Raw genomic sequence first — 54,514 nt, 5'->3', positions numbered from 1 at the left:
CGATATCGACAAGTAGTGGACGGCGCGCTGGTCAGAGTCTGCGGTGCCGCAACGCGTGTCACATGCGACCCAGGAGACTTCATGCGCCACGCGGGTTGCGTTCCCCACGCTCAGAATTGCCCGGGCGAACGGCTCGATTCCTGCACACGACAAATGCGCCCGGGGCGCATTCCGCCAAGGGAATGCGCCCCGGGCGCACAATGTCGCCCACGCGGGTGCGCGGGAAGAGTTCTCCGGCTCAGCCGGCGAGTGGCTCCTGCGACTGCAGGCTGGTGACGGCCTTGAGGTCGCGCAGGATGCCGGCGAGCTCCTCCGCCGTCCACGCCTCGCAGCAGCCGCAGTCCTCGTCGAAGGTGACCAGCCCGAGGCGGCCACCGGCCTGGTCCTCGGCGATCGCGAGGTGCCCGGACGAGGGGTGACGGTGGCAGGCACAGCCGGCGGCGCAGAGTCCGAGACCCCAGCCGGAGATGACGACGGTACGACCGTCATCGCGGACCTTGCCCACCTGGAAGACGGACGGCTTACGACTCCGGCTCATGGAGTCCTCCCCTCGACAGCCCGTCCGGAGTGGAGACCCCGGATCGGGTTGAGAAAAGCTGTACTGACAGAGGTATCGGCAGGAATTGGGCGGTTCTACATCCCCTGGACGTAAATTTCCGCGCCGCTCCCGTGTGGCCGCATCGCCTCACTGGTACTGAGCGTAATCACCCGCGCACAAGTCGTCGCCGTCATTACTTCCCAGGCTCGCCGACGGGCGTTGGCGGAACTACACGGGCGTGATTCTCACCCGTCACAGGAGTCTCAGCTGGCTGGGCTGACGCTGCTCATGTTGAAGTCGGGCACCCGGAGCGTCGGCATCGCCGTCCGCGTGAACCAGTCGTTCCACTCGCGCGGGAGCGTCCGCTCGGTCGTGCCGGCCTGGACCGCCCGGCCCAGCAGGTCGACCGGGGACTCGTTGAACCGGAAGTTGTTCACCGCGCCGGTCACCTCGCCGCCCTCCACCAGGAAGACGCCGTCGCGGGTGAGCCCGGTGAGCAGCAGCGTCTGCGGATCCACCTCGCGGATGTACCAGAGGGTCGTGAGCAGCAGGCCGCGCTCGGTCGAGGCGAGCATCTCCTCCTGGGTCGCGGTCGCCGTCGGGTCCTCGAGGATCAGGTTGTCGACGGCGGCCGTCGCGGGGGCCGTCGTCTTCAGCGCCCAGGCGCGCGGCCGGATCAGGTTGGTCAGCGTGCCTCCGGAGATCCACTCCACCGCCGGCGTGGCCATGCCGTTGTCGAACACCGAGGCAGTGCCCGACGAGGCGCCCACCACCTGGAAGGGCGCCGCCTCCAGCCCCGGCGCCGCAGGGTCGCTGCGCAGGGTCAGCGGCAGGTGCGCCAGCCGCTCCCCCACCCGGTTGCCGCCGCCGGGCTTCGCGAACACGTTGCGGCCCTCGTCGGCGTCCCGGGCCTCCATCGTCCAGTACAGATAGATCATCAGGTCGCTGACCGCGGACGGCGGCAGCAGCGTCTCGTACCGCCCGGCCGGCAGCTCGATCCGGCGCTGCGACCAGGCCATCTTGCGGGCGACGTCGGCGGCGAGGTCGGGTACGGACACGTCGCGGAAGTCGCGGGTGCCGGTGCCGGCCCACACCGAACGCGAGAAATCCGGGCTCTTGCCGTTGAGCTCCACCCGGCCGGTGGGCTGGTCGTGCCGCAGCCGCAGCCCGGTGGAGCTGCCCAGGTAGGTGGTCTCCATCGAGTGCTCGGCGAAGCCGAACAACAGCTCACCGCGGTCCCGCGCCTCGCCGAAGGCCTGCCCCAGCGCGGGGGCGAAGTCGGCGAACACCTCGATGGACGTCGACGCCGGGTCGGCGTCCCAGTCGCCGGCGCCCGGGGGCTTCTCGCTCACCAGCGGGACGGCGTCCTCGGCCGGTCCGGCGTCGCGGGCGGCCTGCTCGCTCGCGGCGACGAGGGCACCGATGTCCGGCGTCCCGGTGCGGCTGACCGTGCCGGCCGCCATGCCCTTCCCGCCGTCCACGAACGAGATGACGACGACGGAGCGGGAGCGCATGGCGCCGTTGGTGGTCAGGCTGTTCCCCGCCCAGCGCAGGTTGGCCTCCGAGCTCTCGACCACGAAGGTGATCTGGTCGTCGGCGGTGGATGCCGCCAGCGCCCGCTCGACGATCTCCTGAGCCCTGTACTGCGTCATCGCTCCGCTCCTGGGGCCGTGCGTCGTGCCGGTCGCCGGGCGCCGGTCACCGGCCGGCCTCGTGGACCGTGTTGAGGATGTTCACGTTCTCGAACAGCGCCGTCGGGCAGCCGTGGCTCACCGGCGCGGTCTGCCCCGGCTGCGCCTTGCCGCAGTTGAAGGCGCCGCCGAGCACGTAGGTCGACGGTCCCCCGACCACCGACATCGCGCCCCAGAAGTCCGTCGTCGTCGCCTGGTAGGCCACGTCGCGCAGCTGCCCGGCCAGCCGTCCGCCCTCGATCTTGTAGAACCGCTGGCCGGTGAACTGGAAGTTGTAGCGCTGCATGTCGATCGACCAGCTCTTGTCGCCGACGACGTAGACGCCGCGCTGGACCCCGCCGATGAGCTCCTCGGTCGTCGGCCCGTCGGGGGCCGGCTGCAGCGAGACGTTGGCCATCCGCTGCACCGGCACGTGCCGGCTGGAGTCGGCGAACGCGCAGCCGTTGGAGCGGGGCAGCCCGCGCAGGCGGGCCATGTTCCGGTCCACCTGGTACCCGGCCAGGACGCCGTCCTTGACGATGTCCCACTGCTGGCCCGCGACGCCCTCGTCGTCCCACCCGACCGTGGACAGCCCGTGGACGGCGGTGCGGTCACCGGTGACGTTCATCAGCGGCGAGCCGTACTGCAGGGTGCCGAGCTTGTCGACGGTGGCGAACGACGTCCCGGCGTAGGCGGCCTCGTAGCCCAGGGCACGATCGAGCTCGGTGGCGTGCCCGATGGACTCGTGGATCGTGAGCCAGAGGTTGGACGGGTCGACGACGAGGTCGTAGCGGCCGGCCTCGACCGACGGCGCCTTCGTCTTCTCGCGCAGCAGCTCGGGGATCTCGGCGAGCTCCGTGCGCCAGTCGTAGGAGTCGCCGGTCAGGTACTCCCAGCCGCGGCCGGCCGGCGGGGCGAGCGTGCGCATGCTCTCGAACGAGCCGGTGGCCCGGTCGACGGTGAGCGCGGTGAAGTCGGGGTGCAGGCGCACCCGCTGCTGCCGCGTGCGGGTGCCCGCGGTGTCGGCGTAGTACTTCTGTTCCTTCACCAGCATGCAGCTGGTCTGCACGTGCTCGACGCCGTCGGCGGCCATCAGCTGCTCGGAGAACTCGGTGAGCAGCCCGGACTTCTCGGCGTCCGGCACCGTGAAGGGGTCGATCTCGTAGTCGGAGACCCAGGTGGCGTCGGGGTACACGGGCTCGGGCGCGAGCTCGACCCGGTCGCTGTTGATCGCGGCCGAGACCGTCGCGACGGCGACGGCCTGCTCGGCCAGCCGGACGGCCTCGGCTGCGGTGAGGACGACGCCGGCCGCGAAGCCCCAGGTGCCGTCGAGCACCACGCGGACGGCGAGGCCGAGGTCCTCCCCGTCGAGGAACGCCTCGGGGCGCGCGTCGCGCAGCCGGATCGTCTGGGTCCGGATCCGCTCCACCCGGAGGTCGGCGTGCTCGCAGCCGAGGTCCCGCGCCCGGGTGAGGGCGGCGTCGGTCAGCGCGGACAGCGGCAGGGCGAGGAACGACTCGTCGACGGTGCGCGGCACGGGCCTCTGTCTACCAGCAGGCTCCCGCCCCCCGGGTGTCGGAAGACCGAGGTGCGGGGTACGGCGGCAGCCATGGCCGGATCCGGGGACGACGTCACGCTGACCTTCGGCGGGAACGCCACGATGCTGCTGCGCGTCGGCCCCTTCACGGTGCTGACCGACCCGAACTTCCTGCGCCGCGGCCAGCGTGCCTACCTGGGTCACGGGCTGCGGGCCAGGCGGCTGACCGACCCGGCGCTGCAGCCCACCCAGCTGCCGGCCCTCGACGGGATCCTGCTGTCGCACATGCACGGCGACCACTGGGACCGCATCGCCACGAAGTCGCTGCCCAAGGCCACGCCCGTGGTCACCACACCGGAGGCCGCGAAGTGCCTGGCCCAGCGCGGCTTCACCGGGACCGCCGACCTCCAGCCCTGGCAGACGCACGAGTTCACGCGTGGCACCGACACCCTGCGGATCACCTCCGTGCCCGGCGTCCACGGGCCCGGACCGCTGGCGCGGGTGCTGCCCCAGGTCATGGGCAGCGTCGTCGAGCTGGTCCGGGGCGGGGTGGCGGGTGGGCGGGACTCGGACGACACAGTGGCGTGGCGGGGCTACATCTCCGGCGACACCCTCTACCGGCCGTTCCTGGCCGAGGTGCTGGAGCGGACCGGCCCGCTCGACGTCCTCATCCCGCACCTCGGCGGCACGAGGGCGCTGGGCCTCACCGTCACCATGGACGCCCGTCAGGGCGCCGACCTGGTCGAGCTGCTGGAGCCGCCGGTCACCGTGCCGATCCACTTCGACGACTACGACCGGTTCAGATCACCGCTGGGGGACTTCCTGGCCGAGGTCGGCCGCCGCGAGCTGCCCGGTGAGCTGCGCACCGTTGCACGCGGCGACACGATCTCGCTGCGGCCCTAGCGGATCAGAAGGCGTCGCCAGTGCGCCACGGCATCAGCTGCAGGGTCAGGGAATTGCCGTCCGGGTCCTCGAAGCCTGCGTAGGTGACCCCGCCTCCGACGTCCTGGATCTCGCCGACGTCGACCCCGCGGCCGATCAGCTCGGCGCGCGCCGCCTCGATGTCGGTGACGACCAGGTGCAGGCCCCGCACCGATCCGGGCGTGCCCTCGTAGGCAGGGACGCCCGTCCCGATGCCGATGGAGCAGGCCGACCCCGGCGGCGTCAGCTGGACGACCCGCACCCCGTCGGCCGGGCGCACGTCGACGTCGACGTGGAAACCGAGCTGGTCGGCGTAGAACGCCTTGGCCCGGTCGACGTCGGTGACCGGGATCGGTACCAGTTCGAGCTTCATCTCCACGAGGTGCTCCTCTTCAGTGGGACGTCGTGTCTTCAGTGGGACGTCGTGTCTTCAGTGGGACGTCGTGTCTTCAGTGGGACGTCGTGTCTTCAGTGGGACGTCGTGTCTTCAGTGGGACGAGGTGCCCCACGTTCCCGCGGGAACATGGGGCCCGATGGTTCAGCTGCGAGCGAGGAGCTCGTCCAGCTTGGCGTAGCCCTCGTTCACGCCGACATCCATGCCGCTGGCGAGGAAGCCGTCGCGGCCCTCGAAGGAGTCGACCAGGGACGTCGCGGTCAGCCGGGTGCGGCCGTTGCCGAGGTCCTCGAGCACCAGCTTCTCCAGCGCGACGCCGTCGGGGAAGCCCTCGAAGGTGAAAGTCTGGACGATGAGCTCGTTCGGCCGGACCTCGTGGAAGCTGCCGTAGAAGCGGTACTCCTCGTCCCCCTGGATCGCCACGTAGCGCCAGGAGCCGCCGGTGCGGCAGTCCCACTCGTCGATCCGGGTCTGCGTGCTGTTCGGCCCCATCCACTGGGCGACCAGCTCGGGGTCGACGTGCGCGCGGTAGACCTTCTCCGGCGGGGCGTCGAACTCGCGGATGATCCGCACGATCGGGACGTCGGGGTCGGCGACGATCTGGGTCTCGTGGTGCGTGGTGCTGGTCATGACGGAGTTCCTTCCTGTTTCGGTGGGGTGGTGTCAACGGCATCGGGCATGGAGCGCAGGACGTCGTCCAGACGGCGGTAGCGCTCCTCGGCCTGCCGCCGGTAGCGCTCGATCCACTTGGTCATCAGGTCGAACACATTCGCCTCGAGGTGCACCGGGCGGCGCTGCGCCTCCCGGCTCCGGCTCACCAGGCCGGCGTCCTCCAGCACCCGGAGGTGTTTGGAGACGGCCTGGACGGTCACGTCGTACGGCGCGGCGAGTTCGTTGACAGTGGCGTCGCCGATCGCGAGCCGCGCCACGATGTCTCTCCGGGTGGGGTCGGCCAGCGCCGAGAACACCCGGGAGAGCGGATCTGCCGCCACGTCGTCCTCCTCTTATTCAACCTTGCGGTTGAGTAAGAGACTGAACCCTTCGGTGTTCGTTGTCAACCATTTGGTTGAGAAAGATCCAGCGAGTCCGGAGCGGGCTCCGGACCGGGGACGCTCGACCACCCGGCGCGCGGCCGGGCGCGCTCAGCCCGTTGCCAGCCGGGCGGCCCGCCGGGCGACGTCGACCCGCAGCTCCTCGGTGTCCACGGTGGTCGACGTGCCGTCCCGCACGACCCGGCGGCCGCCCACCCACACGTCACGGACGTGCCGCCCGGCACCGGACCAGACCAGGTGCGCGAGCAGGTCCCCCGGGTCCCCGACGGGTTCGAACACGAGGTCGCGGGTGTCCACGTGCACGATGTCGGCCCGCCGGCCCACCTCGAGCTGTCCGAGGTCCGGCCGGTCGATGGCGTCGGCGGCGGCGCCGGTGGCCAGCCACAACGCCTCGGCCGCGGTCAGCGCCTCGGCCGAGCGGCCCGCCAGGCGGGCGAGCTGCGCGGCCAGCCGGAGGTCGGCGAAGAGGTCCAGACCGTCGTTGGACGCCGGGCCGTCGGTGCCCATGCCCACCCGGATGCCCCGGTCGAGCATGGCCCGCAGGGGCGCGATGCCGCTGGCCAGCTTCGCGTTGCTGGCCGGGCAGTGGGCGACGGCGACGTCGTGCTCCCGCCACAGCGACAGGTCGGCCTCGTCCAGGTGGACGCAGTGGGCCGCCAGCACCCGCCCGCCGAGGACGTCGTTCGCCGCGAGCAGCGCGGGCACCGAGAGCCCGTGCTCGGCGAGCAGCCCGGCGTCCTCCGCCACGGTCTCCGCCACGTGCAGGTGCAGCAGCAGGCCGTGCTGCCGTGCCGCGCGGGCGGCGTCCCGGAGCACCGGGAGCGGCACGGTGTACGCGGAATGGGGCCCGATCCCGTACTCGACGCTGCCGTCCGACGGGGCACCCGCGGCCAGGTCGACGGCCGCCTGCAGCTGCTCCTCGAGCGGGCCCATCCCGGGCAGCGGCACCAGCGGCGCGGGGATGACCGCCCGCGCCCCCGTCGCCCCCACCGCTGCGGCGATCCGCTCGGCGTGGAAGTACATCTCGACGCTGGTCGTGATCCCGTTGCGCAGCATCTCCGCCGACGCGGCGGTCATCGCGACCTCGACGTCGTCGGCGGTGAGCCGCGCCTCCCGCGGCCACATCACCTCGCGGAGCCATCGGTCGAGCGGCAGCCCCTCGCCCTGGCCCCGGAACAGCACCATCGGCGCGTGCGAGTGCAGATTGACCAGGCCGGGGACCAGGATCCCCGGCAGCGCGGTGACCTCGGCGTTCCCGGCCGGAGGCGCGTCCCCGGCCGGGCCCACCCACGTGATCCGCCCGTCGTCGACGTCCAGCACCGCATCGGGGACGACGGTTCCGGACCGGTCCCCCACGACGACTGCCCGGGCCGTGATCCGAAGCCGCATGGGACCCGAACCTAGCGGCGGATCCGGCTCGGGTCGCGGCGCCCGCCCGGACCCGCCGATACCGTGGACCCCATGTCGCTCCTCGCCGCCGCCGCATCCGACGAGGGCGGCATCACCGGCTTCCTGCTCGACCTGGTCCAGGGCCTGGGGCCCATCGGCGTGGGCCTGGCCATCCTGGCCGAGACCGTCATCCCCCCGATCCCCAGCGAGGCGGTGCTCGGACTCGCCGGGGTCCTGATCCGCAGCGGCGACATGAACGTCGTCCCGGTGGTCCTCTTCGCCACCCTGGGCTCGGTGCTCGGCGCGATCTTCTTCTACTGGATCGGCAAGGCGCTGGGCCCGCGCCGCTCGCACGCCTTCCTCGACCGGCTGCCACTGGTGGAGACCGAGGACGTGGACAAGACCTTCGACTGGTTCGCGCGGCACGGTCGCTCGGCGGTCTTCTTCGGCCGCATGGTGCCGATCGTGCGCAGCTTCATCTCGGTGCCGGCGGGCGTCGTGCGGATGCCGTTCGGCCAGTTCCTGCTCTTCACGACCGCTGGCAGCCTGATCTGGAACAGCGTGCTCATCGGCCTCGGTGTGGCCGCCGGGGACTTCGTGCGGAACAACCTCAAGTACCTCGACTACGCCGTGGTCGCGGCCGTCGTCCTGGCCGTCGGCTGGATGGTCTACCGGCGGATCACCCAGGTCTACCGCGGTCGCGCGGGCCGGTACGGGCCGGACGGGGACCAGACGCTCAGCGCGGACCCCGACGCCGACCGCCCGACCGCATGACCCGCACCCGCCCCGAGGTCGTCGCGTTCGACGTCAACGAGACCCTGCTGGACCTGGCTCCCGTCCGTGCGGCACTGGTCGAGGCCGGCCGGCCGGAGTCGCTGCTGGCGACCGTCTTCGCGCGGACCCTGCTGACGGGCATCGCCGCGTCCTCCACCGGTTCGTGGTGCCGGTTCCGCGACGCCTTCGACGCGGCCCTGGCCCAGGAGAGCGACCTCGATGCCGCCACCCGCAGGCAGGTCGCCGAGGCATTCGGTGAGCTCGCTCCGCATCCCGACGTGGAGCCGGCCCTGCGCCGGCTGGTCGCGGCCGGCATCCGCGTGGTCACGCTGACCCACGGGTCCCCCGGGGTCGCCGAGGCTGGCCTGGAACGGGGCGGGGTGACGGCGCTGGTCGAGCGCTCGCTGTCCAGCGAGGTGATCCGGGCATGGAAGCCCGCCCGCGAGGTCTACCTCTGGGCGGCCGGCGTCTGCGACGTCGCCCCGGCGCGCATGGCCCTGGTCGCGGCCCACGGCTGGGACGTGCTGGGCGCCCAGCGCGCGGGGCTGACCGGCGCCTGGTTCCCGCGCAGCGAGCGGGTCTACCCGGCCGTCTACGAGCCGCCGCACGCGAGCGCTCCGAACCTGGCGGGTGCCGTCGAGGCGCTGCTGGCGCTCCCCGAGGCATGACCCCCGTCGAGATCGCCACCTCCCTCGGCCCGGCGCGGACGCACACCACCGAGGCGGATGGGGCCGTGCGGGGCACGCTGGTGCTGGGCCACGGGGCAGGTGGCGGCGTGGAGTCGGTGGACCTGCTCGCGGTGGCGGTGGGCGCGGCCGCCGCGGGCTGGCGCGTGATCCGGGTCGAGCAGCCGTGGCGGGTGGCGCGCCAGCGGGTCGCCCCGGCCCCGCCGAGGCTCGACGAGGCCTGGCGGACGGTCCTGGACCAGTTGGATGCCGACGGCCGGATCACCGGGCCGCTCGTGCTCGGCGGCCGGAGCGCCGGGGCTCGGGTCGCCTGCCGGACGGCGGCCGAGCGCGGCGCGGCCGGTGTGCTGGCCCTCGCCTTCCCGCTCTACCCGCCCGGCCGGCCCGAGAAGAGCCGCGCCGCCGAGCTGACCGCCGTGGCGGTGCCCTTGGTGGTCGTGCAGGGCGAGACGGATGCCATGGGCCGGCCGGCGGAGGTGGCTGCCGCATTGTCCGGCCGGGCGCGCGCGTCGGTCTACGCCGTCCCGGGCGACCACTCCCTGAAGCGCAACGTCGACGTCGTCGCGGCGGCGGCCCTGTCCTGGCTGAGCGAACTCACCTCCGGCTGAGTACGGGACACGCTGGTGTCGTGGGATCAGTAAGGCGTTCCGGAACCGTCGCCCAGAAGGCGGCCTAGGGGACAGTCGTCGCCTTGCCTGAGCGCGAACGTCGGTGCAAGCCGGGCTCGACCTGTCGGAGCGACCCGTGATTCCGCGCGAGGCTCAGGCCTCCTCGGCGCCCCAGCGTCCGAGCGCGACGATCGCCTCGCGCAAGGCAAGGCCGCGATCGGTCAGCGCGTAGGCCCGGGTGTTGTGCCGGAGCGGCAGACGGGTCAGTACGCCGGCCGCTTCGAGCTCGCGCAGGCGGGTCGCGAGCATGTTCGTCGGCACTCCGAGGTCGCGCTGCAGATCGCCGTAGCGCTGCGGCCCGTCGAGCAGCCGCTCCACGACGAGCAGGGCCCACCGTGCTCCGACGATGTCGAGGGCCGCGGCAAGGTCGCTCATGCGGTCGGATCGGCGGCCGGCTTCATCCAGAACGGCGAGTAGTGATAGCCGTCGGGGTCGTCGAACTGGCGCTGGTACATGAAGGGGTAGTCGTCGGTCTCACCGATTCGCCCGCCGGCGGCGCCGGCGCGCTCGGCGAGCTCGTCGACCGCCTCGCGGCTGCCGAGGTCGAACGAGACCGTGACTTTCGAGGGCGTGTGGGGTCCACCGACCACCTCCTCGACGCCGCCGACGCTCGCGTACATCTCGCGGCTGCCGAGCATGACGTACTGCTCGGGCGCGATCGCGAAGCACGACACGTTGTGATCGGACATCTCGGCGTTGAGGGTCCAGCCGAGGGCTGTGTAGAAGGCGGTCGCGCGCTCGACGCTCTCGACGGGGCAGGTGATGAAGAGGCTCATGCGGCCAACACTTGCAAAATGCAAGTGCGACGTCAAGGCCCGAGCCCGCATCGCCCGCCGCCTCGACGCGCTGCGGTTCGACCGTGTCCTGACTTCCACCGGGCCAAGAGGTGTCCCTAGGTGGGCCGCTCTGGGACAGGCAGGGTGCCTATGGGTCACCTCGTCGCGGTTCGCCGGCAAATGCGAGCCTTGGCGAGACGGCGCGGCGGTGCGTTCCGGCGTCTGCATCGGCTCGAGACGACGGCTGGTGGTCACGGCGGTCGAACCAGCGTCCCGATGAGCTGGCGAAGCTCCCTCGCTGATAGGGCCGTCGCCCCCTACGACCAGCGCACCGGCTCCAACTCATCGGCCGGCTGTCTGGGCGATCCCCCTCGGCCTCGCGCCGCCGGGCACCGACCGCCCACGTGGCTCGGTCGTTCGAACGCCTCGGTCAGAAGGGCGGTGTGTCATCGTCGAACGGGTGCGTCCCCGGTGGTCCGGCCGATACGTGCACCCCTGGCGGTCGGGTGGTGCGGGTGACGCCGCTGGGTGTGGTCACCGCCAGCACGCGGTCGGCAGTCATGACGAATCGCCAGCCGGCCGCGTGGGTCTTCAGCCGGTGATGACTGCGGCAGAGGCAGCAGAGGTTCTCACAGGCGGTGTTGCCGCCCAGGGAGTGCGGGACGACGTGGTCGAGGTCGGCCCACGCGGCACCGTTGCGGCAACCCGGATGACGGCAGGTGCGATCCCGGGTCGTGACGAAGCGGCGCTGAGCCGGAGTGGGGACGTACCGATCCACCGGAGGCGGCCCGTCCACCACCGGGCACCGACATGGCCCCCCAGGATGCTCGGGACAGCCGCGTCGGACGAGGCGTTCGAGTTCAGAGCGGGTGACGATGGCCCGAAGTGCGCCGGTGCCGGGATCGACCAGGGCGATGTTCAGCGAACCCCCGGCCGGAGCCTGCAGCCCGCCAGGGCAGAACGCGTCCAGCTGCTCGAGCAGATCCCGCAATTGCGCGACGGTGATCGGCTGGCCGTCGACCGCCGCTGCCTCATGTTCCTGGCAGCCGGTGGGCGATGTGTGGGCCGAGCCCGCGGCGTGCGCGGGGAAGTGCGCGACGGCGCAGGCGTCGTGACCACTCGCGCCCGACGCCAGGGCTCCCAGCGGTGCGAGCACGGCGAGGTGCGCGGTGACCGGTGGCCGGGTGTCGTCCCACGGGCGAAGGACGAGGTCGCCGAGGACGCCCGCCCGCAGCTGACCGATCGGGCGGGGATCGCCGTCGCGCTTGGCCATCCCCGCGTAGGGGTCGACGGTCTCCCGGATCGCAGCGGCCAACGGCGCCGGAAGGAAGACAGACAGCTCGGCCATCCCGTCGCGGGCGGGGCGCACCACGACGTCGGCGGCCCGTTCGGCCTGCCGGCGGCGCCGGTCGGCCGCTGCCGCGTCGTGGCGCAGCAGCTCGCTGCGCACCGCAGCCTGGAGCCGGGTGATGGAGAGGGCCCTCGCCCGGGGAAGTACGGCCGCCTCGACCTGGGCGATCACGTCAGGCTCCAGGTCGCGGGCCGGCTCGAGCAGTTCGGCGGCCAGCGCCCGGGCCCGTGGCCAGTCCAGCAGACCGTCGGCGAGCGCGGCCCACGTCTCCGGTAGCCGCTCGGTCAGCATCGCGGCGCCGTCGGCGAGCTTCGTCGCGGCCGTCCGGGAGCAGTTCAGCACGAGCGCCAGCTCGTCGGCGAAGAACTCACTCACCCCGGGCGCCGCCTCGCGGCCGGGGCCCGGAGCCCAGTCCGGCGACGCCGCCCCCGGCTCCCCGATCTGCCGGTCACCGCTGTCCGGACGACGAGACGCCAGCTCGGCGATCAGCTCGGCCGTGTAGGCAGCGAGCCGTGCCTCCATCTGCTGGATCCGCTGCAGCTCGACGGCGATCTCGGCATCTGTGCGCGCGTCGGCCGGCATCATCTCGCCCAGCCGCGTCGGGCGGTCGGTGACGCCAGGGGGCAGCAGTTCCACCGGCCACGGCTCGACATGGAGCTCGGTGACGGTCACCCCGACCCCGAAACCGCCGCCTTCGAACACATGAGCGAATCTACGGGAGGGGTCCGACAATTCTGGGCGGTCCGGTCCCTGTCCCGGTGCACGACGGGGAGGCGCCCGGCCCCGCCGGGAGAAGCGGCCGAGGCCGCGCTCAGCCGCGGCGACGGCGGCGCACGACCAGCAGGACGAGAACCACCACCGCAGCGATACCGGCGGCAGGTGCCGCGTACCGGGCCATCGCGGCGCCGCCGGCGACCTCGAGCAGGTCGATCGGCTCCGGCTCCACGACCGGGCGCGGCCGCGACGCGGCGGGAGTGGTCGACGGCACGCTGCGCACCGGGCCGCCCGACGCTGGCTTGCTCGGCGGAGCGGTGGTTCCCTTCGGCGGCCCGCTCGGGGCCTTCGCCGTCGCGGGCGCCTTGTCCTTGGCCGCCGGGGCGCCGGCCTTCGCCGCCGACGTGGTGTCCGCGGTGGCGGGCACTGTCTCGGCCAGCGGCGGCACGGCCTTCACCGGCGCCTTCTTGTCGGCAGCGGCCGGCGCATCGATGGCAACGGTGTCCGTCGTGCCGGTCGCCTTGTCCGTGGCGGCAGCAGCGGTCTTCTTGGTCGCCGCCGCTCCCTTCTTCACGGCCTGGCCGGCGGGACCGTCCCCGGCGGCCTGCTCGGCGGAGGCCGCGATCTCCTCGACGGCCCCGGACGCGGTGGCGGCCACCTTCGCGGCGGCGCTCTCCGCACGCTCGGCGTCGCCCTGTGCGTCACCCTCCCCGAGCTGGGCGGCGAGCTTGTCGGCGAACTGGCCCAGGAGCTTGTTGCCGACGTCGGTCATGACGCCGCGCCCGAACTGGGCCGGCCGGCCGGTGATGTTGAGGTCGGTCAGCACGTCGACGCGGGTGATCGACCCCTCGGCCTTCAGCTTCGCGGTGACGACGGCGGCCGCGGTGCCGTTGCCCCGCTGGTCCTTGCCGCGGGCGTCGATGACCGCCTTGTGCGCGGCCTCGTCCTTCTCGATGAAGGACGCCTTGCCCTGATAGGTCAGGTTGATCGGGCCCAGCTTGACCTTGACCCGACCCGTGAAGTCGTCACCGTCGACCGAGTCGAGCGCCGCACCCGGCATGCAGGGCGCGATCCGCTCGATGTCGAGGAGCACCCGCCAGGCCTCGTCGATGGGCACGGGCACGGTGAACGAGTTCTCCAGCTGCACGGCGAACCTCCTCAGATGTTGCGGCTCGGTCGGTCCCCCGCTGCGGAGGAACCGACCGAGACGGACGAGTACGGACCGGCAGACCGACGCTACAGCCCGGCGGCCGCAGTCACCGCACGGCGCGTGAGCACCGTGACGAGGTGTTGCCGATAGTCCGCCTGCGCGTTCAGGTCGCTGCTGGGACTGGTGCCCTCGGCCGCCCGGTCCGCTGCCGCGGCGATCGCCTCGGCCGTCGCCTCGGCCCCGGCCAGGGCCGCTTCCACGCCGCTCGCCCGCAACGGGACCGGGCCCATGTTGGTCAGCCCGATCCGGGCCTCCGCGATGACGCCCCCCTCGCGCCGGACGGCCGCCGCCACCGCGACGATCGACCACGCCTGCGCGACGCGGTTGAACTTCTCGTAGTGCATGCCCCACGTGCCCTGCAGCTTGGGCACCCGGATCTCGACGAGCAGCTCCCCCTCCTCCAACGCGGTGGTGAGGTAGTCGACGAAGAACTCGGCGGCACCGACGGTGCGCCGGCCGTTCAGGCCGGCGATGACGAACTCGGCGTCGAGCGCCAGCGCCACGGCGGGCAGGTCACCGGCCGGGTCGGCGTGTGCGAGAGCACCGCCGAAGGTGCCGCGGTGCCGCACCTGCCGGTCGGCCACCGTCTCCGTCGCGTCGGCGATCAGCGGGGCCCACTGGGCGATCAACGGGTCGGAGAGGACGTCGGAGTGCGTCGTCATCGCGCCGATGACGATCGCGTCGCCCTCCTCCCGGACCCCGCGCATCTCGGCCACCCGGGTCAGGTCGACGACCGTCTCCGGCGCGGCCAGCCGCAGCCGCATGACGGGGATCAGCGACTGCCCCCCGGCCATGATCTTGACGTCCTCCCCGCCGTCGGCGACGGCCTGCAGCGCCTCGTCGATCGTGGTGGGACGGGCGTAGGCGAACGCTGCGGGAATCATCGGTCCCCTCCCAGGGAGGAAGCGTCGGTGGACACGCCGGTGGTGGTCTCGGTCGAGGCGCCACCCCAGGCGATCGTCCCGGCGGTGGCGCGCTCCCCGCCGTCCCCGCCCTGATGGATGGCCCGCCAGACCCGTTCCGGCGTCAGCGGCATCTGGATGTCCGTGACGCCCAGGTGCCGGACGGCGTCCAGCGCGGCGTTGACCACCGCCGGGGTGCTGGCGATGCAGCCGGCCTCGCCCACGCCCTTGGCGCCGATCGGGTTCCCCGGCGCCTCGTGCACCGTGTTGCCGGTGTCGAAGTGCGGCAGGTCGGAGGCCGCCGGGACCAGGTAGTCGACGAAGGTGCCGGTGGTGAGGTTGCCGTCGTCGTCGTAGACGGCCTCCTCGTACAGCGCCTGCGCGATGCCCTGGGCCAGCCCACCGTGGATCTGCCCCTCCACGATGAGCGGGTTGACGATCTTCCCGATGTCGTCGACGGACGCGTACTTGCGGATCTTCACCATGCCCGTCTCGGTGTCGACCTCCATGGCGCAGATGTGCGTGCCGTGGGGGAAGGAGAAGTTGACCGGGTCGAACGTCGCGTCGGCGTCGATCGAGGGCTCGATCCCCTCGGGGTAGTTGTGGGCGGCGAAGATCGCCAGCGCGATCTCCTGGATGCCGAGACCGGTGCCCGGCGTCCCACGGACGGAGAACTTGCCGCCGGTGAACTCGAGGTCGTCCTCGCTGGCCTCCAGCAGGTGCGCCGCGATCTTCCGGGCCTTGGCCACGACCTTCTCGGCGGCCTTGACCACGGCGGTGCCGCCCACCACGAGCGAGCGGGAGCCGTAGGTGTCCAGGCCGCGGGAGGAGATGGAGGTGTCGCCGTGCAGCACCTCGACGTCCTCGAACGGCACGCCGAGCTCATCGGCGACGAGCTGGCTCCAGGCCGTCTCGTGCCCCTGGCCGTGCGGCGTCGAGCCGGTGACGACCTCGACCTTGCCGGTGGGCAGCATCCGGATCGAGGCGTGCTCCCAGCCGCCGGCGCCGAAGGCGAGCGAGCCGAGCACCCGGGAGGGGGCCAGGCCGCACATCTCCGTGAAGGTGGAGAACCCGATGCCGAGCTGGACCGGGTCGCCGGACTCGCGCCGCTGCCGCTGCTCGGCGCGCAGCTCGTCGTAGCCGATGAGCTGGAGCGCCTGCTGCGTCGCCTGCTCGTAGTCGCCGCTGTCGTACTCGAGGCCGGCGATCGTGGTGAAGGGGAACTCCTGCGCCTGGATCCAGTTCTTGCGGCGCAGCTCGAGCGGGTCCATGCCCAGCTCGACGGCGAGCTCGTCCATGATCCGCTCGACGGCGAAGGTCGCCTCGGGCCGCCCGGCGCCGCGGTAGGCGTCGGTGGGCACCTTGTTGGTGAAGACGCCGTCGCACTCGAAGTGGTAGGCCGGGAACTTGTAGATGGCCGGGAACATGAACGCACCGAGAGCCGGGACACCGGGGGTGATCAGCCGCAGGTAGGCGCCCATGTCGGCGAGCAGCCGGACCTTCAGGCCCTTGACGTTGCCCTCACGGTCGGCGGCGATGTCGATGAACTGGATCTGGTCGCGGCCGTGGTGCGCCGTCATCAGCGACTCGCTGCGGGTCTCGGTCCACTTGACCGGCTTGCCCAGCCGGCGGGCGACGAGGAGCGCCAGCACCTCCTCGGGGTTGACCTGCAGCTTGCCGCCGAAGCCGCCGCCGACGTCTGGCGCGATGATCCGCAGCTTGTGCTCGGGTACACCGGTCACCATCGCCAGCATCACCCGCAGGATGTGCGGGATCTGAGTGGACGACCACATCGTGTAGTTGTCGCCCTGCGGTGAGACGACGCACGACCGGGGCTCCATGAACGCCGGGATGAGCCGCTGGTTGACGAACCGGCGGCTGACGACGACCTCGGCGTCGGCGAACGCCTGGTCGGTGTTCCCCCCGAGGCCGGCGTCCCCGGCGTCGAAGACGAAGTGGTAGCTGGTGTTCGAGGAGAGCTCGTCGTGGACGAGGTCGGCGCCGTCCTTGACCGCCTCCTCCATGCGCAGGACCGGCGGGAGGACGTCGTAGTCGATGTCGACGAGCTCGACGGCGTCCTGCGCGGCGACCTTGCTGCGCGCGACGATCAGGGCGACGGCCTCGCCGACGTGGTTGACCGAGTCGACGGCGATCGAGGGGTGCCCCGGGTTGACCATGTCGGGGGTGACCGGCCAGGCGCACGGGAGCGAGCCCTGCTCCTCGGCGAAGTCGCGACCGGTGTAGACCTCGATGACGCCGGGCGCCGCCTTGGCCGCGCTGACGTCGACGTTGGAGATCCGCGCGTGCGCGACGGGGCTGCGGACGACGGCGATGTGCAGCATCCCCGGCAGCGACATGTTGTCGGTCCAGGTCGTCTTCCCGGTGATCAGCCGGGCGTCCTCCTTGCGGCGGCGCGCCTTGCCGACCTCCTTCTCCGGCGCCTGGGTGCCCGTGGGCTCGTCGACCATGGTCATGACTGCGCTCCCAGCGTCTCGGAGGAGGTGGGTGCGCCGCCGCTCATCTCGGCGGCCGCCTGTTGCACGGCGCGCACGATGTTCTGGTAGCCGGTACAGCGGCAGAGGTTGCCCTCGATGCCCTCGCGCACCTCGTCGTCGGTCGGGTTCGGGTTGTCGTTCACCAGGTCGATCGAGGCCATGATCATCCCGGGGGTGCAGAACCCGCACTGCAGGCCGTGCATCTCGTGGAACGCCTTCTGCATCGGGTGCAGGCTGCCCTGCGGGGCGATCCCCTCGATGGTGGTGACCTCGCACCCGTCGGCCTGTACGGCCAGCACGGTGCAGCTCTTCACCGCCTCGCCGTCCAGGTGGACGGTGCAGGCCCCGCAGTTGCTGGTGTCGCATCCGACGACGGTGCCGACCTTGCCGAGCTGCTCGCGCAGGTAGTGGACGAGCAGGGTCCGCGGCTCGACGGCGTCGGCGTAGGCCACCCCGTCGACCCGCACGTTGATCTCGGTCATGTGCCCTCCACTCTGAGGTGTGGCACCGGTCACTCCCGGCCCGCACGGCGGAGTCTGGCCGTGAGAGGCGCGCTTGACCAGACCTGACCGGCCGCCGAGGTCCCCGGCACGCCTCCGCGGGCACCATCGAGCACCAAAAGACCGGAATTCCGGGGTCTTCCGCCGGAACCCCACGGCGGTGGGCGCGGCTGCAACGTTGCAGCCTGGTTGCAGCCGGTCAGGCCGCGGGCACCCGGACCTGGCGCGTCGGGGCCGGGGCGAGCCGGACCGGCGTCCGCCCGGCACGGCGGCGGAGCACGGCGGAGATCGCCAGCGGCAGCAAGCCGAGCGCGGCCAGGCCGGCACCGACGACGCTGGGCGCGCGGTAGCCCAGGCCGGCCGCGATGACCAGTCCGCCGAGCCAGGCGCCGAGCGCGTTGGCGAGGTTGAGCGCGGAGTGGTTCAGGGCGGCGCCGAGCATCTGCGCCTCGCCCGCCGTCTCCATCAGCCGCATCTGGAGGCAGATCGCCAGCGTGGACGCCGCGACGGAGACGAGGAAGACGCCGACGAACAGGGCGACCGGGTAGGGGGACGTCAGCGCGACACCGACCAGCAGCACGCCGAGGACGACGAGGGAGCCCACCAGGGAGCGGAACAGCGAGAGGTCCGCCAGCCGCCCGCCGAGCACCGTCCCGACCACGCCACCCGCCCCGTACGCGAGGAGGACGACCGGCACCGTGCCCCGCGAGAGCTCGGCGACGTCGGTGACGACCGGGGCGATGTAGCTGTAGAGGGCGAACATGCCGCCGAAGCCCACGATCCCGACCAGCAGGGTGAGCAGCACCTGCGGACGCCGGAGCGCGCCGAGCTCCCCGCGCACGGTTGCCTCCGACCGGCCGGGGGACGACGGCACCACGGCGAGGACGGCGGCGACGGTCATCGCGGCCAGCACGACCACCGTCCAGTACGCCGACCGCCAGCCGAACTGCTGGCCCAGCCAGGTCGCGGCCGGCACGCCGGTGAGCATGGCCGCCGCCAGGCCGAGCATGACGGAGCTGACCGCCCGTCCGCGCAGGTGCGGGGCGACCAGCGAGGCGGCGACCAGCGAGGCGACGCCGAAATAGGCGCCGTGCGGCAGGCCGGTCAGGAAGCGGGCGAGCAGCAGGGTGCCGTAGCCGGGCGCGAGCGCGGTGAGCCCGTTGCCGACGAGGAACGCGGCCATCAGGCCGATCAGCAGCGCCCGCCGCGGCAGCCGGGCGCTGAGCGCCGCGATGACCGGGGCACCGACGACGACGCCGAGGGCGTAGACCGAGATGACGTGGCCGGCCGAGGGGATGTCGACACCCACGCCCTCGGCGATGTCGGGCAGCACGCCCATGGTGACGAACTCGGTGGTGCCGATCGCGAACCCGCCGATCGCCAGCGCGACGACCGCGACGACCACGCGGGCGGTGCTGAGGGGCGGACGGACGGTCGAGGGAGGTGCGGCACTCACTCCTGCTGCCAAGGGCGAACGGCTCGCGGGCATTCCCCGGACGGTCAGCGGAGAGGTGAGCTCCGTCGCAGCCGCAGCAGGTGCGCGGCGGCCGCCGCACGGCGCGGCGAGCTCGCGGGCAGGCAGTCCAGGCAGGCCTGCCAGACGGCGACGTCGTCCCGCGCCTCGGGCAGCTGCCCGTACCGCAGGAGCAGCTCGGGCCGCCGGCTCCTCAGGACGGACTGGCGCAGCAACGCGGACACCCGCTCGCGCGCGCTCGAGACACCCGGCGCGCGCGAAGCGGGCAGTACCGCGCCCGGATAGCGCTCCAGCGCCGAGCCGACCGAGCCGCGGGCCAGCAACCGGCGCACCTGGTCGAGGTCGGTCTCGACGCGGCCGAGCAGCCGGTACGGGCGGGAGCCGACCAGCTCCGCGCCGACGAGCCGGCGCAGCCGGGAGAGCTCCGCGCGCACGGTGACCGCCGCGGCCTCCCCGCGGTGGACCTCCGCGGCGAGCTGGGCGGCGGTGCGGCCCTCGCTCGCGACGGCCGCCTCGGCCAGGAGCAGCAGGAGCTCCGAGTGCCGCAGCGACAGCTCCACCGGCCCGCTCGGCAGGCTGAGCCGCGCCCGGTCGCGGCCGAGCACCTCCAGGCGGGGCGAGACGCGCTGCAGCGGCGGGGGACGGCGGCCGGCGCCGCGCTGCAGCTGCTCCCGCCGCTGCCACCTCAGCTCCGACTCCACGGCCGCGACCGTGGCCCGGACGAGGGTGAGCATGTGCGGGCTGGCGACGTGGTCGCCCCCGGTCACGTCGATCGCCCCCAGCAGCGAGCCGGTGACGGGGTCGTGCACCGGCGCCGCCGAGCAGCTCCACGGCTGCACCGGCCGGCGGTAGTGCTCGCTGCCGTAGATCTGGACGGCGTGGTCGAGGGCGAGCGCGGTGCCGGGCGCGTTGGTGCCGGCGACCTCCTCGGCCCAGCGGGCGCCCTCGACGAAGTTCATGCCGGCCGCCTGCGAGCGCAGCCGCGCGTCCCCCTCGACCCAGAGCATGCGGCCGCCGGAGTCGGTGACGGCGACGATCATCCGGTCGGCCTCGGCGTCCTGGACCAGCAGCCGCCGGATGACGGGCATGACCGGCGCCAGCGGGTGCGCCTCGCGGTAGGCGAGCAGCTCGTCGTCCAGGAGCTCGACCGGGGGCGTCCCGCCGTCGGGGTCGACGCCGCAGCTGAGCGAGCGGCGCCAGGAGTCGCGGACGACCGAGCGCACCGCGTCGTCGGGGGGCAGCGCGGTGCCGGTGACGAGCCGCTCGTGGGCAGCCCGCAGCCGCCGGGTCAGTGCCGGACTGGGCCGCCCCTCGGGGAGCGCCAGCCACGGGTTCACGACCGGGGGCATGGGACGCTCCGCCGACGATGGCTCATGTCGGGCCCATGGTGGCTGGCCGCGGGCGATTGCACCAGCGATGCCGTCGTGGCCGCCAGAGTCGATGGACCCTCCCGCCCGGCGGCCGGCACCGGCGCCTCGGGGAGAGCGGCCCACACCGGCGCACGTCGCCGCACCCGGCGAGCGTAGGAACCTCCGGATGCGGGCAGGGACCACGCATGACGACGGAGGAGGCGACCAAGGTCGCCGAGCTGCTGAAGGACGAACGGTTCGGGCTGTTCACCACCATCGCGCCCGACGGGACCCTGATCAGCCGCCCCATGGCGATGCAGGAGGTGGAGTTCGACGGCGACCTGTGGTTCTTCGCCTCGCGCAGCTCGCGCAAGGTGGCCCACATCGCGGCGAACCCCCAGGTCAACGTCTCCACGGCGGGCAGCTCGAGCTGGGTCTCGCTGACGGGGCACGCCGTCGTCATCGACGACCTGGAGAAGAAGCGCAGCTTGTGGAACGCCGTCGTCGAGGCCTGGTTCCCCGACGGCCAGGAGGACCCCGACGTCGTCCTGCTGCGGGTCGATGCCGCCTCGGCCGAGTACTGGGACTCGCCCGGCGGCCGACTGGCGAGCGTGATCAGCTTCGCGAAGGCGAAGCTGACCGGGACGGCCTACGACGGCGGCGAGAACGAGCGGGTGCAGCTGTAGGCGGGCGTAAACCGCCGAGCAGGCCGCCGAGTCCTCCGCCGCCGCCCAGCTTCTTGACCAGGTCCATGGGGTCGATGCCGACCTTGGACAGCAGCCCGGCGTCGCGGTCGGTGTCGACCTGGTCGGGGAGCTCCTGGTCGGCCTGCTGAGCCTTGCTGTCGTCGCCCTGCGAGCGGAGCAGGTCCAGGATCTGGCTCTTGTCGCTGTTCATGCCGGCCGCCTACCCGCCGCCGGCCGGCCCGACCCGCGGATCGACGTGCGACGAGCGGAGCCGACGATCCGGTCAGGGCGCACGTGCACGGCCGCGGCGCCCCGCATCCACGCGGTCAGCGTCCCGGCGGGCTCCTCGACCACCACCTCGGTCCCGTCCGAACGGCGCACCAGCAGGTCCGCGGTGATCTCGGCGGAGCCGGGCCCGAGGACGTCGTCCAGCCGGCAGCGCCGCCCGTCGACCAGCACCTCCGGCTGCGGGATCAGCGTGCCGGCCAGCCGCCGGCCCGCCCTCCCCCGGCGTTCGACCAGCGGTCCGCGCAACGGCGGCGTCCGGCTGTCCGTCGCCAGCCGCGCCACGGCCGGGATCCGCCGGACGGCGGCGAGCACACCCCGGCGGACGACGTCGCCGAGCCGGCCGCCGCCGGTCATCAGCCGGCCGAGCAGCAGGGCGACGCGGATCAGCGACCGGGCATGCGGCTCGCGCTCCGCCTGGTAGGTGTCCAGCAGGTCGTCCCCGGCCTCCCCCGCCAGCACGGCGGCGAGCTTCCAGGCGAGCTGGTGCACGTCGCGCAGGCCGAGCCCCAGACCCTGCCCGATGAACGGGGGGCTGAGATGAGCGGCGTCCCCGGCCAGGAAGACCCGGCCGGACCGCCACCGGTCGGCCACCTGCGCGCGGAACGTGTACTCGACGCTGCGCACGAACTCGACCGCCGCCGGGTCGACGGGTGCGAGCAACCGCGCGAGTCGCTCGGGGGTCATCGCGTCGGCGACCGTCTCCCCCGGGCGCAGCCGGCACTCCCAGCGGTACCGGTCGCCGGTGACCGGCATGAACGTCGCCGGACGGCGGGCGTCGCAGACCTGGTGCGCACCCGGCCACACCGGCAGCTCGGGAGCCGACCGGACGTCGAGCACGAGCCAGCGGTCGGCCGGCCCGAGGTCCCGCATCGCCGCGCCGATCAGGCCGCGGACGGTGCTGCCGGCGCCGTCGCAGCCGAGCACCGCAGCCGCCCGGACGGACCGGTCCGCCCCGCCGGACCGGTAGACGACGGAGACCCCGGCATCGTCCTGGCCGGGGCCGGGGCCGGCGTCGTCCCGGTCGAGCCCGGTGACGACGGCGGCGCGCCGGAGCGTGATGCGCGGGTCGGTCGCTGCCGCGGCGGCCAGCACGTCCTCGAGGTCGGGTTGGTGCACGAGCGAGCCCTGCGGCCACCCGTGCGGGCCGGCGTGCCGACCGAACTCGGCGAGCACGCGGTGCTGCCCGTCGAGCAGCCGGAGCCCCGCCATCGGGCGGGTGTGCGGGAGGAGCGCGTCGGCCACCCCGGCGTCCTGCAGCACGCGGAAGACCTCGTCGTCCAGGTGCACCGCGCGGGGCAGCGGATAGGGCTCGGCGTGGCGTTCGAGCACCAGGACGTCGAGCCCGCGGCGGGCGAGGAGCAACGCGGCCGTGAGCCCCACCGGCCCGGCGCCGACGACGACCACCGGGAGCGAGGGCACCAGCGCATTGTGATCGACGACATGAACCGCGCACTGCGGGTGGTCGAACGTTGCACGAGCACGCCGGTTCGGCCCGCAACGTTGCACGCCCTTTTCACGGTGTGACCCACGCCATAGCGTGCACATCAGCCATGCGCGCCGACGCATGCAATCCCAGCCCCTCGACGCGAGGGCCACCAGGAGGTCCCCATGCCCGTGAACACCCGCGGCGCGATCATGCGCTCCGCACCCGGACAGTGGGAGGTCGTCGATCTCGTCGTCGACGACCCCCAGCCCGGCGAGCTCCAGGTCAAGGTGGCCGCCTCCGGGTTGTGCCACTCCGACGACCACGTCGCCACCGGTGACATGCCCGTGGGCAAGTACCCGTTCCTCGGCGGCCACGAAGGGGCCGGCGTCGTCACCGCGGTCGGCCCCGGCACGAAGGGCTTCGAGGAGGGCGACCACGTCGTCTTCTCGTTCCTGCCCGGCTGCGGACGCTGTCGCTACTGCGCCAACGGTCAGCAGTACATCTGCGACTCCGGCGCGAACCTGCTGGTCGGCTCGCGGTGGGACGACGCCACGAGCTTCCGGTTCCAGACCTCCGACGGCACCGACGTGGGCCAGATGTGCGGGCTGGGCACCTTCGCCGAGATCACCACGGTCGACATCCGCTCGACGGTGAAGATCGACAAGAGCATCCCGCTCGAGGTCGCCTGCCTCGTCGGGTGCGGCGTCGGCACCGGCTGGGGCACCGCTGTGCAGGCCGGTGAGGTCAAGGCCGGCGACACGGTCATCGTCATGGGCATCGGCGGCATCGGCATCAACGCCGTCCAGGGCGCGGCCCACGCGGGCGCGAGCCACGTCATCGCCGTCGACCCCGTCGCGTTCAAGCGCGAGAAGGCCATGGAGCTCGGCGCCACCCACGCCTTCGAGAACATGGACGAGGCGGCCGACTTCGCCCGCAGCGTCACCAACGGGCAGGGAGCGGACAAGGCGCTGATCACCGTCGGGGTCCTGAAGGGCGAGCACGTCGCCCAGGCGTTCGAGGCGATCGGCAAGGGCGGCCGGGTCGTCATCACCGGCCTCGGCGACCTCACCGACGTGGGCATCCCGATCAACCCCAGCATGCTCGCGCTGTTCACCAAGGAGATCCGCGGCGCCCTCTTCGGCGACCAGAACCCGAGCTCCGACATGCTGAAGATGCTGCGGCTCTACCAGGAGGGGAAGCTCAAGCTCGACGAGCTGATCACCACCCGGTACAAGCTCGACGACATCAACAAGGGCTACGAGGACATGCACGCCGGCAAGAACATCCGCGGCGTCATCGTCCACGACTGAGCCGATCGAGCCGGGGTGCCGCCTCCCACCCGGGGCGGCACCCCGGTCCGCGTCCCGGATCCGGAGGACCTGCCGTGACCCCGTCGAGCGCCGTCCGGCTCGACGTCGGCGGCATGGTGCGCGTCGCCCGGGACCGGGTGGTCGCCCGGATCCGCGAGGCGGAGGTGGTCGCCGCCGCGCTGTCGGCGGGCCGCAACGTCGTCCTGGAAGGCCCGCCGGGGACCGGCAAGACGACGCTGCTGCGCTCGCTCGCCGACGGCGCCGGGGTGCCGCTGGTCCTCGTGGAGGGCAACGCCGAGCTGACCCCCACCCGGCTGGTCGGCCACCACGACGCCTCCCGGGTGCTCGTCGAGGACTACCGGCCGGAGAACTTCGTGCCCGGGCCGCTCACCCGCGCCATGACCGAGGGGGCCCTGCTCTACGTCGAGGAGTTCAACCGGGTCCCCGAGGAGACGATGAACATCCTGCTCGGCGTGCTGTCCGAGCGGGAGATGCACGTGCCCCGCTACGGCCGCGTGGCCGCCCGCCCGACCTTCCGGCTGGTCGCGGCGATGAACCCGTTCGACGCGGTCGGCACCGCGCGCGTGACCCCCGCGCTCTACGACCGCTCGTGCCGGGTCGCGATGGGGTACCAGGACGAGGACGCCGAGCTGCGGGTGGTCGCGACGGTGACCGACGGTCCGGCCGACCTCGTCGCCCGCGCGGTCCGCGCCGTGCGGATCACCCGCGACCACCCGGAGCTGCGCATCGGCGCCTCCGTCCGCGGCGCGATCGACACCGTGCTGATCGCCGTCGAGCTGGCCGCCGTCCGGGACACGGCGGCGCTGGAGGACGGGACCGGCCTGGACGCGGCACTGGCCGCCATGACCGGGAAGGTCACGCTGGGGGACGGCGTCGCCCGGCCGGTCGAGGACGTCGTCGCCGACATCTGGCGCCGGGCCGGTGAGGAGCTGGGAAAAGCCTGACGCCCGGGGAGGAGGCCCCCGGGCCGCCCCCACCGCCGGGCCAGGGCGGCCCGCCCCCCGCCCGGCGCCCGCCCCGGGTGGTGGAGGACCCCGACGCCGTCGCGGAGCTGCTCCGCTCCCAGGCCGCGCGCCGCAGCAGCCGGGACCAGCTCTCCCGCAGCAATCCCGACTTCGACGCGGTGTCCCCGCAGGCCGGTGAGCTGGACGCCGCCGCCGTGGCCGACCTCGCGGCCCGGGATCCCGACGCGGTCGCCCGGGTGCTGGCCGCTGCCGCGCGTGCGTTCGACCCCCAGCTGCGGGCGGCGGCCAGGTCGCTGGCCGCCCGGCTGCCGCTGGGCAACCCACGCGCCGGGACCGCCGACCGGCCGGGCACCCGCCGCGTGGTGACCCGCAGGGAGCCGACGGGGTCCGACGTCGACCTCGACGCGACCCTCGCCGCCCGGGGCGCGGAGCCGCACTGGCGGGCCGAGCACCTGCACACCCGCGGCTGGCGGTCCACCGGACGGGCGGTCGTGCTGCTGGTGGACGCGTCCGGGTCGGTGGCCGGCGACGAGCTGGCGGCCGCCGTCCTCACCGCCTCGGCGCTGGTGCAGCGCATGCGGCCGGGAGACGAGCTGGGGGTGGTCGCCTTCTGGTCGACCGCGGTGGTGCTCCGCCCGCTGTCGGCCGATCCGCGGGTCGACGGCGTGGTGAACCGGCTGTGCGACCTGCGCGGCGGCGGCACCACCGACCTGGAGCTGGGCCTGCGGACGGCGGCGGCGCAGGTGGCGCGCTCGCGTGCGGCCGACCGTCAGGTGCTGCTGCTCTCCGACGGCATCGCCACCGAGAGTCCCGACCCGGTGAACGCGGCATCCGCACTGGCCCGGATACCCGCCCGGCTGCAGGTGCTCGCCCTGTCCGGCGAGGAGGAGGCGATGGCGTCCTGCGCCGCGCTGGCCTCGGCCGGGGGCGGGAAGGTGGCCGCCCTGCATCGCCCCTCGCAGGCGCCGGCCGCCGTCCGGGAACTGCTCGGGTGAGGCGGCCGGCGCAGCGGGAGACCACCCGCCGCGTCAGCCGCGGAGCTCCGGGAAGTCCGCGTCGCTGAACTCCGTCGGCGAGCCGCCCGTCGGGTACAGCTCCTCCTCGCGCGTGCGGAGCTCGACGCGGCGGATCTTGCCCGAGACGGTCTTGGGCAGCTCGTAGAACTCGATCCTGCGGACCCGGAGGAACGGGGCGAGGTTCTCCCGTGCGTGCCGCAGGATCGACAGCGCGGTCTCCCGCGTGGGCTCGTGCCCCTGCGCGAGGGCGACATAGGCCTTGGGGACGGCGGCCCGCACGGGGTCGGGCACCGGCACCACGGCGGCCTCGGCGACCGCCGGGTGCTCGATCAGGACGCTCTCGAGCTCGAACGGGCTGATCTTGTAGTCGCTCGCCTTGAAGACGTCGTCGGCGCGCCCGATGTAGGTGATGTAGCCCTCGGCGTCCCGCTTCGCGACGTCGCCGGTGTGGTAGTAGCCGCCGGCCATGGCCTCGGCGTTCCGCTCGGGATCGCCATGGTACCCGGTCATAAGCGCCAAAGGAGGGCCGGACAGGTCCAGGCAGATCTCGCCCTCGTCGGCCTGTTCCCCGCTGACGGGGTCGACCAGCACCACCGGCATGCCGGGCAGCGGCCGGCCCATCGAGCCGGGCTTGACCGCCGATCCCGCGGTGTTGCCCACCGCCGCCGTCGTCTCGGTCTGGCCGTAGCCGTCGCGCAGGGTGAGCCCCCACTGGGCCTTCACCTGCTCGATGACCTCGGGGTTGAGGGGCTCACCGGCGGCCACGACCTCGCGCAGCGATCCGGGCCCGCCCGACAGGTCGGCCTGGATCAGCATGCGCCAGACCGTGGGCGGCGCGCAGAAGGTGGTGATGCGGTCCCGGCGGAGCCGCTCGAGCAGCGCCGCCGGGTCGAACCGCGTGTAGTTGTAGAGGTAGACCGTCGCCTCGGCGATCCACGGGGCGAAGAAGCAGCTCCACGCGTGCTTGGCCCAGCCCGGCGAGCTGATGTTCAGGTGCACGTCGCCGGGCTGCAGGCCGAGCCAGTACACGGTCGACAGATGCCCGACGGGATAGCTGACCTGGGTGTGCTCGACCAGCTTCGGCCGGCTCGTCGTCCCGCTGGTGAAGTACAGCAGCAGGGGGTCACCGGGCAGCGTGCCCGGATGCCCCGGCGGGGTGTCGTCGGCCTGTGCTGCGTCGCCGTACGCGAGCCACCCGTCCGGCGCCTCCCCGACGGCGATCCGGGTGTAGTCGCCGGGGACGGCGTCGAACTTCCCCGCGTCCGCGGCGTTGACGACGACGTGGCGGGCGCCGCCGCGCTCGATGCGGTCCGCCAGGTCGGCCGGTCCGAGGGCGGTGGTGGTCGGCATGATCACCGCGCCCAGCTTCATCACCGCGAGCATCGCCTCCCACAGCTCCACCTGGTTGCCGAGCATCAGGACGACGCGGTCGCGGGGGCCGACCCCCTGTGCCCGGAGCCAGCCGGCCACCCGGTCGGAGCGGCGGACCAGCTCGTCGAAGGAGTACCGCGCCTCGCGGCCGTCCTGCTCGACGATGTGCAGCGCGGTCGCGGCGTTGCCGCGGGCATAGCTGTCGAACCAGTCGACCGCCCAGTTGAACGGACCGTCGAAGCGGGGCCAGTCGAACTCGGCGAGCGCCTTCTCGTGATCGCCGCGCAGCGCGAGGATCTGGTCGCGGGCGGCGCGGTAGAGCTCGGTCGCGGAGCTGGCGGGCATGGAAGGACCTCCTGATTCCGGGGTGCGGCCGGATCGTCCTCCCCCATCGGGCGTGCGACCACCCCACCGGTCAGGACTCGGGCCCTCCCGGACGGCGCCCGGACGGCTCGGTCGAGTCGAGGAGCCCGTAGGCCCGCGCCTCGTCCACGCTCAGCAGCCGGCCGGTCCGCATGTCGGCGGCCAGATCGTCGACCGGGCGCCCGGAGGCGGCCGCCAGCCGCTCCTGCAACGTGCGGAGCCGACGGGCGTGCTCCGCGGCCAGCGTCTCCACCTCCCGGCCCGGGATGCCGTGCGGGGCCCGCGGCTCGCACAGGTGGATCGCCGAGTGCCGCCCCGCCACCCGCCTGTCGGCGACCGCGAGGATCGTGACCGCGGCACCGGTGAGCGTGCCCAGGGACGTCGCGTGCACCGGGGCACCCATCAGGTCGAGCGCGTCGACCAGCGTGAGGGCGGCGTCGAGATCGGCGCTCACACCGGACAGCCGGAGAAGGACCGGCGCGTCGCCGGAGGCGTCGAGCAGGCCGAGCGCGGCCACGGTCCGGTTGACCGTCTCGGGGTCCAGCTCACCGGCCAGGGCGATCTGCCGCTGGTCGAGCAGCCGCTCGGCCAGCCAGTCCGGTCCGCCGATCACCACGGACGCCGATGCGGCCCCCGGGCCCGGTGGCCGGGCGTCGGGCTGCCACGGGTTGTGCCGGGGACGGGGCGGGTCGGGTGGCTGCGGCGGCAGCGGCGGGAAGGTGTTCACGGACGAACCGATCGGCATGCTCATGGGGACTCCTCGGACGGCCCTACCTGCCAGGTGACGGTGCGGCCCAGGGCGGCCGCGTAGCGCTCCAGGGTGGACAGCCGCGCGTCCAGCTCGCCGCTCTCCAGCCGGGCGACGGCCGACTGGGAGGTGCCCATGCGCGCAGCGATCTCGGTCTGGCTCAGCTCGCTCTCGCGGCGTGCCCGGACCAGCTCCTCGATGAGCGCACGACGGCGGCCGGCCAGGTCCTGCAGACCGGGGAACAGCGTCCGGCGTGGCGGCGGCATAGCGGAGATGTTATCGCTTCTCGGCTATACCGACATCGTGTTCTCCCGCGGCGGAGCTCCTCGCGAGCGGCCGCCGACCGGCCGGGGCACCCCGGCGTCCCGACGACCGGCGACGCTCCTCCCGGTCCTCCGGACGTCGGGCAGCAGCGCGCTCCACGCGCGGGCGCGGACGGCGCCGATCCACACCCCGGTCCCGTAGGCGACGTCGTCCAACCGCCTGGCGACGAGGAAGGCGGCGAGGGGGAGGTGCGACGAACAGCGCCGGTGCTCGGCGACCCCTCTGCACACGGCGGCGACGACGAGGAACCGCCGGAGGGCCGCGGACCGGGCACCGAGCAGTGCACCGACGGGCCACCAGTGCCGCAGGCCGAGATCGGCGGCCTGCGACAACGCGGCGAGGAGGCCCTGCACCGCGAGCGCGGCAGCAACAGCCGGGCGGTGCGGCGCATGGGGAAGACTGCGGCGGATGCGTTCGGCGGTCAGGCCGGTGACGAGCCCGCAGAGCGGCACCGACCATCGCCGCTGCAGGACCAGAGCCACGACCGCGGCGACGCTCCACGGTGCGAGGACGGCGGGTGCGACGGCGGCGCCGTGCCGGCGGGCGAGGTCGCCGGCGCTGGTGCCGTACAGCAGCCGGCGGGAGAGGACGTCCCAGCCCCCGGCCCGGGCCTCGTGGAACACCTCGACGGAGGCGACGTAGAGGACCCGTCTGCCGTCGCCGGCGAGTCGCCAGACGAGGTCCACGTCCTCGCCCACCCGCATGTCCGAGGCGAACCCGGCGCCGAGCGCGTCGGTCCGGGCCACGAGGCACGCGGCCGGGAGCCAGGCGACACGGGCTCGGGGACGAACGGTGCCCCCGTCGGCGCCGAGGTCCAGCGCGGAGTGGTCGGCGTCGTAGCGCGCCATCCACGAACCGCCCGGCGACGCGAGGCGTCCCCGCACCCGGGGGGCGACGAGGCCGACGCCGGGGTCGGCGAAGCAGCGGGCCAGCCGGGGAAGCGCGTCCGGCGTCAGCTCGACATCGGAGTCGAGGAAGGCCACCAGGGACGTGCGAACGTCCGCGAGGCCGGCGTTGCGGGCGCCGGCGGGCCCGCGATTCCGGTCCAGCCGGACCAGGTCCGCCCCGGCCGCGGCGACCACCGCTCCGATCTCGCCGGGACGTCTCGAGGCATCGTCGACGACCACCACCCGATGAGCGCCCTCGATCGATGCCAGCAGACGGCGGAGCGATTCGGGTCTGTCCCGCACCGGCACGACGACGGTGATCGGCTCGCGGCAGGGCGGCAGGAGCTCCAGCACGGGTTCGGCCATGCCCAGGTCGAGCAGTCTGCCCGCCAGGGCACCGGTCGCGGGATCGGTGACGGTGAGCTCTCCCTGCGAGAGGCTTGCCGCGGCGCGGGGGGCGAGGGACAGGGCCGTGGCCGGGGAGCCGCCGATCAGGATGCGGCCACCGTCGAGGACACGAACCCGGCGACCGAGCCGTACGGCGAAGCCTTCCGGCAGGCCGGCGGTCACGGCCGGAAGCCTCCCCCGGCAGGGATGACCGAGGAGTTGAGCGGAGCGGCCTCCGGGGAGCAGCAGAAGGCGATGATCTCGGCGACGTCGTGGGGGTCCTGGATGCGGCGCATCAGGGATGAGCCGGCGAAGCGCTCGACGTCCTCGAGGCCGTAGAGGTCCGCCGTGGCGTGCAGCATGTCGGTTCTCGTCGAGCCCGGCGCGACTGCCACGGCGGTCACGCCGGTGCCAGCGAGGTCCTCGGCCAGCCCCCGGACCAGTCCGACGACGGCGTGCTTGGCGGCGCCGTAGGCCGAGAGCCCGAAGAGGCCGGTGACCCCGGCCGCGGAGGAGACTGCGACGAACCGGCCGCCGCGTGGTTCGGGTCCGGCCAGCAGAAGCGGCACGGTGACGGCGGCGGTGTGCCACACGCCGATCAGGTCGACGTCCAGGAGATGCCGGAGCTCCGCCTCCGAGGTCTCCCACTGGGGCCGGCCGCCGGTGATGACGGCCGCGGCGGCCACCGCGGCATCGAGGCGGCCGAACCGGTCCAGGGCCGCCTGGGCGGCCGCCGCGAGCGCCGGCCGGTCCCGGACGTCGGCCACCGCGGGCAGCACCTGACCGGGGTGGCGCCCTGCGACCGCCTCCAGTTGGTCCGGCGTGGCCAGGTCGTAGCCCAGTTGTGGTCGGTCCTGGTCCGCGGCGCAGGAGTCGACGGCCACGACCCGGTAGCCGCGCAGGCAGAGCGCGTCGACGGTGGCGGCGCCGATCCCGCGGGCCGCTCCGGTGACCAGCGCGACGCGGGAGGAGGAGCCCGTCACACCCGCGTCCCCGCCGGGAGGCGTAGCCGGCCGGTGCTGTCGGGCTGCCAGGACTCGATGCTGCGGGTCACGTCCGCCGCCATCTGCGCGAACAGGCGAGCGCCCTCGGCCGCGCTCGCCCCGGTGGGATCGCCGAGCACCCCGTTGACCGAGACTGCGGCGACCCCGTCGGCGACCAGCCGAGGCAGGAGCCGTTCGATCGGCGTGGTGTTGCCCGGCTCGGCCCGCTCCAGCCGGACGGCGCGGGGTCGCAGGTGCAGCATCAGCGAGGTCTCCGAGAAGCCCGCGTGCGCGTCCCCCTGCCCACCGGTGTCCCGGGTGGCGCAGGAGGCCCAGGCCACGGCGTGCCCCTCGGCGCGGAGCTGGGACACCGCCGCCCGGAGCGCCGGCACGTTCCCGCCGTGCCCGTTGACGAGCACCACCCGCTCCGCCCAGGTGCGGATCGAGCGGACCAGCTCCACGGTCACCATCCGGAGCGCCTCGGTGCCGATCGAGCAGGTGCCGCGGAAGGCCTGGTGCTCGCCGCTGGCGCCGTACGTCACGACCGGCGCCACGAGCACCGGTTCATCGGCACGGTGGCGGGCCAGGGACTCGGCGCACCGATGCGCGACGGCGTCGGCGATGGCCGAATCGGTGTCCAGCGGCAGATGGGGTCCGTGCTGCTCCGTCGACCCGACGGGGACGAGCACGAGGGACCCGGGAGGGACGTCGAGCCACGGCGCATCCGCGAGGACGGCGGTCACGTCACGGCGTGGCGACGGCGAACGTCGCCGGCGCGGGGGTGTCCTCGGTCCCGCCGAGAGCGCGGTGGAAGCCCTCGGGTATCACCAGGTGCCCGGGCGTCAGGTCGTGCACGGAGGCGGCGCCCATGCCCAGCAGCGCGGAGTCGATGCCCATCCGCATGATGTCCAGCACGTTCTCCACCCCGGCCTGCCCGTTGGCGGCCAGCCCCCACAGGTAGGCGCGGCCGATGAGCACCGCCCGCGCGCCGAGACAGAGCGCCTTGACCACGTCGGAGCCGCGCCGGATCCCGCCGTCCATGACGACCTCGACGTCCTTCCCGACCGCGTCGACGACCGGCTTGAGCATCCGGATGGCGGCGGGGGTCCCGTCGAGGTTGTTGCCGCCGTGGTTGGACACCGAGATGGCGGTGACCCCGGCGTCGACGGCCCGCCGGGCGTCGTCGACCCGGCCGACGCCCTTGAGCATGAAGGGGCCGCCCCACTGCTCCCGGATCCAGGCGACGTCGTCCCAGGTCGGCGGCGGGGTGTTCATCCACTCGTAGTACGCCCCGAAGAATCCCGGCGCGGGCTGGCCGGCACGGGCCAGGTTGGGTGCGGTGAGGTCGGGCAGCCGCCCGGTGCGGGCGAACGCCGCCAGCCAGCGCGGCTTGTGCACGACATGGGGCGCCATCCGGACCATGGTGCGGAGGTCGACCTTCTCCGGGATCTCCGGGCTTCCCCAGTCCCGGCCGATGGAGAAGGACCAGTCCAGCGTCGCGATCAGGCCGATCGCCCCGGCGGCGCGGGCACGCTCCATCCGCTCGACCATGACGTCACGGTCGCCGGTCCAGTACATCTGGAACAGCGTCCGCGGGTTGGCCGCCACCACCTCCTCCACCGACTTGGAGGCGAAGTTGCTCAGCCCCATCAGCGTCCCCCGGGCCGCGGCGGCGCGGGCCACCGCGACCTCGCCGTCGGGGTGGACCGCCTGCACTCCGGTCGGCGAGATGACCACCGGCAGCGCGATCTCCTGCCCCATCAGCGTGGTGGCCAGCTCCCGTACCGGCGGATTGCCGGCCACGTGCGGGGCCAGGCCGAGCTCGCGGAAGGCCGACTCGTTCTCTGCCACGGTCTGGCCGCGCTCCGAACCCGCCATCAGTGCCGCGTAGAGGGGGGCCGGCAGCCGCTTGCGGGCACGCCGCTGCGCGACGGCGACGGACTCGAACCACGGGTTCTGCGCCCAGGGGTTGGCCAGCCAGGCAGGCTTGGACATTCGGCTCTCGTCTCCCGGTGCGGTCAGGCGGTGGGTGCTATCAGGCGGTGCGCGATCAGGCGGTGGGTGTGAAGCCGGCCAACGGGTGCTCCGCACACGCCGATACCGGAGGTGCCGCCGGCGACCAGGGCTGCTCCTCGCGGCGTGACAGCTGCAGCAGCACGGGTTGGTTCCTGGTCGGCGTCCGGCGGGAGTGGTCCTGACTGGGCGACGGAACGGTGCGTTCCCCCGCCAGCGCCGTCTCGCCGTACCCCTGCACGCACTCGGGGTCGGGGCCGTCCAAGGGCAGGCCCGTGAAGAACTTGGCCGCCATGCAGCCACCGCGGCACGCGTCGAAATGGCTGCACTTCGTGCACGCGCCGCCGGTCTGTGGCGAGCGGAGGTCGGCGAACAGCGGCGAGGTGCGCCACACCGCCGCGAAGCCGCCGTCGGTCAGCAGGTTGCCGGCACGGAACGTCTCGTGGATCGCGAACGGACACGCGTACACGTCCCCGACCGGGTCGATGAGGCAGACGACGCGGCCGGCGCCGCACAGATTGAGTCCTGGCAGCGACTCCCCGAATCCCGCGAGGTGGAAGAAGGAGTCCCCGGTCAGCACCCGCTCGCCGTGCTCGCGCAGCCAGTCGTAGAGCTGCCGCTGCTGGTTCGGCAGCGGGTGCAGCTCGTCCCACACGTCGGCGCCGCGGCCGGACGGTCGCAACCGGGTGAGCCGCAGCGTCGCACCGTACCGGTCCGCCAACGCCTGGAAGTCGTCGAGCTGCGGGATGTTCGTCCGCGTCATGACCACGGAGATCTTCGTGTCCGTGAAGCCTGCCTCGGCGAGATTCTCGAGGGCCGTGACCGCGGTGCGGAAGGACCCCGCGCCCCGTACCTGGTCGTTCACCTCCGGCGTCGCGCCGTCCAGCGACACCTGTACGTCCACGTAGTCGGTCGAGGCCAGGAACCGCGCCCGTTCCGGCGTGATGCGCACCCCGTTCGTGGAGAACTTGACCCCCACGGAATGGCCGACCGCGTAGTCCAGCAGGTGCCAGAAGTCCGGCCGGATCGTGGGCTCTCCCCCGCCGACGTTGACGTAGAAGACCTGCATCCGCTGCAGCTCGTCGATGACGCCCTCGCACTGCGCGGTGGTGAGCTCCCGCGGGTCCCTGCGGCCCGACGAGGACAGGCAGTGCGCGCAGGACAGGTTGCACGCGTAGGTCAGCTCCCACGTGAGGCAGATCGGCGCGTCCAGCCCGTACTCGAACTGCTCGACCAGTGAGCCGGCCAGCGGCCCGCTGGTCCGCTCGACCTCGTTCATGGCTGCTACCGGTGTCACGGCCGCTCATCCCCTTCGTCGTGACCAGGTTCTCCGTGTGCATGGCCTTCACGTCGCTGGATCAACCCGGCCGTGGCCAGTCGCGCCAGCGCGCCGGCATAGGCCGGCCAGTGGCGCTCCGCGACACCTGCTGCCGCAAGGGCTCCACGTACATCAGCGGCGGCGGCCAGGCCGCGCACCACCGTCACCAGCTCCGGGCGGCGCAGGAACACCAGACGCCGGTTGCCGAAGTGGTAGGCCAGCGCCCCGAAGGGTTCTGGGCGCAGCGTCACCAGCGGGGACAGCGCCCATGCCTGGGCCAGGTCCACGCTCTCGCCGTCAGCCGGGTGGGTGCCCGGGGGCCCGGCAGCAGCCGTAGCCATCGTCCGACGGGATCAGTAGACGCCGCACATGCCGTCGATGGAGACCTCCTCGACCAGCAGCTCGCTCGTCAGGACCTCCTCGTCCGGAACCGGCGTCTCGCCGGCGAGCACGTCGGCGTCGGTCGTGGGCAGCTGGGTACGGGGCTCGGGCATGGTGCCTCCTCCAGGTTGATCCGGCAGTGCCATCGCCGAGTATGGCGTGGAACACACTCCGGCACCCGGGATACCTGGGAACGGCCGCCGCCACGACCCGTCCGGCCCCCCAGCGGGAACTCGGACTCGACGTCTCAGCGCTCGGCCGTGCGGTGGATCGGCCCCGCGGTGCCGGCCAGCCGCTCCCCGCTCCCGCCCCAGCGCCCGGCGATGATCTCGGCGGCGATGGAGACCGCGGTCTCCTCCGGCGTCCGCGCACCGAGGTCCAGGCCGATCGGCGAGGACAGCCGGGCGATCTCCGCCTCGGTCAGTCCCGCCTCGACCAGCCGCGCCAGCCGCTCGTCGTGCGTCCGCCGCGACCCCATGGCGCCGACGTAGGCCACCGGGAGCCGCAGCGCGACCTCCAGCAGCGGGACGTCGAACTTCGGGTCGTGGGTGAGCACGCAGAGGACCGTGCGCTCGTCGATGCGGCCGGCGTCGACCTCCGCCTGGAGGTACCGGTGCGGCCACTCGACGATCACCTCGTGGGCGTCGGGGAAGCGCTTCGGCGTCGCGAACACCGGCCGGGCGTCGCAGACGGTCACCCGGTAGCCGAGGAACGCGCCCACCCGGGCGACCGCGGCCGCGAAGTCGATGGCGCCGAAGACGACCATCCGGGCCGGCGGCGCGAAGGAGTTCACGAACAGCGTGAGGTCGTCCCCGCGGCGCTCGCCGTCGTGGCCGACGTGCAGCATCCCGGTCCTGCCCGCGGCGAGCATCCCCCGGGCGTCGGCGGCGACGGCGTCGTCCAGGCGCTGCAGGCCCAGGGTTCCGGACTCCCGATCGGGCCACAGCACCAGCCGCCGGCCGATCCGGTCGTCGGGGCCCTTCACCACGGTGACGACGGCGACCGGCTCGTGGTTCTCGACCGACTCGGCGACCTCGCCGAGCTCCGGGAACGACTCTCGGGAGATCGCCTCGACGAAGACGTCGAGGATCCCGCCGCAGGTCAGTCCCACGGCGAAGGCGTCGTCGTCACTGACGCCGTAGCGCTCGAGGGTCGGCTCCCCCGTCTCGACGACGTCCTTCGCCTCCTCGTAGACGGCGCCCTCGACGCACCCGCCGGACACGCTGCCGACCGCCGTCCCGTCCGGGCCCACCAGCATCGAGGCGCCGGCGGGGCGCGGCGCGGAGCGCCAGGTGGCGACCACGGTGCCCATGCCGACGGTCTCCCCCGCCTGCCACCAGCCGACCAGTTCGTCGAGCACGTCACGCACGCTGGATCACTCCCGTCAGCTCCTCGAACGCGGCCATGCTGTGCCCGGACACGAAATGGTCGATCGCCGGCAGCGCCGCCTGCATCCCACCGGTCAACGGCTCGTAGCCGGCCCGGCCCTTGTGCGGATTCACCCAGACGACGGCATGCGCCAGCCGCTGCAGGCGGGTCATCTGCTCGCCCAGCAACTCGGTGCCGCCCCGCTCCCACCCGTCGCTGCAGACGACGATCACCGCGCCGCGCGCCGTCCCCCGCTGCCCCCACCGGTCGAGGAAGGCCTTGAGCACCTCGCCGAGCCGCGTGCCGCCCGACCAGTCCGGAATGGCCGAGGCACTGGCGGCCAGGGCCTTGTCGGGGTCGCGCAGCCGCAGCTCCCGGGTGACGCGGGTCAGCCGGGTTCCGATCGTGAAGACCTCGGTGGCCGACGGCCGGGCGCGGACCGCCGCGTGGGCGAACCGCAGCAGCGCGTCGGCGTACGGGCTCATCGACCCGGAGACGTCGATCAGCAGGACGACGCGGCGCGGGCGGGGCTGCGGCCGCCGGTGCATCAGCCGGGTCACCTCACCGCCGCTGCGCAGCGCCCGGCGCACCGTCCGGGCCGGGTGCACCGCACCACGCCCGCTGGGACGACGGCGCCGGGCGGGCCGCATCGGCGAGGCGGGGACCAGCAGCGCGAACAGCCGGCGCAGGTGCTCGCGCTCGGCGACGCTCAGCTCGGCGACGTCCCGGTGCCGCAGCACCTCGTCGGCGCTGGCGCGGGTGGCCAGGTCGGGGGTCTCCCCGTCGTCGTCGCCCTCGCCGTCGCCCGCGTCCAGCGGCGCGGTGGTGGCCAGCTGGGGCTGCTGGGGGGCGGAATTCCTGCTCGCGCGCGGGGCCTCCCCGGCGAAGTACGCGGCGAAGGCCGCGTCGTAGCGGTCCAGATCGTCGGGGCTGCCGCACAGGGTCAGCCGGCCCGCCCAGTAGACGTCCGTGGGATCCAGGACGTCGAGCGAGCCGAGCGCCTCCAGCATCGCCTCCACCCGGTCCGGCGAGGCCGTGACGCCCGCGTGCCGCAGCGTCCGGGCGAAGCCCAGCACGGTGTCGACGACGTCCCGCGACAGGGCGGGGGACGCCGGGGGTGCCGCCGTCTCAGCCACCGAAGAGCGCTCCCCGGGCCAGGGCGTGCACGCGGTCGGTGTCCTCGCGGTACTTGAGCACCGCGCCGAGCGTGCGGGCAGCCAGATCGGGGTCGAGGTCGCGCGCACCGAGGGTGTGCAGCGCCGTCGCCCAGTCCATCGCCTCCGCGATACCGGGCGGCTTGAGGAGGTCCAGCGTGCGGAGCTTGGCGGTGGCGCGGGCGACCTCGCGCGCCAGCGTCTCGGTCACCTGCGGCAGCCGGCGGCGCAGGATCGCGACCTCGCGGTCGAAGTCGGGGTGCTGCAGCCAGTGGTAGAGGCAGCGCCGCTTGAGGGCGTCGTGCACCTCGCGGGTCCGGTTGGAGGTGAGGACGACGAGCGGCGGGGTCTCCGCGCGGATCGTGCCGAGCTCCGGGATCGAGATCGTGAAGTCGGAGAGGACCTCGAGGAGGAACGCCTCGAACTCGTCGTCGGCCCGGTCCACCTCGTCGACGAGGAGAACGCTGGGCGAGTCCTCCAGCGCCTGCAGCAGGGGGCGGGCGAGGAGGAATCGCCGGTCGTAGAGCGAGGCCTCGAGCGTCTCCATGTCCTCGGGCGCATGGGCCGCCTGGCTGGCGCGCGCGGCCTCGGCGGCGCGCAGGTGCAGCAGCTGCCGGCCGAAGTCCCAGTCGTAGAGCGCCTGGCTGGCCTCGAGCCCCTCGTAGCACTGGAGTCGGTAGATGGGCCGCCCGGTGACCTGGGCGAGCGCGTGGGCGAGGGCGGTCTTGCCGACGCCCGCCTCCCCCTCGAGGAACAGGGGGCGGTGCATGACCAGCGCCAGGTAGGCGGCGGTGGCGAGCCCCTCGTCGGGCAGGTAGCCGGTGCCCTCGAGCGCGGCACCCAGCTCGTCCGGGCCCGCGAAGGCGGGTGCCGCGGGATCGGGGGCGGCGATCGGCTGCGCGGTGGACTCGCTCACACCCGCGAGCATCCCACCTGCGGTGCGGGCGGCGCGCCCTCGCCCGGGGGACGCCCGCCGCACCCTCCGGATCGGCTACGGGATCGTTCTTCGCGCTCCGGGACCGCTGCAGGGCTCCCATACGACGAGAAACCCTCCTGGAGCGGCGTCCGGAGACGGCAAACGGCGGCCGGTCGAGTCCTGGCCTCGACCGGCCGCCGCCGCCGTCAGATCGTCCCGGCACTACGCCGGGGCGGGCTCAGATCCGCCGGTCGCGGTCCTCGAGCGTGTCGCCGCGGGTCGTGTCGGCGGCGCCGTCGACCTCGATCTCCTCCTTGCGGAGCCCCTCGGTCACCGTGGCCTGCTCGGTGACGGTGTCCTTGTCGAGGCGCACGCGCTCGACCGGGACGGCCTCCTTCTCCACGACCGGGCGCTCGGCGTGGAGGGTCACCTCGTGCTCCTCCTCGGAGATCGCGGGCCCGTCCAACGCGTTGCCGACGTTGGCGTCGGTGATGGGCTCACGCTCGATGCGCACCTCCTCACGGGTGACGGGCACGGTCTCGGTGACGTTCTCGGTGACGACGAACTTGCGCAGGCGGGCGCGGCCGACCTCCTCGGAGCGGGTGCCCACGTTGAGGCGCTCCTCCGAGCGGGTCATCGCGTTGTCGGTCGTCGGGCCGGAGGTGTCGTGGCCGACGGTGCCGTGGGTGTTCAGGTCCGTGTCGGCACGGCCCGTGCCGGCGAGCCCGGTGTCGGTGCCGGCGGTCCCGGTGTCGGTGCGGGTCTGCGTCCCGGCGAGACCGGTCTGCGTGCCGGCGATACCCGTGTCGGTGCCGGCGCCCATGCCGTAGTAGCGGTAGAGCTCCTGCTCCTCCTCGGGGGAGAGGTGCCCGTCGGTGTCGATCTTGGGAGCGTCCTTCACCTGGGACTTGCTGACCGGTACGCGGACGCCGTCGTTGGTGAGGTCCGCGTTGCGGATCGGGACGAAGGACTCCTTGGTGCCGAACAGTCCGGTGCGGACGGTGACCCACTCCGGCTGGCCGGTCTCGTCGTCGAGATAGACCTCCGCGGCCGACCCGATCTTCTCGCCGGACTCGTCGTAGACGTCCTGGCCGATCACGCGGCTGATGGTGTCGGTGCCGATCATCGTCGTATCGCTCCTTTTCCATGCACGGGGCTGGTGCGGTCACTCCAATGGGTGACCGGGATGAACGCAGCGAAACAAGGCCGTCCTCTCCGTGACCTCGGTTCACAGGCACATCCGGCGCTCCGCGGACGGGATCCGCGGCGGCGGCCGACCGGCCGGAACCATGTCCGTGCAGGTCACGCGCGAGCGCATGGCGCACAACCAGCCTTGCTCACCCAGGTCGACATCTCGTCACGCTCCGCACCCGGGACCGGTTCCGCGCGTGTCGTCTTCCCGGCCACCGGCGCGTCTCCGGAGACCGGCGGGCACGCGTGCCTAGCGTCACGGAGTGCCTCCCCGGTCGCCGTACGACAACCTCGTCCATCCACGCACCGTGAAGCAGCCGGTGCCCAGCGTCGAGGCCGAGAAGGACCTCGTCGTCGAGGACCCGAGCTCGGGCTTCGTCGGTGCCGTGGTCCGCTGCGAGAAGGACGTCGTCCACCTCGAGGACCGCTTCGGCAAGGTGCGCGGCTACCCGCTCGGCCCGGGCTTCTGGGTGGACGGCCGGCCCGTCGTCCTCGTGCGGCCGCGGCAGGCCGCCCCCGCCGGACCGCTGCGGAGCGCGTCGGGCTCCACGTACGTCGTGGGCGCGCACGCCCGGGTGGCCCGAGCCGGGCGGATCTACGTCGAGGGCAAGCACGACGCCGAGCTCGTCGAGAAGGTCTGGGGCCACGACCTGCGGATCGAGGGCGTCGTCGTCGAGCCCCTGCACGGCGTCGACGACCTGCCCGCGATCGTGAAGGAGTTCCGCCCGACCCAGGGGCGGCGCCTCGGCGTGCTCGTCGACCATCTGGTCAAGGGCTCGAAGGAGTCCCGGATCGCCGAGCAGATCACCGGCGAGCACGCCCTCGTGGTGGGGCACCCCTTCGTCGACATCTGGCAGGCGGTCAAGCCCCAGGTCGTCGGCATCAGGGCCTGGCCGGTCGTCCCCAAGGGCCGGCCGTGGAAGGAAGGCGTCTGCGCGGCGCTGGGCTGGGAGGACGACACCGGCTACGTCTGGGCGCAGCGCATCCTCGCCCGCGTGAAGAGCTTCACCGACCTGGAGCCGGCGCTGCTGGGCCGGGTGGAGGAGCTCATCGACTTCGTCACCACCGACTGAGACATTGCGGTCCTCCGGACCGCACCGCGGCCACGGGCCGTCCCCGGCCTGCGTGGAGCCGTTTCGTCGAGCCTGCGCGGAACCCTCCGGGTCCCACTCGGCTCGACCCGCCTCCATGATCACTTGCGCAGCGTCACTGCCAGTGCCATTGTGTCAATCACTTGATTCAATGAGTCACCGGAGGACGACGTGGGACTGGTACCGCTGGGTCTGCTGCTCGCCGTCGTCGTGACGGTCGCGATCGGCACGGCCGTCGTCCGCCGCTCACCACCCAGCCGCGAGACGGCGGTGGCAGCCGCCCGCAGGCACGCGGTCCAGGCGGCGGTGGCCGCGCTCCTGCTCGGCTTCCTGGCCGCCCTGTACGTCGGTGCGACACAGCTGGGCAACGGCTCGCCGGGCGGGCTGGGCATCACCGTGCTGCTGGTCCCGATCACCTTCGGCATCGTGCACACCCTCGTCCTGGCCGCCGGGGAGCTGAGCTGGCCCCGACCCGAGGGCGAGGTGCGGCGGGCGCGACTCGTGCACCGCGGTCTCCTGGACGCCGCCCCGCGCTGGCTCGTGCGGACGGCGGGAGGGTCTTTCGCGCTGGCCGCCGCGACGCTCCTGGGCGGCGCCCTCCTGGCCGACGCCGACGGCCGGAGCGTCAGCTACGGATACGCCAGCGCGGTGGGGAGGGGCATGTCCACCGCCAGCCCCTTCCCCGGCTCCTTCTACGGCGTCCCGGCCGGCATCGGCCTGCTCGTCCTGGCCCTGGTCACGGCGATCGCGCTCTGGATCGTCGCCAACCGGCCGGCCGTGGCCACAACCCACGAGGACATCGAGACCGCGCTGCGCCGGGCCTCGGCCCACCGCGTGCTGCGGGTGGCGGTCGGCGTTCCACTGTTCGTCTCCGGGGGCCTGCTGTTCGTCGGCGGCCGGGCGCTCCACTCGGTGTCGACCAGCAGCGCCTCCGCCGCCCTCCTGGACGTGGCCGCGGCGGCGGCATCCGTTCTCGGGGGCGTGGCGATGCTCGTCGGCGTCGTCGTGGCCTGCCTCCGCGCACCGGGCGTCCCGGCCGATGCTCCCGCGGTGCCCGTCGGCTGATGGCCCTCGACATCACGGTGGACGTGAAGGCGGCGACGCCCCCGTACGAGCAGATCCGCAGTCAGATCGCCGCCTATGTCCAGGGCGGGGTGCTGACGCCCGGCACCCGGCTGCCCACGATGCGGGCACTCGCGGCCGATCTCGGCGTCGCCACCGGAACCGTCGCCCGGGCCTACACCGAACTCGAGGCCGGAGGGCTGATCGCGAGCCGCCGGCGGACCGGCACGGTGGTCACCGGCCCGGCACCGGCACCGGCCCAGGACGGCGTCCGGACGGCCGCGGCCCAGCTCGTCGCACAGGCGCGCGCCGCCGGGGTCGACGCCGAGACGGTTCTCACCATCGTCCGCGCGGCCCTGGTCTCGCCGGCCCGCTGACACCGTCCGTCTCCCGCCCCGGCGCGACGAAGCGGCTCACCTCACGCCGGGACGGCACCTGAACGCCGGGCGCCCGCTGTGTCGTGCCGAGTGGGGGCCGGAGGCTCCCGCGCAGGCGCGACGAAGCGGCTCACATCACGCCGGGCGCCCGCTGTGTCGTGCCGAGTGGGGGCCGGAGGCTCCCGCGCAGGCGCGACGAAGCGGCTCACATCACGCCGGGACGGCACCTGGCCGCGGTGCGGTCCGGAGGACCGCAATGTCATAGCGGTGCGGTCCGGACCGCCATGTCATGGAATCCAGTTGAACTCGTCGGGGTCCGGGCCGGTGCGCTCGCCGCGGTCGAGCGCCGTGATGGCGGCCATCGCGGCGTCGTCGAGCTCGAAGTCGAAGATCGCGAAGTTCTCCTCCATGCGCGAGCGCTGGACCGACTTCGGGAAGATGACGTCGCCGCGCTGGACGTGCCACCGGAGCGTCACCTGGGCGGGGGTCCGTCCCAGCTGCTCCGCGACACCCCGGATCACCGGGTCGTCGGCGACCTTGCCCCGCGCGATCGGCGACCAGGCCTCGGTCACGATCCCGTGGTCGGCGTCGAACGCCCGGATCTCGTCCTGCACGAGGAACGGGCTGACCTCCACCTGGTTCACCGCGGGGCGCACCTCGGACGAAGCGAACAGATTGCGCAGGTGCGCAGGCTGGAAGTTGGAGACGCCGATCGCCTTCACCCGGCCACTGGCGTAGATCTCCTCCATCACCTTCCACCGGGCGACGTAGTCGCTGGCGGCCGGAAGCGGCCAGTGGATCAGGAACAGGTCCAGGTAGTCGAAGCCCAGGTCCGCCAGGGTCTGGTCGAACGAGGCGAGCATGGCGTCGCGGTGGAGCCGGTTGTTGTTGACCTTGCTGGTCACGAAGATCTCGCCGCGGTCCAGGCCCGAGTCGCGCACGGCCTCGCCGACCTGCTTCTCGTTGCCGTACATCTGCGCGGTGTCGATGTGCCGGTAGCCGATCTCGAGCGCCGTGCGGGTGGCCTCGGCGGTCTCCCCGGGCTTGATCTGGAAGACGCCGAAACCCAGCTGGGGGATCTCGACGCCGTTGTTGAGCGCGATGGTGGGGACTGCCACAGGGTTCCTCTCTGTCGGGGAGGGCCGGTCCGCGACGTCGTCCGCGTCCGGCCCGTGTCCCGCCTACCCGTGCACCGCCCGATCAACCCGCGCCTCAGAGCACCGTGCGGGCCGCCCACAGGTCGGGGAACACCACGCGGGCGGCGCTGCGCTCGAGCCAGGCCAGCCCGGCGGACCCCCCGGTACCCGGCTTGGCGCCCATCGCGCGGCGCACCGCGGTCACGTGCCGCTGCCGCCAGGTCGTGAAGACCTCGGCCACGTCGGTGAGCGCCTCGCCGAGCAGAAAGAGGTCGTTGCCGGGACGCGGGTCGCGGTAGACCTCGGCCCACAGCGCCGTCATCGCGGGATGCGCCTCGTGGTGGACGGACCGGTCCCGCTCGAGCACCTCCAGCGGCACCGGCAGTCCGCGCCGTCCGAGGTAGGCGTGCACGTCGTCCTCCAGGGACGGCGCCGCGAGCGCCCGGAGCAGGTCGGCGTGGACGGCCGGGAGCGCCTTGTGCGGGCGGACCACCGACTCCGCCTTGATGCCGAGGAGGAACTCCACGAAGCGGTAGCCGTAGGACTGGAAGCCCGAGGCCTCGCCCAGCTGGTCCCGGAAGCCGTTGAACTCCGCCGGCGTGAGCCAGAGCAGCGATCCCCAGCTCGCGTCCAGCGAGCGGAGGTGGTGCACCGACCGGTGCACCGCCGACAGGGCGCCGTCCAGGTCATCGACGCGGAGCTGTCGCTGGGCCAGCTCCCACTCGCGGCGCAGCAGGAGGAACCACAGCTCCATCACCTGGGTGACGACGAGGAAGGACGGCTCCGCGGGGTGGGCGGTGACCGGCCGCACGAGCCCCTCCAGCGCGCGGACGCCGACGTACTCCTCGTAGGGCGTGAGAGCTGCGAACTCGATCACCGGCTCCGCAGGCTCTTCCGGTGCGGGTGTCGGTCGGCTGGTCACTGGATCTCCCTCGTCGTGGTGGTCGTCCGGAGCCCGGAGCCGACCGGAACGCGATTCTGATCGGTGCTGCGCAGGATCGGTGCGCCCGCCAGGGCCAGGACGCCGGCCAGCGCCGCGGAGAGGGCAGGAACGGCGAAGGCCGCCTCGGCACCCCAGGCATCGACCGCGGACCCCGCGATCGCCGAGCCGGCGGTCACCCCCAGGGTCAGCCCGGTGACCACCCACGTGAGGGCCTCGGTCAGGGCCGCGCGGGGTATCCGCGACTCCACCAGCGACATGCCGGCCACCAGGACCGGGGCGATGGCCAGGCCGGCCACGAAGCCGGCGCCGATCAGGGCGGGCAGCGAACCGACGGCCAGCAGCATCTGGGCGGCGACCGCGAAGAAGACCGCACAGCCGACGAAGCGGGCAGCCAACGTGCCGGGCAGCCGGACGACGCCGTAGACGAGGCCCGCGACGAGGCTGCCCCCGGCGTAGACGGCGAGCGCCACCCCCGCCATCGCGGGGGCGCCCTCCGCCTCCGCGAACGCCACGACGACGACGTCCATCGCGCCGAAGACCGCGCCCACGGCCAGGTAGGTGACCCCGGCGACGAGCACCGTCGCGTGCCGCAGGGCCGATCGCGGCCGGGGCCCGTCCTCCTCCACCGGTTGGACCGGCGGCTCGGTCGCCCGGAGCGCGGACAGCCACATGGCCCCGGCGAAGCCGATGACCACGCCGGTCAGGAAGCCGACCGGCGGGTTGATCAGGGTGGCGAGGAACGTGACCAGCGGCGGGCCGACGACGAAGACCACCTCGTCCACGACCGACTCGAACGCGAACGCTGTCGGCCGGGCGTCGGGATCCAGGGCGTCGGCCCAGCGGGCCCGCACGATCGCGCCGATGTTCGGGCCGCACGCGCCGGTCAGCCCCGCCAGGACGAACCACGTCCACTGGGGCGCGCCGAGGACGACGCCGGCGACGAAGGCGAACCCGAAGAGGAGGTAGCCGCTGAAGGCCACCCGGAGGACGACGCCCTGGCCGCGCCGGTCCATGAAGCGGGCCCACTGCGGGCTGGCCAGCGAACCGACCAGCGCCAGCGTCCCGGCGACGGCGCCGGCGAGCCCGTAGCTGCCGGTCTCCCCCTCGACGAGGAGGACCGCGCCCAGGCCGAGGATCGGCATGGGCAGCCGGGCCAGCCAGCCCGCCATCGAGAAGGCGGGCGAACCGGGTACGGCGGCGAAGATGCGGGCGTAGGGACCGAAGATGGTGCGGGATGCCACGGTTGTCTCGCGCTCTCTGGCCACAGGCGAGTGCGGGTCGGTCCTCCGCCGGTCTCTCGGGTGGCGGCCCGAGCCTAGCTTTGCCGCTCGAGATTCCCGACCGCTTATCGCCGTCGCGGCACTACATTCAGGCGGTGAGCAGGAAACCGTTGCCGGACCCGTGGGTGCGACCTGCCCATCCCGCGCCCGGAAACGTGGCACCGGGCACCGGCGGTCTGGTCGACCGGCACGGCCGGGTCGCCACCGACCTGCGGGTGTCCCTGACCGATCGCTGCAACCTGCGGTGCACGTACTGCATGCCGCCGGAGGGCCTGGACTGGCTGCCCAAGGTCGAGGTGCTCACCGACGAGGAGATCTCCCGCCTGGTCCGCATCGGCGTCGAGCAGCTCGGCATCCGCGAGGTCCGCTTCACCGGCGGCGAGCCCCTGCTGCGGCCGGGCCTGGTCGGGATCGTGGCCGCCGCGACGGCGCTCCGCCCCCGCCCCGAGGTCAGCCTGACCACCAACGCCATCGGTCTCGCCCGTGTCGCGCCCGCGCTCGCCGCGGCCGGGCTGGACCGGATCAACTGCAGCCTGGACACGGTCGACCGGGAGCGCTTCGAGCAGCTCACCCACCGCGACCGGCTCGACGACGTCCTGGCGGGGATGGCCGCCGCGCAGGCCGCCGGGCTGAGGCCGGTGAAGGTGAACGCCGTCCTGCTCCGCGGGCTCAACGAGAAGGACGCCCTGCCGCTGCTCGACTTCTGCCTCGAGCACGGCTACCAACTGCGCTTCATCGAGCAGATGCCGCTGGACGCACACCACGCCTGGACCCGCGGCGAGATGGTCACCGCGGAGGACATCCTCGAGCAGCTGTCGGCCGCGCACACGCTCACGCCCGATTCCGAGGAGCGCGGCTCGGCGCCCGCCGAGCGCTGGCTGGTCGACGGCGGCCCGGCCACCGTCGGCGTCATCGCCTCGGTCACCCGCTCCTTCTGCGGCGCCTGCGACCGCACCCGGCTCACCGCCGACGGTCAGATCCGCAACTGCCTGTTCGCCCGCGAGGAGTCCGATCTGCGCGGGGCGATGCGGGCGGGCGCGACCGACCAGGAGCTCGCCGACCGCTGGCGGATCGCGACGCTGAACAAGCTGCCGGGGCACGGCATCGACGACCCCAGCTTCCTGCAGCCCAGCCGGCCGATGTCGGCGATCGGCGGCTGAGCGCGGTGTCGTCCGCCCACCCCTCCGCCCCGACAACCGTGACGGTGCGGTACTTCGCGGGGGCGCGGGCGGCTTCCGGCGTCGACACCGAGACGCGCGAGGCGGCGACGCTCGACGCTCTCGTCGCGCAGCTCGTGGACACCCACGGGGAGCGGCTCGAGCGGGTGCTCACCGCGTGCTCGTTCCTCGTGGACGGCACGTCGACCCGCGACCGCGCGGCGGCGCTGTCACCCGGGAGCGTGGTCGACGTCCTCCCGCCCTTCGCCGGGGGATGACGATGGATGACGGGCGCCTGGCCTGCGGAAGGATGGCGACATGAGCATCTTCGACAAGGTGAAGGTCAAGGCACAGGAGCTCCTGGGCCGGGCCGAGCAGGTCTACGGCGAGTCCCACGGCGATGCCGCGGCCACCGCGGCGGGCGAGGCCAATCAGATCGAGGCCGAGGCCGAGGAGGCCGAGCTGGAACGCAAGGACGGGCACCGCGACGACGACGGACTCGCCGGCGCCCGCTGACCGATGCGCGCCGAACAGGTGACCGGGCCGGTCGCCTATCACGGTGAGGGCCCGGTCTGGTCGCCGCGGTGGGGCGGCCTGCGCTGGGTGGACATGCTCGCCGGCGACATCCTGTCCCTCGACGAGAGCGGGAGCGTCCGGCGTCACCACGTCGGGACGATCGCGGCCGCGGTCCGCCCCCGCGCCGGTGGTGGGGCCGTGATCGCCGTCGAGCGCGGCTTCGCGCTGGAGGACCCGGACGGCACCGTCACCGCGCTCGACCCGGTGTGGGACGACGACTCGGTCCGCATGAACGAGGGCGGCTGCGACCCCGACGGGCGCTTCTGGTGCGGCTCGATGGCCTACGACAAGCGCGCGGGCGCGGCGGCGCTCTACCGGCTCGACCCGGACGGGTCGGCGCACCGGGTGCTCGACGGGGTCACGATCTCCAACGGCCTGGACTGGAGCCCCGACGGCTCGATCGCCTACTACGACGACACCGCCACCGGCCGGGTCGACGTCTTCGACTACGACCCGGCCGCCGGGCTGACCGGCCGGCGGCCGTTCGTCGAGCTGACCAGGGGCGAGCGGCCGGACGGCCTGACCGTCGACTCGGAGGGCGGCGTGTGGGTGGCGCTGAACGGCAGCGGCGTGGTGCGCCGCTACCGGCCCGACGGCGTCCTGGCCGAGGTGGTGGAGCTGCCCACCGCACAGGTCACCGCGTGCACCTTCGGCGGGCCGGGCCTGGACCAGCTGTTCATCACCACGTCCCGCGAGGGGATGGCACCGGACGAGGACCCGGTCGCGGGCTCGCTGTTCCGGGCGGACGTCGGCGTGCGCGGCCTCCCCGTGCGCGAGTTCGCGGGCTGAGAGTCACGGCTGCTGCACAGTCCGGCGAAACCGGTCGGCGTGGCGCCGATCACCGTCGTCCGCACCCCGATGGGGTGGAGGGTGGAGCCGACGGGCAGTGTCGCGCGTCCTCGGGCCTTCTCGGCCCGCTCTGTGTTCAGCCACGGCCCGCTTCCGGGTCGTGCCACGTCCCACCCCAGACGCCGCGGAAGAACGCCCATGACTCGCTCAGCAGACCGCCCGACCATCCTCATCGAGACGAACGGCCACACGCTCGCCACCGCCGAGGTGCGCCCCACCGACGTTGCGGGCGTCGTCCACACCGACCTGCATGTGGAATCCGGCCATCTGCCGGCCGGGACGGGGGCCCGCCTCGTCGACGCGGTGCTGGCCCACCCGGACGTCGATCACGCCGACCGCATACTGGCCACGATGCCGCTGGGCGACGTCGAGATGCTCGAGCGGGTGCGAGAGCGCTGTGGCGAGGTGGAGGCCCATGCCGCCGGGGCGACCAAGCTGGTCGAGGCCCGGGTGAAGCACCAGGTGCCCACACCGCGCTAGGGGCGGGCCACCCACGATTCCGGGGGCGGCGGCCCTTGATCACGGTGCGCGCGGATGGGCAGGTTCGGGCCGGGAACTGCCCGTTCGCGCACACTGACGGCCGAATCAGGGGCAGGCGACCCACTCCTCCTCGCCGTCGGTGAAGACCTGCCGCTTCCAGATGGGCAGCCGCTTCTTCACCTCGTCGACGAGCTCGGCGCAGGCGGCGAACGCCTGGCCGCGGTGGGAGGCGCTGACCGCGCAGGCCAGCGCGACGTCGCCGATGCCCAGCAGCCCGATCCGGTGCGAGACGGCGACGGCGTGCACGTCGGGGCGGGCGGCGAACTCCGCGGCCAGCTCGACGATCACCTCGGCCGCCGACGGGTGGCCCACGTACTCGAGCTCGGTCACCGAGCGCCCCCCGTCGTGGTCGCGCACGACCCCGGCGAAGGAGACGACGGCGCCCGCGGCCTTGTCGGCCACGGCGTCCTCGTGCTCCGCCACGGACAGCGGCGCGTCCACCACCTGCGCGATCACGGCGCCGAACCTACTCCGGGTGGCGGGACGTCGAGGTCGGTCGGATCGGCCAGCCCGGTGCAGTCGATCTCGACGACGTCGTGCTCCGCGAGGTAGCGGCGGGCCCCCTCGTCGCCGGTCAGGGTCTCGATCACCCCGTCCCAGTGGTCACGGCCCAGCAGCACGGGGTGCCCGCGGACGCCGTCGTAGGTCGCGACCGCCAGCGCGCCGGGGGAGGCCTGATGACGCACCTTCTCCAGGGCCGCCGGGGTCATGCCGGGCATGTCCACCAGCGTGATCAGCGCCGCGTCGACCTGGTCCGGCCAGCCGCGCAGCCCTTCCAGGCCCGTGCGCAGGGAGGACGCCATCCCGCTCTCCCAGTCCTTGTTGGCCAGGACGGCCGATCCGCCCAGGTCCGCGTGCCGCCAGACCTCGACCGCCTGCGCGCCGAGCACGACGAGCACCGGATCGCACACCGCGCGCGCCGTCCGCACTGCCCGCTCGACCAGCAGGCTGCCCTCGTACTCCACCAGCGCCTTGGGCATGCCGTAGCGACGGCCACCCCCCGCGGCGAGGACGACGGCGGCGACGATCGGTGAATTCATCCGACCCACCCTCCCAGAGCGGCCGACATGGCCATCCTGGCCCCTCTCAGCGGGCGTAGACGGCCACCTCGGAGGCCTTCACCGTGGCCCAGACGTCCGCCCCCGGGACGAGACCGAGCTCGGCGAAGGCGGTGGCGGTGACGTCGGCGACCAGCGGGACCTCCCCGGCCAGCTCGCAGCGCACCGTCGTCCCGTGCGGGGTCGCCCCGGCCAGGCGGGCCGGCCACACGTTGCGCGGGCTGCCCTCGGGACGTGCGAGGTAGAGGGCGACCGACTCCGGGCGGACGGCGGCGAAGACCGGTCCGGCGGTCTCCTCGCCGACCGCGACCACTCCCCCGCCGTCCAGCCGGACGCTGCGCCCGTCCCCCGTGCCGGGCAGCAGCGAGAGCCCCACGAGGCGGGCCACGTAGTCGGTGCGCGGGCGCCGGTTCACCTCGTCGGGGGTGCCGGCCTGGACCACCCGCCCGTGCTCGACCACCAGGACCCGGTCCGCCAGGGCCATCGCGTCCACCGGGTCGTGCGTCACCAGCACCGTGCTGCCGCCGAACTCCGCGAGGTGACGGCGCAGCTCGGCGCGCACGGTCAGCCGGGTGCGGGCGTCCAGCGCCGACAGGGGCTCGTCGAGCAGGAGCAGCGCGGGGTCCCCCACGAGGGCGCGGGCCAGCGCCGCCCGCTGCGCCTGGCCGCCGGACAGTTCCGCGGGCCGCCGGTCGCCCAGCCCGTCGAGCCCGACCCGGGCCAGCCAGGCGGCCGCCGCCGCACGGGCCGGCGCCTTGCGGACCCCGCGGGTGCGCAGCCCGAAGGCCACGTTGTCGCCGACGCTCAGGTGCGGGAAGAGCAGCGAGTCCTGGAAGACGACGCCGAGGGGACGGCGGTGCGGCGGCAGGTGGGTGGCCCCGTCGTCCCAGGTGGCGCCGTCGACGGTGACGGTGCCGCCGTCGGGGCGCAGCAGCCCGGCGAGCACGCGCAGCAGCGTGGACTTGCCGGCGCCGTTCGGGCCGAGGACGGCGAGCACGTCCCCGTCCGCCACCGTCAGGTCGACGACGAGGTCGAGCGAGCCCAGCCGCAGCGCGATCGACGCGTCGAGGGTCACGGCGCCACCCGGCCGAGCCAGCGGTCCCGCAGCAGGAGCAACGTCGCCAGCGAGACCACGAGGAGCAGGAGCGAGAGCACGATCGCCGCCTCGGGATCGCGCTGCAGGGCGAGGTAGACCGCGAGCGGCATCGTCTGCGTCGTCCCCGGGAAATTGCCCGCGAAGGTGATGGTCGCGCCGAACTCGCCCAGCGCCCGCGCCCAGCAGAGCACTGCTCCGGCAGCCACGCCCGGTGCCACCAGGGGGAGCGTGACCTTCCGGAAGGTGGTCCAGCGGTCGGCGCCGAGCGTCGCGGCGACGTCCTCGAACCGCGTGTCAGCAGCCCGCAGCGCACCTTCGACGCTGATCACCAGGAAGGGCATGGCCACGAAGGTCTCGGCGATCACCACCGCGGTCGTCGTGAACGGGATCGTGACGTCGAACTGCTCGAACAGCCAGCGCCCGACGATCCCCTGCCGGCCGAGCACCAGGAACAGCGCGACGCCGCCCACCACCGGAGGCAGCACGAGAGGCACGGTGACCAGCGCGCGGAGCACGCTCCGGCCCCGGACCCGCGACCGCGCCAGCACCCAGGCCAGCGGCACCCCGAGCAGCAGGGACAGCACGGTGGCGAGCGTGGCGGAGACCAGGGACAGCCGGAGCGCCTGACCCACCTCGGGCTCGGCGAGGGTCGGGCCGATGGCCGACCACGGTGCGCGGAGGACCAGCCCGAGCAGGGGCAGGACGAGGAAGAGCACCGCGAGGCCGGCGGGTACGAGCAGCGGCGCGGGGACGGTCCGTTCGCGGCGGCTCACGAAGCCTGCGGGCGGAAGCCGGCGCCCTCGAGGGCGGCCTGCCCCTCCTCCGAGCGCACCAGGTCGACGAACGCCCGCGCCGCGTCGGGATTGGGGGCGGCGCCGAGGATGCAGATCGGATACGCGTTGACCGCCTCCTCCGCCTCGGGGAAGGGAATGCCCTCGACCGCGGATCCGGCGCTGCGCACGTCGGAGGCGTAGACGAGGGCGGCGTCCACCTCGCCGAGCTCGACCTTGGTGAGGGCGGCGCGCACGTCCTCCTCCTCGGTGTCGGGCGCGGCCGTGACGCCCGCGGCCTCGAAGACCTGCCGCGCGGCCGCGCCACACGGGACGTCGGCCGCGCAGATCGCGAGCGCGAGGTCAGGGTCGGCGAAGTCCGCGAGACCGGTGACCCGGCCCGGGTTCCCCGGCGGGACGGCGATCTCCAGGACGTTCTCGGCGAACAGCGTCGGGGCGCCGGCCTCCAGACCCGCGTCGGTGACCACGCGCATCTGGCTCTCGTTCGCCGAGGCGAACACGTCGGCCGGCGCCCCCTGGACGATCTGCGTGGCCAGTGCCGAGCTGCCGGCGAAGCTGAACCGGACCTCGAGCGAGCGGTGTTCCGCCATCAGCCGGTCGCCGAGACCGGTGAAGACGTCGGTCAGCGATGCCGCCGCCAGCACCGTCAGGGTGCCGGTCAGCTTCCCGTCCGCGGAGCCGGGCGCGACGTCGGAGGACGACGCCGGCGAACCGCAGCCGGCCAGGACCACGGCCAGGCCGAGCGCGGTCACGAGTCGGCGCGGGTGTGTGCTCATCGGGGTTTCCCGGGCGCTATGGCCCCGATCAGCGCGCAGTCGCGACGGCTCATGGCACGTCCACGCTGACCTGGGTGGCCTTGACCGTGGCCACGGCACGGACGCCGACGTCGAGGCCCAGCTCGTCCGCGGCTTCCCGGGACATGAGCGAGACCAGCCGGAACGGCCCGGCCTGGATCTCGACCTGGGCCATCACCGTGTCGCGGACGACCCGGGTGACTATTCCGGTGAGCCGGTTGCGGGCCGACGACGACCGCGTCGTCCCCGGGTCCGGGGGCTCGCGGAGGGTGGTCGCGACGGCCGCCAGGTCGGCGCCGTCGACGACGGCGGGGCCGCTCCCCTCCCGATGCGCCGGCAACCGTCCGCTGTCGATCCACCGCCGGACGGTGTCGTCGCTGACACCGAGCAGCGCGGCGGCCTCGGCGATCCGGTACGTAGTCGGCACGGCCTACACCGTAGATCCGTATCTGCGGAAGAGCAATGGAAGCGAGGCTCCGCAGACGCGGGATCGGCGTTCCCGCGGAAGCGTCGACGAGGTGCGCCATCGCCCGGCGGGCCATCCCGGCGATCCGACGGCAGAGCGGCCGGCAAGACGGTAGACGCCACTGTGGACGCGGGCCGTTGTCCACAGCCGGCGCGGGCCCGCCGTCGGCAGCGCGGGGCAGCATGCTCGACGTGGCGAACGACGCGTGGCTCTCCGAACTCCTGCGGCATGGCGCAATGACCGATGGCGGGGTTGCCCAGGAACTGGCGGCCACGTTCGCGACGCGAGATCCCTCGGTCGACGCGCAGGGGACTGTCACCCAGGCCCTGCTCACGGCGCTCGAGGAGACCTGGGAGCGCGGCTGGCAACCGGCCGACGTCGTGCACGTCGCCCGGCGGGAGGCGACGGCGGGCAGCGTGCCGCTGGTGGTGGCCCTGATCGCGGAGCACGCGCGCCGCAGCGACGCCGTGCACCGGGCGCCGGACGCCTGGGTCGAGCAGTTGTCCGAGCTGGACGCGCTCGGACCGGGCGATCCCGCCGTGGTGCATGCCTGGCATCGCGCCGGACGACTGGCGCCCGCGGAGGCATGGCGGATCGTGATCCGGCTCGCCGGCGCGCTGCAGGCCACCCTCTCCATCGACGCCTTGCTGCCGCCGCCGTCGCGCTGGGGACCGCGTCACTCGCGTCGCGCCGAGAACCCGGCTCCCAGCGACGACCGGGTCCTGCGCCGGATCCGCGGCCTGCTCGCCAAGGCCGAGTCGACCGAGTTCCCGGACGAGGCCGAGTCGCTGACGGCCAAGGCGCAGGAGCTGATGACGCGGCACGCGATCGACGCGGCACTCCTCGAGGCCGGACCGTCATCCACCGATGGCCGTCTGGTAGATACCCGGCGCGTGCACGTCTCGGACCCGTACGTCCGCGCCAAGATGCAGCTGCTCGCCGCGGTCGCCGAGGCCAACGACGTCCGGGTGGTCTGGTACTCGACCCTGGGGATCGCCAACCTGGTGGGCGTCCGGGCCGACGTCGCCGCCGTCGAGCTGCTGTTCACGTCCCTGCTGCTCCAGGTGGCCCACGCCCTGTCGGCTGCCGAGCGCCTGACGGGAGACCGATCGGCCTCCCGGTCGTTCCGGCGGTCGTTCCTGCTCGGCTACGCCCACCGGATCGGCGAACGGCTGCGCACTGCCAGGCAGAGCGCCACTGCTGAGGCAGCGGCCGAGCACGACATCGACCTGCTCCCGGTACTGCGCAGCCGCCAGGTGGCGGTCGAGGAACGCGTCGCCGAACTCTTCCCGCGCGTGCGCGCAACCCGCAGCCGGGCGTCGGTCGACGCAGATGGTTGGTACGCGGGCCGCGACGCGGCCGAGCGCGCCGACGTCGGCTTTCGCCGGTCCTCACTGCGCTGATGCCCGATGCGGGCGCTTCCGCGGAAGCGCCCACCCCTGCTCGGAGACCCCCGCCCGCCGTTCCCCCTCACCGGCAGAGCTCGCCGCGCGGACGGTTCCGCGGAAGCGCCCCCTGTCCCCCCGTCTCGCGCGCACCGACCGGGATCCACCCCACCCCACGGACGCTTCCGCGGAAGCGTGACGATCCGCTGACCAGCGAGTTTTGTCGGTGGCGCCCAATACCATCCGAACATGAGTTCGATAGCGGACGCGGAGCATGGGTCGGGTTCGCCGCTGCCGGAGCTGGCGCGGGCGATCACCGCGGGGGCGGTGCGGTTGGCGGCGGCGACCGCGGCGTGGTTGCGGCTGGTCGCCGAGTTCGACGACCGGGGCGGCTGGC

Annotated in this window: 57 protein-coding genes; 17 read left to right on the top strand and 40 right to left on the bottom strand. The window is 73.5% G+C overall.

The window, feature by feature from the left end; all coding sequences use genetic code 11:
* Positions 1-238: 238 nt before the first annotated feature.
* The 3 genes from E4P39_RS20315 to E4P39_RS20305 all read right to left on the bottom strand — a co-directional run bounded on the left by E4P39_RS20315 (position 239) and on the right by E4P39_RS20305 (position 3,745).
* On the bottom strand, positions 239-538 hold the full coding sequence (locus tag E4P39_RS20315; protein WP_135138400.1) for a hypothetical protein: 300 nt from the start codon (positions 536-538) through the stop codon (positions 239-241).
* 263 nt (positions 539-801) lie between these two features.
* A complete protein-coding gene (locus E4P39_RS20310; RefSeq protein ID WP_135138399.1) occupies positions 802-2,190 on the bottom strand; it encodes a metallopeptidase TldD-related protein in 1,389 nt (462 codons plus the stop codon).
* A gap of 46 nt (positions 2,191-2,236) precedes the next feature.
* The gene (locus E4P39_RS20305; RefSeq protein WP_135138398.1) at positions 2,237-3,745 is read right to left on the bottom strand and encodes a TldD/PmbA family protein; all 1,509 of its coding nucleotides are present in this window, start codon (positions 3,743-3,745) and stop codon (positions 2,237-2,239) included.
* 72 nt (positions 3,746-3,817) lie between these two features.
* Between E4P39_RS20305 and E4P39_RS20300 the strand changes: the two genes are divergently transcribed.
* Positions 3,818-4,648 (top strand): MBL fold metallo-hydrolase, encoded by an 831-nt coding sequence (locus E4P39_RS20300; protein ID WP_135138397.1) that lies wholly within the window; start codon positions 3,818-3,820, stop codon positions 4,646-4,648.
* Positions 4,649-4,652: 4 nt separating this feature from the next.
* Here the strand turns inward: E4P39_RS20300 and E4P39_RS20295 are convergent, their stop codons facing one another.
* The 4 genes from E4P39_RS20295 to E4P39_RS20280 all read right to left on the bottom strand — a co-directional run bounded on the left by E4P39_RS20295 (position 4,653) and on the right by E4P39_RS20280 (position 7,501).
* On the bottom strand, positions 4,653-5,039 hold the full coding sequence (locus E4P39_RS20295) for a VOC family protein (protein ID WP_245159990.1): 387 nt from the start codon (positions 5,037-5,039) through the stop codon (positions 4,653-4,655).
* Between the two features lie 165 nt (positions 5,040-5,204).
* Positions 5,205-5,690 carry an SRPBCC family protein gene (locus E4P39_RS20290; RefSeq protein WP_135138395.1) on the bottom strand — a complete coding sequence of 162 codons (486 nt, stop codon included), beginning with the start codon at positions 5,688-5,690 and terminating at the stop codon, positions 5,205-5,207.
* Positions 5,687-6,052 carry a metalloregulator ArsR/SmtB family transcription factor gene (locus E4P39_RS20285; RefSeq protein ID WP_135138394.1) on the bottom strand — a complete coding sequence of 122 codons (366 nt, stop codon included), beginning with the start codon at positions 6,050-6,052 and terminating at the stop codon, positions 5,687-5,689. Before E4P39_RS20285 ends, E4P39_RS20290 begins: the two co-directional genes overlap by 4 nt.
* 150 nt (positions 6,053-6,202) lie before the next feature.
* Complete coding sequence (locus tag E4P39_RS20280; protein WP_135138393.1) at positions 6,203-7,501, bottom strand: amidohydrolase family protein; 1,299 nt, start codon at positions 7,499-7,501, stop codon at positions 6,203-6,205.
* A gap of 72 nt (positions 7,502-7,573) precedes the next feature.
* On the opposite strand from E4P39_RS20280, the gene E4P39_RS20275 reads away from it, so the two are divergent.
* Genes E4P39_RS20275 through E4P39_RS20265 form a run of 3 tightly spaced genes read left to right on the top strand, consistent with a single transcriptional unit; the run spans position 7,574 to position 9,569 of the window.
* Positions 7,574-8,275: a DedA family protein gene (locus E4P39_RS20275; RefSeq protein ID WP_135138392.1), complete on the top strand. Its 702-nt coding sequence runs from the start codon at positions 7,574-7,576 to the stop codon at positions 8,273-8,275.
* Positions 8,272-8,943 (top strand): HAD-IA family hydrolase, encoded by a 672-nt coding sequence (locus tag E4P39_RS20270; protein ID WP_135138391.1) that lies wholly within the window; start codon positions 8,272-8,274, stop codon positions 8,941-8,943. The genes E4P39_RS20275 and E4P39_RS20270 overlap by 4 nt, the downstream gene beginning before the upstream one ends.
* The gene (locus tag E4P39_RS20265) at positions 8,940-9,569 is read left to right on the top strand and encodes an alpha/beta family hydrolase (protein ID WP_135138390.1); all 630 of its coding nucleotides are present in this window, start codon (positions 8,940-8,942) and stop codon (positions 9,567-9,569) included. The genes E4P39_RS20270 and E4P39_RS20265 overlap by 4 nt, the downstream gene beginning before the upstream one ends.
* Before the next feature lie 153 nt (positions 9,570-9,722).
* On the opposite strand, the gene E4P39_RS20260 is transcribed toward E4P39_RS20265, so the two are convergent.
* From E4P39_RS20260 to E4P39_RS20220, 9 genes are all read right to left on the bottom strand, one after another.
* Positions 9,723-10,004: a helix-turn-helix domain-containing protein gene (locus tag E4P39_RS20260; protein WP_135130485.1), complete on the bottom strand. Its 282-nt coding sequence runs from the start codon at positions 10,002-10,004 to the stop codon at positions 9,723-9,725.
* Positions 10,001-10,405: a VOC family protein gene (locus E4P39_RS20255; protein ID WP_135138389.1), complete on the bottom strand. Its 405-nt coding sequence runs from the start codon at positions 10,403-10,405 to the stop codon at positions 10,001-10,003. The genes E4P39_RS20260 and E4P39_RS20255 overlap by 4 nt, the downstream gene beginning before the upstream one ends.
* 430 nt (positions 10,406-10,835) lie before the next feature.
* Positions 10,836-12,458, bottom strand: coding sequence for an HNH endonuclease signature motif containing protein (locus tag E4P39_RS20250; protein WP_135138388.1), 1,623 nt, complete (start codon positions 12,456-12,458; stop codon positions 10,836-10,838).
* A 109-nt stretch (positions 12,459-12,567) separates the two neighbouring features.
* A complete protein-coding gene (locus E4P39_RS20245) occupies positions 12,568-13,617 on the bottom strand; it encodes an SRPBCC family protein (RefSeq protein ID WP_135138387.1) in 1,050 nt (349 codons plus the stop codon).
* An 89-nt stretch (positions 13,618-13,706) separates the two neighbouring features.
* The gene (locus E4P39_RS20240; protein ID WP_135138386.1) at positions 13,707-14,564 is read right to left on the bottom strand and encodes a xanthine dehydrogenase family protein subunit M; all 858 of its coding nucleotides are present in this window, start codon (positions 14,562-14,564) and stop codon (positions 13,707-13,709) included.
* The gene (locus tag E4P39_RS20235; RefSeq protein ID WP_135138385.1) at positions 14,561-17,056 is read right to left on the bottom strand and encodes a molybdopterin cofactor-binding domain-containing protein; all 2,496 of its coding nucleotides are present in this window, start codon (positions 17,054-17,056) and stop codon (positions 14,561-14,563) included. Before E4P39_RS20235 ends, E4P39_RS20240 begins: the two co-directional genes overlap by 4 nt.
* On the bottom strand, positions 17,053-17,559 hold the full coding sequence (locus tag E4P39_RS20230) for a (2Fe-2S)-binding protein (RefSeq protein ID WP_135138384.1): 507 nt from the start codon (positions 17,557-17,559) through the stop codon (positions 17,053-17,055). Before E4P39_RS20230 ends, E4P39_RS20235 begins: the two co-directional genes overlap by 4 nt.
* Before the next feature lie 217 nt (positions 17,560-17,776).
* Entirely contained in the window at positions 17,777-19,033 is a 1,257-nt protein-coding gene (locus E4P39_RS20225) for an MFS transporter (protein WP_245159989.1), read from the bottom strand.
* A 44-nt stretch (positions 19,034-19,077) separates the two neighbouring features.
* On the bottom strand, positions 19,078-20,400 hold the full coding sequence (locus E4P39_RS20220) for a GAF domain-containing protein (protein WP_135138382.1): 1,323 nt from the start codon (positions 20,398-20,400) through the stop codon (positions 19,078-19,080).
* Between the two features lie 206 nt (positions 20,401-20,606).
* Between E4P39_RS20220 and E4P39_RS20215 the strand changes: the two genes are divergently transcribed.
* Positions 20,607-21,086, top strand: a complete 480-nt coding sequence (locus E4P39_RS20215; RefSeq protein ID WP_135138381.1) for a pyridoxamine 5'-phosphate oxidase family protein — start codon at positions 20,607-20,609, stop codon at positions 21,084-21,086.
* 207 nt (positions 21,087-21,293) lie between these two features.
* Here E4P39_RS20215 and E4P39_RS20205 read toward each other — a convergent pair whose 3' ends face one another.
* Positions 21,294-22,793, bottom strand: coding sequence for a bifunctional 3-(3-hydroxy-phenyl)propionate/3-hydroxycinnamic acid hydroxylase (locus tag E4P39_RS20205; protein WP_135138380.1), 1,500 nt, complete (start codon positions 22,791-22,793; stop codon positions 21,294-21,296).
* Between the two features lie 189 nt (positions 22,794-22,982).
* Here E4P39_RS20205 and E4P39_RS20200 point away from each other — a divergent pair, with 189 nt between their 5' ends.
* The 3 genes from E4P39_RS20200 to E4P39_RS20190 all read left to right on the top strand — a co-directional run bounded on the left by E4P39_RS20200 (position 22,983) and on the right by E4P39_RS20190 (position 26,091).
* A complete protein-coding gene (locus E4P39_RS20200) occupies positions 22,983-24,110 on the top strand; it encodes an NDMA-dependent alcohol dehydrogenase (protein ID WP_135138379.1) in 1,128 nt (375 codons plus the stop codon).
* A gap of 74 nt (positions 24,111-24,184) precedes the next feature.
* Positions 24,185-25,075: a MoxR family ATPase gene (locus E4P39_RS20195; protein WP_245159988.1), complete on the top strand. Its 891-nt coding sequence runs from the start codon at positions 24,185-24,187 to the stop codon at positions 25,073-25,075.
* Positions 25,076-25,155: 80 nt separating this feature from the next.
* Positions 25,156-26,091, top strand: a complete 936-nt coding sequence (locus tag E4P39_RS20190) for a vWA domain-containing protein (RefSeq protein WP_245159987.1) — start codon at positions 25,156-25,158, stop codon at positions 26,089-26,091.
* Positions 26,092-26,124: 33 nt separating this feature from the next.
* On the opposite strand, the gene E4P39_RS20185 is transcribed toward E4P39_RS20190, so the two are convergent.
* The 14 genes from E4P39_RS20185 to E4P39_RS20120 form a co-directional block, all read right to left on the bottom strand.
* Entirely contained in the window at positions 26,125-27,828 is a 1,704-nt protein-coding gene (locus E4P39_RS20185; RefSeq protein WP_135138378.1) for an AMP-binding protein, read from the bottom strand.
* A 70-nt stretch (positions 27,829-27,898) separates the two neighbouring features.
* A complete protein-coding gene (locus tag E4P39_RS20180) occupies positions 27,899-28,597 on the bottom strand; it encodes an ATP-dependent Clp protease proteolytic subunit (RefSeq protein ID WP_209306642.1) in 699 nt (232 codons plus the stop codon).
* Positions 28,594-28,860, bottom strand: coding sequence for a helix-turn-helix transcriptional regulator (locus E4P39_RS20175; protein ID WP_135138377.1), 267 nt, complete (start codon positions 28,858-28,860; stop codon positions 28,594-28,596). Before E4P39_RS20175 ends, E4P39_RS20180 begins: the two co-directional genes overlap by 4 nt.
* A gap of 24 nt (positions 28,861-28,884) precedes the next feature.
* Positions 28,885-30,375: a mycofactocin biosynthesis glycosyltransferase MftF gene (gene mftF / locus E4P39_RS20170; protein WP_135138376.1), complete on the bottom strand. Its 1,491-nt coding sequence runs from the start codon at positions 30,373-30,375 to the stop codon at positions 28,885-28,887.
* Positions 30,372-31,175 (bottom strand): mycofactocin-coupled SDR family oxidoreductase, encoded by an 804-nt coding sequence (locus E4P39_RS20165; protein WP_135138375.1) that lies wholly within the window; start codon positions 31,173-31,175, stop codon positions 30,372-30,374. Before E4P39_RS20165 ends, mftF begins: the two co-directional genes overlap by 4 nt.
* Positions 31,172-31,918 carry a mycofactocin biosynthesis peptidyl-dipeptidase MftE gene (gene mftE, locus E4P39_RS20160; RefSeq protein ID WP_135138374.1) on the bottom strand — a complete coding sequence of 249 codons (747 nt, stop codon included), beginning with the start codon at positions 31,916-31,918 and terminating at the stop codon, positions 31,172-31,174. The genes E4P39_RS20165 and mftE overlap by 4 nt, the downstream gene beginning before the upstream one ends.
* A 1-nt stretch (position 31,919) precedes the next feature.
* Positions 31,920-33,170 carry a pre-mycofactocin synthase MftD gene (gene mftD / locus E4P39_RS20155; protein WP_135138373.1) on the bottom strand — a complete coding sequence of 417 codons (1,251 nt, stop codon included), beginning with the start codon at positions 33,168-33,170 and terminating at the stop codon, positions 31,920-31,922.
* A 55-nt stretch (positions 33,171-33,225) separates the two neighbouring features.
* Positions 33,226-34,485, bottom strand: a complete 1,260-nt coding sequence (mftC, locus tag E4P39_RS20150) for a mycofactocin radical SAM maturase (RefSeq protein ID WP_245159986.1) — start codon at positions 34,483-34,485, stop codon at positions 33,226-33,228.
* A complete protein-coding gene (gene mftB, locus E4P39_RS20145; protein WP_209306641.1) occupies positions 34,482-34,793 on the bottom strand; it encodes a mycofactocin biosynthesis chaperone MftB in 312 nt (103 codons plus the stop codon). Before mftB ends, mftC begins: the two co-directional genes overlap by 4 nt.
* A gap of 66 nt (positions 34,794-34,859) precedes the next feature.
* The gene (gene mftA, locus E4P39_RS20140) at positions 34,860-35,000 is read right to left on the bottom strand and encodes a mycofactocin precursor MftA (RefSeq protein WP_167762001.1); all 141 of its coding nucleotides are present in this window, start codon (positions 34,998-35,000) and stop codon (positions 34,860-34,862) included.
* Between the two features lie 134 nt (positions 35,001-35,134).
* A complete protein-coding gene (locus E4P39_RS20135) occupies positions 35,135-36,247 on the bottom strand; it encodes an XdhC/CoxI family protein (protein WP_245159985.1) in 1,113 nt (370 codons plus the stop codon).
* 1 nt (position 36,248) lies between these two features.
* Positions 36,249-37,391, bottom strand: coding sequence for a VWA domain-containing protein (locus tag E4P39_RS20130; protein WP_209306640.1), 1,143 nt, complete (start codon positions 37,389-37,391; stop codon positions 36,249-36,251).
* Positions 37,384-38,325 (bottom strand): MoxR family ATPase, encoded by a 942-nt coding sequence (locus E4P39_RS20125; protein ID WP_245159984.1) that lies wholly within the window; start codon positions 38,323-38,325, stop codon positions 37,384-37,386. The genes E4P39_RS20130 and E4P39_RS20125 overlap by 8 nt, the downstream gene beginning before the upstream one ends.
* Before the next feature lie 238 nt (positions 38,326-38,563).
* Positions 38,564-39,451 carry a PRC and DUF2382 domain-containing protein gene (locus tag E4P39_RS20120; protein ID WP_135138369.1) on the bottom strand — a complete coding sequence of 296 codons (888 nt, stop codon included), beginning with the start codon at positions 39,449-39,451 and terminating at the stop codon, positions 38,564-38,566.
* Between the two features lie 328 nt (positions 39,452-39,779).
* On the opposite strand from E4P39_RS20120, the gene E4P39_RS20115 reads away from it, so the two are divergent.
* The 3 genes from E4P39_RS20115 (at position 39,780) to E4P39_RS20105 (ending at position 42,046) form a co-directional block, all read left to right on the top strand.
* Positions 39,780-40,589: a DUF3097 domain-containing protein gene (locus E4P39_RS20115; RefSeq protein WP_135138368.1), complete on the top strand. Its 810-nt coding sequence runs from the start codon at positions 39,780-39,782 to the stop codon at positions 40,587-40,589.
* A 189-nt stretch (positions 40,590-40,778) separates the two neighbouring features.
* Positions 40,779-41,672, top strand: a complete 894-nt coding sequence (locus E4P39_RS20110) for a hypothetical protein (RefSeq protein WP_135138367.1) — start codon at positions 40,779-40,781, stop codon at positions 41,670-41,672.
* Complete coding sequence (locus E4P39_RS20105) at positions 41,672-42,046, top strand: GntR family transcriptional regulator (RefSeq protein ID WP_135138366.1); 375 nt, start codon at positions 41,672-41,674, stop codon at positions 42,044-42,046. The genes E4P39_RS20110 and E4P39_RS20105 overlap by 1 nt, the downstream gene beginning before the upstream one ends.
* 287 nt (positions 42,047-42,333) lie before the next feature.
* On the opposite strand, the gene E4P39_RS20100 is transcribed toward E4P39_RS20105, so the two are convergent.
* From E4P39_RS20100 to E4P39_RS20090, 3 genes are all read right to left on the bottom strand, one after another.
* Positions 42,334-43,164 carry an aldo/keto reductase gene (locus E4P39_RS20100; protein ID WP_135138365.1) on the bottom strand — a complete coding sequence of 277 codons (831 nt, stop codon included), beginning with the start codon at positions 43,162-43,164 and terminating at the stop codon, positions 42,334-42,336.
* Between the two features lie 94 nt (positions 43,165-43,258).
* Entirely contained in the window at positions 43,259-44,059 is an 801-nt protein-coding gene (locus tag E4P39_RS20095; protein WP_245159983.1) for a tryptophan 2,3-dioxygenase family protein, read from the bottom strand.
* A gap of 41 nt (positions 44,060-44,100) precedes the next feature.
* Complete coding sequence (locus E4P39_RS20090) at positions 44,101-45,366, bottom strand: MFS transporter (protein ID WP_135138363.1); 1,266 nt, start codon at positions 45,364-45,366, stop codon at positions 44,101-44,103.
* A gap of 134 nt (positions 45,367-45,500) precedes the next feature.
* Here E4P39_RS20090 and moaA point away from each other — a divergent pair, with 134 nt between their 5' ends.
* From moaA to E4P39_RS20065, 5 genes are all read left to right on the top strand, one after another.
* Entirely contained in the window at positions 45,501-46,565 is a 1,065-nt protein-coding gene (gene moaA, locus E4P39_RS20085) for a GTP 3',8-cyclase MoaA (protein ID WP_209306639.1), read from the top strand.
* Positions 46,566-46,609: 44 nt separating this feature from the next.
* The gene (locus E4P39_RS20080) at positions 46,610-46,840 is read left to right on the top strand and encodes a MoaD/ThiS family protein (RefSeq protein ID WP_245159982.1); all 231 of its coding nucleotides are present in this window, start codon (positions 46,610-46,612) and stop codon (positions 46,838-46,840) included.
* 40 nt (positions 46,841-46,880) lie between these two features.
* Entirely contained in the window at positions 46,881-47,078 is a 198-nt protein-coding gene (locus E4P39_RS20075) for a hypothetical protein (protein ID WP_135138361.1), read from the top strand.
* Positions 47,079-47,081: 3 nt separating this feature from the next.
* A complete protein-coding gene (locus E4P39_RS20070) occupies positions 47,082-47,927 on the top strand; it encodes an SMP-30/gluconolactonase/LRE family protein (RefSeq protein WP_135138360.1) in 846 nt (281 codons plus the stop codon).
* A gap of 198 nt (positions 47,928-48,125) precedes the next feature.
* Complete coding sequence (locus E4P39_RS20065) at positions 48,126-48,467, top strand: hypothetical protein (protein ID WP_135138359.1); 342 nt, start codon at positions 48,126-48,128, stop codon at positions 48,465-48,467.
* Between the two features lie 105 nt (positions 48,468-48,572).
* Here the strand turns inward: E4P39_RS20065 and E4P39_RS20060 are convergent, their stop codons facing one another.
* Genes E4P39_RS20060 through E4P39_RS20035 form a run of 6 tightly spaced genes read right to left on the bottom strand, consistent with a single transcriptional unit; the run spans position 48,573 to position 52,693 of the window.
* The gene (locus E4P39_RS20060) at positions 48,573-48,983 is read right to left on the bottom strand and encodes a molybdenum cofactor biosynthesis protein MoaE (protein WP_135138358.1); all 411 of its coding nucleotides are present in this window, start codon (positions 48,981-48,983) and stop codon (positions 48,573-48,575) included.
* The gene (locus E4P39_RS20055; RefSeq protein ID WP_135138357.1) at positions 48,980-49,567 is read right to left on the bottom strand and encodes a nucleotidyltransferase family protein; all 588 of its coding nucleotides are present in this window, start codon (positions 49,565-49,567) and stop codon (positions 48,980-48,982) included. Before E4P39_RS20055 ends, E4P39_RS20060 begins: the two co-directional genes overlap by 4 nt.
* 46 nt (positions 49,568-49,613) lie before the next feature.
* Positions 49,614-50,660, bottom strand: a complete 1,047-nt coding sequence (locus E4P39_RS20050; RefSeq protein ID WP_135138356.1) for an ABC transporter ATP-binding protein — start codon at positions 50,658-50,660, stop codon at positions 49,614-49,616.
* Entirely contained in the window at positions 50,657-51,454 is a 798-nt protein-coding gene (locus tag E4P39_RS20045; protein WP_209306638.1) for an ABC transporter permease, read from the bottom strand. Before E4P39_RS20045 ends, E4P39_RS20050 begins: the two co-directional genes overlap by 4 nt.
* Complete coding sequence (gene modA, locus E4P39_RS20040) at positions 51,451-52,248, bottom strand: molybdate ABC transporter substrate-binding protein (protein WP_135138355.1); 798 nt, start codon at positions 52,246-52,248, stop codon at positions 51,451-51,453. Before modA ends, E4P39_RS20045 begins: the two co-directional genes overlap by 4 nt.
* 49 nt (positions 52,249-52,297) lie before the next feature.
* Positions 52,298-52,693, bottom strand: coding sequence for a TOBE domain-containing protein (locus tag E4P39_RS20035; protein WP_135138354.1), 396 nt, complete (start codon positions 52,691-52,693; stop codon positions 52,298-52,300).
* A gap of 230 nt (positions 52,694-52,923) precedes the next feature.
* Between E4P39_RS20035 and E4P39_RS20030 the strand changes: the two genes are divergently transcribed.
* Positions 52,924-54,135, top strand: a complete 1,212-nt coding sequence (locus E4P39_RS20030) for a DUF2786 domain-containing protein (protein ID WP_167761999.1) — start codon at positions 52,924-52,926, stop codon at positions 54,133-54,135.
* The last annotated feature ends 379 nt before the right edge of the window (positions 54,136-54,514 follow it).

Origin of the sequence: Blastococcus sp. CT_GayMR19 (assembly GCF_004570385.1) — a bacterium.
Lineage (GTDB): Bacteria > Actinomycetota > Actinomycetes > Mycobacteriales > Geodermatophilaceae > Blastococcus_B.
Note: the sequence above shows the minus strand (reverse complement) of the source record. Positions and strands in the feature narration are given on the sequence as shown.

Excerpts from the sequence above, each read along its gene's own strand:
- mftA (WP_167762001.1), bottom strand. The coding sequence starts at position 35,000 with ATGCCCGAGCCCCGTACCCAGCTGCCCACGACCGACGCCGACGTGCTC.
- E4P39_RS20120 (WP_135138369.1), bottom strand. The coding sequence starts at position 39,451 with ATGATCGGCACCGACACCATCAGCCGCGTGATCGGCCAGGACGTCTAC.
- modA (WP_135138355.1), bottom strand. The coding sequence starts at position 52,248 with ATGAGCACACACCCGCGCCGACTCGTGACCGCGCTCGGCCTGGCCGTG.
- E4P39_RS20220 (WP_135138382.1), bottom strand. The coding sequence starts at position 20,400 with ATGCCCCCGGTCGTGAACCCGTGGCTGGCGCTCCCCGAGGGGCGGCCC.
- E4P39_RS20070 (WP_135138360.1), top strand. The coding sequence starts at position 47,082 with ATGCGCGCCGAACAGGTGACCGGGCCGGTCGCCTATCACGGTGAGGGC.
- E4P39_RS20295 (WP_245159990.1), bottom strand. The coding sequence starts at position 5,039 with ATGAAGCTCGAACTGGTACCGATCCCGGTCACCGACGTCGACCGGGCC.
- E4P39_RS20265 (WP_135138390.1), top strand. The coding sequence starts at position 8,940 with ATGACCCCCGTCGAGATCGCCACCTCCCTCGGCCCGGCGCGGACGCAC.
- E4P39_RS20200 (WP_135138379.1), top strand. The coding sequence starts at position 22,983 with ATGCCCGTGAACACCCGCGGCGCGATCATGCGCTCCGCACCCGGACAG.
- E4P39_RS20175 (WP_135138377.1), bottom strand. The coding sequence starts at position 28,860 with ATGCCGCCGCCACGCCGGACGCTGTTCCCCGGTCTGCAGGACCTGGCC.
- E4P39_RS20185 (WP_135138378.1), bottom strand. The coding sequence starts at position 27,828 with ATGCCCGCCAGCTCCGCGACCGAGCTCTACCGCGCCGCCCGCGACCAG.
- E4P39_RS20240 (WP_135138386.1), bottom strand. The coding sequence starts at position 14,564 with ATGATTCCCGCAGCGTTCGCCTACGCCCGTCCCACCACGATCGACGAG.
- E4P39_RS20065 (WP_135138359.1), top strand. The coding sequence starts at position 48,126 with ATGACTCGCTCAGCAGACCGCCCGACCATCCTCATCGAGACGAACGGC.
- E4P39_RS20105 (WP_135138366.1), top strand. The coding sequence starts at position 41,672 with ATGGCCCTCGACATCACGGTGGACGTGAAGGCGGCGACGCCCCCGTAC.
- E4P39_RS20275 (WP_135138392.1), top strand. The coding sequence starts at position 7,574 with ATGTCGCTCCTCGCCGCCGCCGCATCCGACGAGGGCGGCATCACCGGC.
- E4P39_RS20280 (WP_135138393.1), bottom strand. The coding sequence starts at position 7,501 with ATGCGGCTTCGGATCACGGCCCGGGCAGTCGTCGTGGGGGACCGGTCC.
- E4P39_RS20290 (WP_135138395.1), bottom strand. The coding sequence starts at position 5,690 with ATGACCAGCACCACGCACCACGAGACCCAGATCGTCGCCGACCCCGAC.
- mftD (WP_135138373.1), bottom strand. The coding sequence starts at position 33,170 with ATGTCCAAGCCTGCCTGGCTGGCCAACCCCTGGGCGCAGAACCCGTGG.
- E4P39_RS20055 (WP_135138357.1), bottom strand. The coding sequence starts at position 49,567 with ATGAATTCACCGATCGTCGCCGCCGTCGTCCTCGCCGCGGGGGGTGGC.
- E4P39_RS20235 (WP_135138385.1), bottom strand. The coding sequence starts at position 17,056 with ATGACCATGGTCGACGAGCCCACGGGCACCCAGGCGCCGGAGAAGGAG.
- E4P39_RS20310 (WP_135138399.1), bottom strand. The coding sequence starts at position 2,190 with ATGACGCAGTACAGGGCTCAGGAGATCGTCGAGCGGGCGCTGGCGGCA.
- E4P39_RS20255 (WP_135138389.1), bottom strand. The coding sequence starts at position 10,405 with ATGAGCCTCTTCATCACCTGCCCCGTCGAGAGCGTCGAGCGCGCGACC.
- E4P39_RS20230 (WP_135138384.1), bottom strand. The coding sequence starts at position 17,559 with ATGACCGAGATCAACGTGCGGGTCGACGGGGTGGCCTACGCCGACGCC.
- E4P39_RS20315 (WP_135138400.1), bottom strand. The coding sequence starts at position 538 with ATGAGCCGGAGTCGTAAGCCGTCCGTCTTCCAGGTGGGCAAGGTCCGC.
- E4P39_RS20075 (WP_135138361.1), top strand. The coding sequence starts at position 46,881 with ATGAGCATCTTCGACAAGGTGAAGGTCAAGGCACAGGAGCTCCTGGGC.
- E4P39_RS20260 (WP_135130485.1), bottom strand. The coding sequence starts at position 10,004 with ATGAGCGACCTTGCCGCGGCCCTCGACATCGTCGGAGCACGGTGGGCC.
- E4P39_RS20180 (WP_209306642.1), bottom strand. The coding sequence starts at position 28,597 with ATGAGCATGCCGATCGGTTCGTCCGTGAACACCTTCCCGCCGCTGCCG.
- E4P39_RS20270 (WP_135138391.1), top strand. The coding sequence starts at position 8,272 with ATGACCCGCACCCGCCCCGAGGTCGTCGCGTTCGACGTCAACGAGACC.
- E4P39_RS20300 (WP_135138397.1), top strand. The coding sequence starts at position 3,818 with ATGGCCGGATCCGGGGACGACGTCACGCTGACCTTCGGCGGGAACGCC.
- E4P39_RS20215 (WP_135138381.1), top strand. The coding sequence starts at position 20,607 with ATGACGACGGAGGAGGCGACCAAGGTCGCCGAGCTGCTGAAGGACGAA.